Origin of the sequence: Acinetobacter celticus (genome assembly GCF_001707755.1) — a bacterium.
Taxonomy (GTDB): Bacteria; Pseudomonadota; Gammaproteobacteria; order Pseudomonadales; family Moraxellaceae; genus Acinetobacter; species Acinetobacter celticus.
In genome coordinates this window covers 461,372-519,042 of sequence record NZ_MBDL01000001.1, presented here as the reverse complement: position 1 = coordinate 519,042, position 57,671 = coordinate 461,372, and the positions used below count along the sequence as shown (strand labels likewise).

Annotated in this window: 36 protein-coding genes, 2 tRNA genes and 3 rRNA genes (2 of these 41 running past the window's edge); 28 read left to right on the top strand and 13 right to left on the bottom strand. The window is 41.5% G+C overall.

The window, feature by feature from the left end; genetic code table 11:
• The 3 genes from def to BBP83_RS02335 form a co-directional block, all read left to right on the top strand.
• A protein-coding gene (gene def, locus BBP83_RS02345) for a peptide deformylase (protein ID WP_068885790.1) crosses the window boundary here: on the top strand, nucleotides 1-118 show its final stretch. 413 nt of this gene lie to the left of the window's left edge; 118 of the gene's 531 nt are visible here — the last part of the coding sequence; its start codon lies off the left edge, out of view; the stop codon is at nucleotides 116-118.
• 101 nt (nucleotides 119-219) lie between these two features.
• On the top strand, nucleotides 220-660 hold the full coding sequence (locus BBP83_RS02340) for a DUF2946 family protein (protein ID WP_068885789.1): 441 nt from the start codon (nucleotides 220-222) through the stop codon (nucleotides 658-660).
• 75 nt (nucleotides 661-735) lie between these two features.
• Nucleotides 736-2,817, top strand: a complete 2,082-nt coding sequence (locus BBP83_RS02335; RefSeq protein ID WP_068885788.1) for a TonB-dependent copper receptor — start codon at nucleotides 736-738, stop codon at nucleotides 2,815-2,817.
• 83 nt (nucleotides 2,818-2,900) lie between these two features.
• Here BBP83_RS02335 and BBP83_RS02330 read toward each other — a convergent pair whose 3' ends face one another.
• Nucleotides 2,901-4,109, bottom strand: coding sequence for an oxygenase MpaB family protein (locus tag BBP83_RS02330; RefSeq protein WP_068885787.1), 1,209 nt, complete (start codon nucleotides 4,107-4,109; stop codon nucleotides 2,901-2,903).
• A gap of 87 nt (nucleotides 4,110-4,196) precedes the next feature.
• On the opposite strand from BBP83_RS02330, the gene BBP83_RS02325 reads away from it, so the two are divergent.
• The 7 genes from BBP83_RS02325 to BBP83_RS02295 all read left to right on the top strand — a co-directional run bounded on the left by BBP83_RS02325 (nucleotide 4,197) and on the right by BBP83_RS02295 (nucleotide 12,705).
• Complete coding sequence (locus BBP83_RS02325) at nucleotides 4,197-4,793, top strand: TetR/AcrR family transcriptional regulator (RefSeq protein ID WP_068885961.1); 597 nt, start codon at nucleotides 4,197-4,199, stop codon at nucleotides 4,791-4,793.
• 472 nt (nucleotides 4,794-5,265) lie between these two features.
• Nucleotides 5,266-6,803, top strand: a 16S ribosomal RNA gene (locus BBP83_RS02320).
• A gap of 62 nt (nucleotides 6,804-6,865) precedes the next feature.
• Nucleotides 6,866-6,942: transfer RNA gene (locus tag BBP83_RS02315), tRNA-Ile, on the top strand.
• Between the two features lie 74 nt (nucleotides 6,943-7,016).
• Nucleotides 7,017-7,092, top strand: a tRNA-Ala gene (locus BBP83_RS02310).
• A 392-nt stretch (nucleotides 7,093-7,484) separates the two neighbouring features.
• Nucleotides 7,485-10,381 (top strand): 23S ribosomal RNA (locus tag BBP83_RS02305).
• Between the two features lie 198 nt (nucleotides 10,382-10,579).
• Nucleotides 10,580-10,694: ribosomal RNA gene (gene rrf / locus BBP83_RS02300) — 5S ribosomal RNA — on the top strand.
• Together the 16S, 23S and 5S rRNA genes with 2 tRNA genes alongside form the textbook arrangement of a ribosomal RNA operon.
• 637 nt (nucleotides 10,695-11,331) lie before the next feature.
• Entirely contained in the window at nucleotides 11,332-12,705 is a 1,374-nt protein-coding gene (locus BBP83_RS02295; protein ID WP_068885786.1) for an MFS transporter, read from the top strand.
• A gap of 259 nt (nucleotides 12,706-12,964) precedes the next feature.
• Here BBP83_RS02295 and BBP83_RS02290 read toward each other — a convergent pair whose 3' ends face one another.
• Nucleotides 12,965-13,657 carry a TIGR04219 family outer membrane beta-barrel protein gene (locus BBP83_RS02290; RefSeq protein WP_068885785.1) on the bottom strand — a complete coding sequence of 231 codons (693 nt, stop codon included), beginning with the start codon at nucleotides 13,655-13,657 and terminating at the stop codon, nucleotides 12,965-12,967.
• A 477-nt stretch (nucleotides 13,658-14,134) separates the two neighbouring features.
• Here BBP83_RS02290 and BBP83_RS02285 point away from each other — a divergent pair, with 477 nt between their 5' ends.
• The 7 genes from BBP83_RS02285 to BBP83_RS02255 all read left to right on the top strand — a co-directional run bounded on the left by BBP83_RS02285 (nucleotide 14,135) and on the right by BBP83_RS02255 (nucleotide 29,745).
• Nucleotides 14,135-15,622, top strand: a complete 1,488-nt coding sequence (locus BBP83_RS02285; protein ID WP_068885784.1) for a sodium-dependent transporter — start codon at nucleotides 14,135-14,137, stop codon at nucleotides 15,620-15,622.
• A 1-nt stretch (nucleotide 15,623) separates the two neighbouring features.
• Nucleotides 15,624-15,767 (top strand): methionine/alanine import family NSS transporter small subunit, encoded by a 144-nt coding sequence (locus BBP83_RS02280; protein ID WP_004649714.1) that lies wholly within the window; start codon nucleotides 15,624-15,626, stop codon nucleotides 15,765-15,767.
• A gap of 636 nt (nucleotides 15,768-16,403) precedes the next feature.
• A complete protein-coding gene (locus BBP83_RS02275) occupies nucleotides 16,404-16,883 on the top strand; it encodes a hypothetical protein (RefSeq protein ID WP_068885783.1) in 480 nt (159 codons plus the stop codon).
• A gap of 42 nt (nucleotides 16,884-16,925) precedes the next feature.
• The gene (locus BBP83_RS02270) at nucleotides 16,926-19,694 is read left to right on the top strand and encodes a DUF7619 domain-containing protein (RefSeq protein WP_068885782.1); all 2,769 of its coding nucleotides are present in this window, start codon (nucleotides 16,926-16,928) and stop codon (nucleotides 19,692-19,694) included.
• A gap of 81 nt (nucleotides 19,695-19,775) precedes the next feature.
• Complete coding sequence (locus tag BBP83_RS02265; protein ID WP_068885781.1) at nucleotides 19,776-25,793, top strand: SdrD B-like domain-containing protein; 6,018 nt, start codon at nucleotides 19,776-19,778, stop codon at nucleotides 25,791-25,793.
• A 3-nt stretch (nucleotides 25,794-25,796) separates the two neighbouring features.
• Nucleotides 25,797-26,867, top strand: coding sequence for an OmpA family protein (locus BBP83_RS02260; protein WP_068885780.1), 1,071 nt, complete (start codon nucleotides 25,797-25,799; stop codon nucleotides 26,865-26,867).
• A gap of 1 nt (nucleotide 26,868) precedes the next feature.
• Complete coding sequence (locus BBP83_RS02255) at nucleotides 26,869-29,745, top strand: DUF11 domain-containing protein (protein WP_068885779.1); 2,877 nt, start codon at nucleotides 26,869-26,871, stop codon at nucleotides 29,743-29,745.
• 58 nt (nucleotides 29,746-29,803) lie between these two features.
• Here the strand turns inward: BBP83_RS02255 and rsmB are convergent, their stop codons facing one another.
• Nucleotides 29,804-31,111, bottom strand: a complete 1,308-nt coding sequence (gene rsmB / locus BBP83_RS02250; protein WP_068885778.1) for a 16S rRNA (cytosine(967)-C(5))-methyltransferase RsmB — start codon at nucleotides 31,109-31,111, stop codon at nucleotides 29,804-29,806.
• Entirely contained in the window at nucleotides 31,111-32,070 is a 960-nt protein-coding gene (fmt, locus tag BBP83_RS02245) for a methionyl-tRNA formyltransferase (RefSeq protein ID WP_068885777.1), read from the bottom strand. The genes rsmB and fmt overlap by 1 nt, the downstream gene beginning before the upstream one ends.
• A gap of 566 nt (nucleotides 32,071-32,636) precedes the next feature.
• On the opposite strand from fmt, the gene ilvD (BBP83_RS02240) reads away from it, so the two are divergent.
• From ilvD (BBP83_RS02240) to BBP83_RS02225, 4 genes are all read left to right on the top strand, one after another.
• On the top strand, nucleotides 32,637-34,466 hold the full coding sequence (gene ilvD / locus BBP83_RS02240; RefSeq protein ID WP_068885776.1) for a dihydroxy-acid dehydratase: 1,830 nt from the start codon (nucleotides 32,637-32,639) through the stop codon (nucleotides 34,464-34,466).
• Between the two features lie 612 nt (nucleotides 34,467-35,078).
• On the top strand, nucleotides 35,079-36,764 hold the full coding sequence (gene ilvD / locus BBP83_RS02235) for a dihydroxy-acid dehydratase (protein ID WP_068885775.1): 1,686 nt from the start codon (nucleotides 35,079-35,081) through the stop codon (nucleotides 36,762-36,764).
• A gap of 69 nt (nucleotides 36,765-36,833) precedes the next feature.
• Nucleotides 36,834-38,156 carry a hypothetical protein gene (locus tag BBP83_RS02230; RefSeq protein ID WP_068885774.1) on the top strand — a complete coding sequence of 441 codons (1,323 nt, stop codon included), beginning with the start codon at nucleotides 36,834-36,836 and terminating at the stop codon, nucleotides 38,154-38,156.
• Complete coding sequence (locus tag BBP83_RS02225) at nucleotides 38,137-38,424, top strand: chorismate mutase (protein ID WP_068885773.1); 288 nt, start codon at nucleotides 38,137-38,139, stop codon at nucleotides 38,422-38,424. Before BBP83_RS02230 ends, BBP83_RS02225 begins: the two co-directional genes overlap by 20 nt.
• 211 nt (nucleotides 38,425-38,635) lie before the next feature.
• Here the strand turns inward: BBP83_RS02225 and BBP83_RS02220 are convergent, their stop codons facing one another.
• The 3 genes from BBP83_RS02220 to BBP83_RS02210 form a co-directional block, all read right to left on the bottom strand.
• On the bottom strand, nucleotides 38,636-39,940 hold the full coding sequence (locus BBP83_RS02220; RefSeq protein ID WP_068885960.1) for a solute carrier family 23 protein: 1,305 nt from the start codon (nucleotides 39,938-39,940) through the stop codon (nucleotides 38,636-38,638).
• Nucleotides 39,941-40,237: 297 nt separating this feature from the next.
• Nucleotides 40,238-42,922 (bottom strand): phosphoenolpyruvate carboxylase, encoded by a 2,685-nt coding sequence (gene ppc / locus BBP83_RS02215; protein ID WP_068885772.1) that lies wholly within the window; start codon nucleotides 42,920-42,922, stop codon nucleotides 40,238-40,240.
• Between the two features lie 139 nt (nucleotides 42,923-43,061).
• Nucleotides 43,062-43,685 (bottom strand): TetR/AcrR family transcriptional regulator, encoded by a 624-nt coding sequence (locus BBP83_RS02210; protein ID WP_068885959.1) that lies wholly within the window; start codon nucleotides 43,683-43,685, stop codon nucleotides 43,062-43,064.
• A 149-nt stretch (nucleotides 43,686-43,834) separates the two neighbouring features.
• Between BBP83_RS02210 and BBP83_RS02205 the strand changes: the two genes are divergently transcribed.
• From BBP83_RS02205 to dnaJ, 4 genes are all read left to right on the top strand, one after another.
• Nucleotides 43,835-44,941: an efflux RND transporter periplasmic adaptor subunit gene (locus BBP83_RS02205; protein ID WP_068885771.1), complete on the top strand. Its 1,107-nt coding sequence runs from the start codon at nucleotides 43,835-43,837 to the stop codon at nucleotides 44,939-44,941.
• Nucleotides 44,942-44,949: 8 nt separating this feature from the next.
• Nucleotides 44,950-48,084, top strand: coding sequence for an efflux RND transporter permease subunit (locus tag BBP83_RS02200; RefSeq protein WP_068885958.1), 3,135 nt, complete (start codon nucleotides 44,950-44,952; stop codon nucleotides 48,082-48,084).
• A gap of 133 nt (nucleotides 48,085-48,217) precedes the next feature.
• Nucleotides 48,218-48,595, top strand: a complete 378-nt coding sequence (locus tag BBP83_RS02195; RefSeq protein ID WP_068885770.1) for a hypothetical protein — start codon at nucleotides 48,218-48,220, stop codon at nucleotides 48,593-48,595.
• A gap of 104 nt (nucleotides 48,596-48,699) precedes the next feature.
• Entirely contained in the window at nucleotides 48,700-49,818 is a 1,119-nt protein-coding gene (gene dnaJ, locus BBP83_RS02190) for a molecular chaperone DnaJ (protein ID WP_068885769.1), read from the top strand.
• A gap of 56 nt (nucleotides 49,819-49,874) precedes the next feature.
• On the opposite strand, the gene BBP83_RS02185 is transcribed toward dnaJ, so the two are convergent.
• Nucleotides 49,875-51,512: a PglL family O-oligosaccharyltransferase gene (locus tag BBP83_RS02185; protein WP_068885768.1), complete on the bottom strand. Its 1,638-nt coding sequence runs from the start codon at nucleotides 51,510-51,512 to the stop codon at nucleotides 49,875-49,877.
• Between the two features lie 211 nt (nucleotides 51,513-51,723).
• Between BBP83_RS02185 and dapB the strand changes: the two genes are divergently transcribed.
• Both dapB and BBP83_RS02175 read left to right on the top strand, forming a co-directional pair.
• Entirely contained in the window at nucleotides 51,724-52,545 is an 822-nt protein-coding gene (gene dapB / locus BBP83_RS02180) for a 4-hydroxy-tetrahydrodipicolinate reductase (RefSeq protein WP_068885767.1), read from the top strand.
• Nucleotides 52,546-52,603: 58 nt separating this feature from the next.
• A complete protein-coding gene (locus BBP83_RS02175; protein WP_068885766.1) occupies nucleotides 52,604-53,248 on the top strand; it encodes an SRPBCC family protein in 645 nt (214 codons plus the stop codon).
• Between the two features lie 22 nt (nucleotides 53,249-53,270).
• Here the strand turns inward: BBP83_RS02175 and BBP83_RS02170 are convergent, their stop codons facing one another.
• Nucleotides 53,271-53,699, bottom strand: a complete 429-nt coding sequence (locus BBP83_RS02170) for a hypothetical protein (RefSeq protein WP_068885765.1) — start codon at nucleotides 53,697-53,699, stop codon at nucleotides 53,271-53,273.
• 99 nt (nucleotides 53,700-53,798) lie between these two features.
• Between BBP83_RS02170 and BBP83_RS02165 the strand changes: the two genes are divergently transcribed.
• A complete protein-coding gene (locus BBP83_RS02165) occupies nucleotides 53,799-55,250 on the top strand; it encodes an aminotransferase-like domain-containing protein (RefSeq protein WP_068885764.1) in 1,452 nt (483 codons plus the stop codon).
• A 61-nt stretch (nucleotides 55,251-55,311) separates the two neighbouring features.
• Here the strand turns inward: BBP83_RS02165 and ahr are convergent, their stop codons facing one another.
• The 4 genes in view from ahr to BBP83_RS02145 are tightly spaced (at most 17 nt apart) and all read right to left on the bottom strand, a layout consistent with a single transcriptional unit that may run on beyond the window.
• On the bottom strand, nucleotides 55,312-56,334 hold the full coding sequence (ahr, locus tag BBP83_RS02160) for an NADPH-dependent aldehyde reductase Ahr (RefSeq protein WP_068885763.1): 1,023 nt from the start codon (nucleotides 56,332-56,334) through the stop codon (nucleotides 55,312-55,314).
• A gap of 12 nt (nucleotides 56,335-56,346) precedes the next feature.
• Nucleotides 56,347-56,919 carry a DNA-3-methyladenine glycosylase I gene (locus BBP83_RS02155; RefSeq protein WP_068885762.1) on the bottom strand — a complete coding sequence of 191 codons (573 nt, stop codon included), beginning with the start codon at nucleotides 56,917-56,919 and terminating at the stop codon, nucleotides 56,347-56,349.
• Nucleotides 56,920-56,936: 17 nt separating this feature from the next.
• Nucleotides 56,937-57,182, bottom strand: coding sequence for a hypothetical protein (locus BBP83_RS02150; protein WP_068885761.1), 246 nt, complete (start codon nucleotides 57,180-57,182; stop codon nucleotides 56,937-56,939).
• Nucleotides 57,183-57,198: 16 nt separating this feature from the next.
• On the bottom strand, nucleotides 57,199-57,671 hold the 3' portion of the coding sequence (locus BBP83_RS02145; protein ID WP_068885760.1) for a M23 family metallopeptidase. It continues 85 nt past the right edge of the window; 473 of the gene's 558 nt are visible here — the last part of the coding sequence; the start codon falls outside the window, past its right edge; its stop codon occupies nucleotides 57,199-57,201.

Below are 57,671 nucleotides of genomic sequence, written 5' to 3'. Positions count from 1 at the left end.
CTTAAACGGTAAGCTGTTTGTGGATTATCTTTCGCCATTAAAACGTCAACGCGCACGTGAAAAAGTGGAAAAAACTGTGCGTCAACGTCAGAAAGATCAAGTGGCGGTAAAACGTTAAGCGGAGTGGTTTTTTCAACTTTATTGTAAAATCAACAAGATCAAGCTCAATTTCGATTGGGCTTTGTTATACTTGTGGCCGACAAATTTTAGGATTTGCCTTTGTTTCTACGTAGTGCTCTGCTACTTTCTTTTGTAGCCGTATTTTTACAGATTGCTGTTTTTCTACAGCCTTTGCTTCCGACGCAATATCAAATTGCACCGGTCTGTGAAACTATTACGCGTGCACTTTTATTAGATACATCAGATCATCATGCATCGCAAAGCTCATCGGCACATCACACTTCTCATCATATTGTTGTGCAAGCAGACCATGCACATGCTTCTGAATCTGCAGGGCACGAGCATGATGCGAATCACCATTGTCAGTATTGTACCGTGTATGGCAACTTGGTTTTACCACCCGAACTAGATGTGAAAGAAGTATTAGATCGAATTCAAATTCGTTTAATTGCTTTTCAGCAAACATTTAGCCATATTTGGTTTGCGTTACAACGCTTATTTCTCTTGCCCCAAGGGCGCGCACCGCCACTTTTTGCATAAATCAACGTTTTAAAAATTTAAGGGTCTGGGTTGACTCCAGACCAGTTGTATTTATGTTTTAAGTGAGATTTTAAAATGGCTCAGCCACAATTTTTTTTACAGCCTTTAGCCGCTGCAATTGCTGTCGCCTGTGCATCAGGTGTGGTGATGGCAGAAACATCAACCGATGCTTTAGCAAAAGAAGTTCATACCCTAGCACCAATTGTAGTAACAGCACAGCAGGGCAATGATGCCAATGGACTGATTGTTCGGGCAGATCCTAAGCAACCTATTCAGCCTGTGCCTGCAACAGATGGTGCTGATTATTTACAAAGTATTATGGGCTTTAGTGCCATTAAAAATGGTGGAACCAACAGTGATGTGACCTTCCGTGGCATGTTTGGTTCACGGATTAAAATCTTGGCAGATGGCACTGAAAATTTAGGGGCTTGTCCAAGTCGTATGGATGCGCCAACCTCTTATATTTCTCCTGAAAGTTATGATCAAATTTCTGTGGTTAAAGGCCCGCAAACCGTGCAATACGCCAATACAGGTTCAGCGGCAACGGTTATTTTTGAACGAAAAAAACCAGAACTCACTGCTGAAAAACCTTATCAAGGTCAAGCCAGTGTGTTGATGGGTTCATTTGGTCGTTTAGATCATAATATTGAAACAGCACTAGGTGATGAAACCAAATACATTCGTTTAAATGCTAATCGTTCTGAATCGAATAGTTATCAAGATGGTGATGGTAATACAGTACCTTCTGCTTGGGAGCGTTGGAATGCAGATGTCGCATTGGGTTGGACACCAGATGAAAATACGTGGCTGGAGCTGACGGGTGGAAAGTCGGATGGTGAGGCTTTATATGCAGGCCGTGATATGGATGGTTCACAATTTGCTCGTGAAAGTCTGGGACTGCGTTTTGAAAAGAAAAACCTGACCGATGTGATTCAGAAAGTCGAAGGGCAGGTGAACTATAGTTATAACGACCATGTCATGGATAACTTTAGATTAAGAACGCCACCGATGACACACGACATGATGACGCATCAAATGGTCGCGAATCCATCAGAGATGCAAGTCACCCGCCGTACTTTGAATACCCGTTTCGCCATGACCAGTGAGTGGGACAAACTGAATTTAATCACTGGAATTGACTCTCAGCAGAATAATCATGCAGGAAGCATGATTATGTATGTCATGCCTTCAATGAATACACCATTGACCACCAATATGAAATTTCAGTCTTATGGTGCATTTGGTGAACTCGGTTATCAATTGAGTGAAAACTCAAAGCTGGTGACAGGTGCACGACTGGACCAAGTCAAAATTGATGCGCTGAAGCTCAATGATGACCGTTCAGAAACTTTACCTAGTGGTTTTATTCGTTTGGAAAATCAACACCCTGAACATGATGCCAAAAGCTATATTGGTTTAGGCTATGTTGAACGTGTCCCTGATTATTGGGAGTTATTCAGTACTGCGCATGGTAATTCAGGCATGTCAAAGCCTACTTTTAATGATTTGGACACTGAAAAAACCTTGCAGCTAGATATGGGTTATCAACATCAGCATGGTGCTTTTAATTCATGGGTTTCAGCTTATGCAGGTTTGATTAATGACTATATTTTAATGAGTTATCATAATCATCCAACCTCAGGCGGGCATGGTCATGGCTCAAGCTTCAGTGCAGGGGCGAAAAATATCGATGCCACCATTGCAGGGGCGGAAGCAGGATTAGGTTATCAATTTAGTGATGCTATTCAGGCGGATATGAGCGCTATGTATGCATGGGGTGAAAACACTACAGACAACAAAGCATTACCGCAAATCGCGCCGTTAGAAGGACGCTTTAATCTGCGTTATGTTCAAGATAAATATACCTTGGGCATGTTGTGGCGTGTGGTGGCGAAACAAGATCGTATTAGCTTAAATCAAGGTAATATCGTGGGTTATGACATGAATGAGAGCAAAGCGTTTAGCACACTGGCGTTAAATGCCTCTTATCACCTAATGCAAGATATTGATGTGGCTGTTGGTGTGGATAACGTTTTAGATAAAACCTACACCGAACACTTAAATAAAGCCGGAAGTTCAGGTTTTGGTTTTGCCAGTAATGAGCAATTCAATAATACCGGTCGTAATTATTGGGCACGCATCAGCATGAAGTTCTAAGTTTTTGATGTGCAAAAAACCGAGTTCAAATACTCGGTTTTTTGTTTTTGAGCGATAGGAAAGTATCAGCAAAGAAAATAGTGCTATTGATGCATACTGGCCAACTGTTTGGCTTTGCTTTGATATAAAGCCAACCCTAGTTTTTGAATATTGCGACCACGATGTTGCAGGCGTTGACTCAATTTAGGTGAATATTTGGCACTGGTATACAGCACAACATTTCGCGCAATTAAGTAATAAGCAAACCACGCTGCTGGGCGATGCTTTAAACCCAGTTTTTGCATCTTTTGACGACCAATAAAAAATTGCGTCACTTCTAAATGCTGGCGATATGCTAGTTTTTGTTGTAAAGGTTTTAAATAACGATACTGACGTTCAAAAGGTTCTTTGGATAGACTCGAACCTAATTCAAAACTGGAGTGATCCGATTGCGGATGTGCATGTTGCATCCAATAAAGCAGTTTCCATCCATCAGACTCTTTATGGACCAGCCATTTTTCATCTACGCCCATGAGCCAGCCAATATATTTCCAAAAATGCAGAAAGCTGTCGACTTCATCTTGATTGGGAAAAACCCCCAGCGCACGAATGCCAATCAAAACCACACCACTAAAAGCAATATTGGTCATGGCTAGATCGAACTGATTGATTGGCGTGCCCCATGTCTCAGCATCCCAGCGTTCCGATTTTTTTAATTGATGACGGACTAGGGCATGAATGAAACGTACATAAAGGGTTGAGGTAAAACCGGCATTAAAGCGTTGTAAGCCATCAGCTTCAGTAATGTCGATCCACCATTTCGTGGTTTCAGCTAAACGTGTGCCAGCCTGTTTTTTTAGTGCACCTGTCAGCACTAGCGGCTGATTAAATCCAGGATATAAATAACCGGTCATTAATGATAAATCACGCAGAATAAAACCATTGTTGATGCCTAAACGATGGGTGAAGTTAAGCGCCTGTTCAATTTTAGCTTGATCGACCCAATTGGGCAGAGTTTGCACCGTATTAAAAAATGCGATGAGTTCGGGAATGGGTTCAGCCAATTGATCTAATCCTTTAAACAATGCTGTTTCAAAATATTGTTGGTGTAATTTAGGATTTTGCATCATCCAAACGATGACTTGATCCATAGCTGTATCGCCCTTTTGCAACGCTTGATTCAAAGACAAGTATTCTGCATAAGTGGGCTGCAAATGCTGTCCTGTGAGCAAACTCAGTATTTGGGTTTTCCAGTTGGAGTTAAGCATTTTTTCAAATGGCGCTAATCGTTTGAGAATCGTGATCGTTGACATTGCAGGATCATCCTGATTATTGTTTAATCAAACTCTAATATGAATATTTATTCGTATTCAATTCGCATTCCTAATGTGAGTCAAAGCATGAGAAAAAAACCACAACAACAACGAGCAAAACTGATTGTTGATCATATTTTACAAGCCGCCCAAATCTGTATTGTGGAGCAGGGCTTAATGCAAATCACCACACCCAAAATTGCAGAAAAGGCAGGCGTCAGTGTTGGCTCTCTATATCAATATTTTGAAAATAAAGAAGAGATTATTCAGGAACTATTGCGCCGTAAAAGTGAAAACTTAGGCTTGGCGTTAAAACAGATGGTGGTTACACAAGCGCAATTAAGCATTCAGGAGATTATTCCTTTAAGTATCCAATTTGGCTTTGATGTGATGCGAGCGGAAAGTGGTTTCTTTATTGAAGTATTAAAACATTGGCATGGCTATAACAATTCAGAAGCAGCACAAATTTTAGAAAAGCACTTTTTTGAATTGGGAATGTATCTATTTAATCGCTTTTATCGGCATTGGGATTTTGAAACGCTTAAACATAAGTCGTTTGTCATCATTAATAGTACTTTGTTTACCATGATGCGCTATGTGAGTAATAATGGTTTTCTTATTTCAGAACAACAGCTTAGAGATGAATTATCGAATATGATCTTGGCTTATTTAGCACAAAAATAGCTTTTAAAAAGAATGTTAAAATAAATTATTTAATAAAATCATGTATTTATTGTTTTTGTGGTTTGAAAAATGAACGGCTAGTTCGTTTAATTTAAAAAAGGGGTTGTATGAGAATTTTTTTCACCTATAATGCGTATCCATCGGCGGTGATGTTGATTAAAACTTGTTGAGAAACAAGGGGTTGGCTTAAGGGTTAATTCTAAGGATCTTGAAGGAGTTTGAAAATAATCAATAAAACCTGTTGACTATTCTCTGAAAGAGAGTAGTATAGCCGACCTAGCTTGCTGGTGACGAACCAGTGAGAAGATCATTAAGAGCTTATGAAGAACAACTTGTGTGGATTTTTACTGATTGATTGATCGAAATTATTTTCATTGATTGATGGTAGAAATTACTCGAAGTTTATTTGAGAAATATTTGTCAGAAAATTGATGAGCCAAGATTGGTGCCCTTTAAGGCACTAAGCAATATTAAACTGAAGAGTTTGATCATGGCTCAGATTGAACGCTGGCGGCAGGCTTAACACATGCAAGTCGAGCGGAGATGAGGTGCTTGCACCTTATCTTAGCGGCGGACGGGTGAGTAATGCTTAGGAATCTACCTATTAGTGGGGGACAACGTTTCGAAAGGAACGCTAATACCGCATACGTCCTACGGGAGAAAGCAGGGGACCTTCGGGCCTTGCGCTAATAGATGAGCCTAAGTCGGATTAGCTAGTTGGTGGGGTAAAGGCCTACCAAGGCGACGATCTGTAGCGGGTCTGAGAGGATGATCCGCCACACTGGGACTGAGACACGGCCCAGACTCCTACGGGAGGCAGCAGTGGGGAATATTGGACAATGGGGGGAACCCTGATCCAGCCATGCCGCGTGTGTGAAGAAGGCCTTTTGGTTGTAAAGCACTTTAAGCGGGGAGGAGGCTACTTAGATTAATACTCTAGGATAGTGGACGTTACCCGCAGAATAAGCACCGGCTAACTCTGTGCCAGCAGCCGCGGTAATACAGAGGGTGCGAGCGTTAATCGGATTTACTGGGCGTAAAGCGTGCGTAGGTGGTCTTTTAAGTCGGATGTGAAATCCCTGAGCTTAACTTAGGAATTGCATTCGATACTGGGAGACTAGAGTATGGGAGAGGATGGTAGAATTCCAGGTGTAGCGGTGAAATGCGTAGAGATCTGGAGGAATACCGATGGCGAAGGCAGCCATCTGGCCTAATACTGACACTGAGGCACGAAAGCATGGGGAGCAAACAGGATTAGATACCCTGGTAGTCCATGCCGTAAACGATGTCTACTAGCCGTTGGGGTCTTTGAGACTTTAGTGGCGCAGCTAACGCGATAAGTAGACCGCCTGGGGAGTACGGTCGCAAGACTAAAACTCAAATGAATTGACGGGGGCCCGCACAAGCGGTGGAGCATGTGGTTTAATTCGATGCAACGCGAAGAACCTTACCTGGTCTTGACATAGTAAGAACTTTCCAGAGATGGATTGGTGCCTTCGGGAGCTTACATACAGGTGCTGCATGGCTGTCGTCAGCTCGTGTCGTGAGATGTTGGGTTAAGTCCCGCAACGAGCGCAACCCTTTTCCTTATTTGCCAGCGGGTAATGCCGGGAACTTTAAGGATACTGCCAGTGACAAACTGGAGGAAGGCGGGGACGACGTCAAGTCATCATGGCCCTTACGACCAGGGCTACACACGTGCTACAATGGTCGGTACAAAGGGTTGCTACCTAGCGATAGGATGCTAATCTCAAAAAGCCGATCGTAGTCCGGATTGGAGTCTGCAACTCGACTCCATGAAGTCGGAATCGCTAGTAATCGCGGATCAGAATGCCGCGGTGAATACGTTCCCGGGCCTTGTACACACCGCCCGTCACACCATGGGAATTTGTTGCACCAGAAGTAGGTAGTCTAACCGCAAGGAGGACGCTTACCACGGTGTGGCCGATGACTGGGGTGAAGTCGTAACAAGGTAGCCGTAGGGGAACCTGCGGCTGGATCACCTCCTTAACGAAAGATTGACGATCGGTAAGAATCCACAACAAGTTGTTCTTCATGACAGATGTATCTGAGGGTCTGTAGCTCAGTTGGTTAGAGCACACGCTTGATAAGCGTGGGGTCACAAGTTCAAGTCTTGTCAGACCCACCATCCTGACAACTGAATGAGCCATTTATGGTTTATAAGTACAGAATTGAAGATACATTGAATCTAAATGATAAGCTGGGGACTTAGCTTAGTTGGTAGAGCGCCTGCTTTGCACGCAGGAGGTCAACGGTTCGACTCCGTTAGTCTCCACCATTTATTACGAAGTAATAAGCTAAGTGTTTAGATTATAGAAATTAATAAGAAGTAAATATTGATTTACATTTTATTAACTTCTGTGATTTATCACAGCATCTAGACCTGACGAAGGCTAGATCAATCATTAACAGAATATATTTGAGTTGAAATAAATTGTTTAAACTCAGAACTAATTAAACACAACAGTGTGACACGCAAGTGACATGTTGGGGTGGTTAAGAAGAACTGAGCACTAGCGATTAACTGAATCAAGCGTTTTGGTATATGAATTAGATTGAAGCTATATCGTGATTAAGTTCACAGACAACAAACTGCATGATTAATGTGATTTATCACATTGATTTGTCTTAATCCTGCTTGTATGGATTAACGACTGTTTGGGGTTGTATAGTCAAGTAATTAAGTGCATGTGGTGGATGCCTAGGCAGTCAGAGGCGATGAAAGACGTAATAGCCTGCGATAAGCTCCGGGGAGGCGGCAAATATCCTGTGATCCGGAGATTTCTGAATGGGGAAACCCACCCGCTAAAAGGCGGGTATTGCATGATGAATACATAGTCATGCAAGGCGAACGAGGGGAAGTGAAACATCTCAGTACCCTTAGGAAAAGAAATCAATTGAGATTCCCTTAGTAGCGGCGAGCGAACGGGGAACAGCCCATTAAGCTGTTGAAGCTTTAGCGGAATGCTCTGGGAAGTGCAACCGTAGAAGGTGATAGTCCTGTACACGAAAGGGCTTCAACAGTGATGACGAGTAGGGCGAGGCACGTGAAACCTTGTCTGAATATGGGGGGACCATCCTCCAAGGCTAAATACTCCTGACTGACCGATAGTGAACCAGTACCGTGAGGGAAAGGCGAAAAGAACCCCTGTGAGGGGAGTGAAATAGATCCTGAAACCGCATGCATACAAGCAGTGGGAGCCGGCATTGCGTCCGGTGACTGCGTACCTTTTGTATAATGGGTCAGCGACTTACATTCAGTAGCAAGGTTAACCGAATAGGGGAGCCGTAGAGAAATCGAGTCTTAATAGGGCGTTTAGTTGCTGGGTGTAGACCCGAAACCGGGTGATCTATCCATGAGCAGGTTGAAGGTTGGGTAACACTAACTGGAGGACCGAACCCACTGTCGTTGAAAAGCCAGGGGATGACTTGTGGATAGGGGTGAAAGGCTAATCAAACTCGGTGATAGCTGGTTCTCCCCGAAAGCTATTTAGGTAGCGCCTCGGACGAATACCATTGGGGGTAGAGCACTGTTTCGGCTAGGGGGTCATCCCGACTTACCAAACCGATGCAAACTCCGAATACCAATGAGTACTATCCGGGAGACAGACTGCGGGTGCTAACGTCCGTAGTCAAGAGGAAAACAATCCAGACCGCCAGCTAAGGCCCCAAAATTATAGTTAAGTGGGAAACGATGTGGGAAGGCATAGACAGCTAGGAGGTTGGCTTAGAAGCAGCCATCCTTTAAAGAAAGCGTAATAGCTCACTAGTCGAGTCGGCCTGCGCGGAAGATGTAACGGGGCTAAAACTATATGCCGAAGCTGCGGATGTGCAATTTATTGCACGTGGTAGGGGAGCGTTCTGTAAGCCGATGAAGGTGGATTGAGAAGTCTGCTGGAGGTATCAGAAGTGCGAATGCTGACGTGAGTAACGACAAAACGGGTGAAAAACCCGTTCGCTGAAAGACCAAGGGTTCCAGTCCAACGTTAATCGGGGCTGGGTGAGTCGACCCCTAAGGCGAGGCCGAAAGGCGTAGTCGATGGGAAATTGGTTAATATTCCAATACTTCTGTGTAATGCGATGAGAGGACGGAGAAGGTTAAGTCAGCCTGGCGATGGTTGTCCAGGTGAAAGGTTGTAGGCATGTATCTTAGGCAAATCCGGGGTACTCTATGCTGAGAACTGATAGCAAGCTGTACTTGTACAGCGAAGTGGCTGATACCATGCTTCCAGGAAAAGTCTCTAAGCTTCAGTTACACAGGAATCGTACCCGAAACCGACACAGGTGGTCAGGTCGAGTAGACCAAAGCGCTTGAGAGAACTCTGCTGAAGGAACTAGGCAAAATGGTACCGTAACTTCGGGAGAAGGTACGCTGTCGACGGTGATGGGATTTACTCCCTGAGCGGTTGACAGCCACAGAAACCAGGCCCCTGCAACTGTTTATTAAAAACATAGCACTCTGCAAACACGAAAGTGGACGTATAGGGTGTGATGCCTGCCCGGTGCTGGAAGGTTAATTGATGGGGTTAGCGTAAGCGAAGCTCTTGATCGAAGCCCCAGTAAACGGCGGCCGTAACTATAACGGTCCTAAGGTAGCGAAATTCCTTGTCGGGTAAGTTCCGACCTGCACGAATGGCATAATGATGGGGGCGCTGTCTCCAGCAGAGACTCAGTGAAATCGAATTCGCCGTGAAGATGCGGTGTACCCGCGGCTAGACGGAAAGACCCCGTGAACCTTTACTGCAGCTTGACATTGAACTTTGATCTTACTTGTGTAGGATAGGTGGGAGGCTTTGAAACCGAGACGCTAGTTTCGGTGGAGCCAATCTTGAAATACCACCCTGGTAATATTGAGGTTCTAACTCTGCTCCATAATCTGGAGCGAGGACCATGTCTGGTGGGTAGTTTGACTGGGGCGGTCTCCTCCTAAAGAGTAACGGAGGAGTACGAAGGTGCGCTCAGCGTGGTCGGAAATCACGCGTAGAGTATAAAGGCAAAAGCGCGCTTAACTGCGAGACCCACAAGTCGAGCAGGTACGAAAGTAGGTCTTAGTGATCCGGTGGTTCTGTATGGAAGGGCCATCGCTCAACGGATAAAAGGTACTCTGGGGATAACAGGCTGATACCGCCCAAGAGTTCATATCGACGGCGGTGTTTGGCACCTCGATGTCGGCTCATCTCATCCTGGGGCTGAAGCAGGTCCCAAGGGTATGGCTGTTCGCCATTTAAAGAGGTACGCGAGCTGGGTTTAGAACGTCGTGAGACAGTTCGGTCCCTATCTACCGTGGGCGCTGGAAATTTGAGAGGATCTGCTCCTAGTACGAGAGGACCAGAGTGGACGAACCTCTGGTGTACCGGTTGTGACGCCAGTCGCATCGCCGGGTAGCTATGTTCGGAAGGGATAACCGCTGAAAGCATCTAAGCGGGAAGCCTACCTCAAGATAAGATTTCCCTGTGACTTTATGTCACCTAAAGAGCCGTTGAAGACTACGACGTTGATAGGTTGGATGTGGAAGTGCAGTGATGCATGAAGCTGACCAATACTAATTGCTCGTGAGGCTTGACTATACAACACCCAAGCAGTTGTAATAGCATCATTTGATTCATATCTGATCGAAAGATCAGTCAAAGACTTGATTCAGAATACGCTAGAACATACAATTCAACTCAAATAACATTCTGTTAATAACTCTTTTGACCAAAGCTAGGCACAACGAAGCGTAAGCAACGTAATTAAGACCATAGCGAGTAGTCATAAACAGTTGTGCTGGCGACAATAGCAAGAGTGAACCACCTGATCCCTTCCCGAACTCAGAAGTGAAACCTCTTTGCGCTGATGGTAGTGTGGGGTTACCCATGTGAGAGTAAGTCATCGCCAGCTCATTAATTCTAAAAACCCCCTCGGTCAAAAGACTGAGGGGGCTTTTTTTATGCAGAAAAAAATAAAAATAAATAAAATGAAGGAAATAAACATAAGGAAAGGACAAAATAGCACGACATATTCAGCAGAAATGTTGAGGTTTACGGAGTGTTGAAGATCAATGATCCACACCCAGTATTCAAACCACCCAATTAAAACCTGAGATCAAGATAATCTTTTAATTGTTTAAGATTAAAGGATTCAGTTTATTAAGAAAAGCCATATAAAAGAGACTCAATTTAGTCTGTACTATTGTAATTGGTCAGTTATTTTTGAAATTCAATAATTATATTTTAACGAAAAATAGAAAAATGAGCGGTTAAATCTAACAATCTTTAGATCAAATCATCTATTGTCTGATTGCTAATACTTGATTTTTAACTCATTGATATTATTCATAAATAAAACTAACCTCTAGGTTCATTACTTAAAGGTTAAGTAAATATTTCTAATTTCTATGATTTTTTTTCATCTTTAGTGACGAAATATGATGTAAATACTCAAAAGGTATCAAGCTATACTTTTGAAATTTTGGACAATATCTATCCAAACCAGCATTGTAAGCCTAAATTACGCTCACAATTGGAGGTGAGGTTTCATGTCGACAAACACAATGAATGTGAATGATGTCGTAGATAACGCAAAATTTACCAAGTCTCATCTGAGTATTATGCTTTGGTGTTTAATTTTAATTTTATTTGATGGCTATGATTTAGCTATTAACGGGGTTGCTTTACCTTTATTGATGAAGGAATGGGGGCTTACGACCGTTCAAGCAGGTATGTTGGCGAGTACTGCACTGGCTGGCATGATGTTTGGTGCGATGCTGTTTGGTACTTTGGCTGATAAAATTGGTCGTAAAAAAGTCATTATGATCTGTGTGTTTCTATTTAGTGGTTTTACTTTTGCTGGCGGTTTTGCATCAAATCCGACCGAATTTGGTATTTTGCGTTTTCTAGCAGGTTTAGGGATTGGTGGCGTATTACCTAATTTAGTGGCTTTAACTTCTGAATATGCACCCAAAAAATTACGCAGTACCTTGGTCACCACCATGTTTAGTGGCTATGCCATGGGGGGAATTATGGCAGCATTATTTGGTTCTTGGTTTACGCCAAATTTTGGCTGGCAGATTATGTTTTTTATTGCTGGTTTTCCATTGTTATTATTGCCTCTAGTATGGAAATATTTACCAGAATCTTTAACATTTTTAGTGAAAGTAAAGCGTGATGATGAAGCGCGGAAAATGCTTCAGACGATTGCTCCAGATCAATCTTGTGGTTCAAATACTCAGCTTGAGTTATCTGAAGTTGTTGTACCAGGTGGTACAACAGTAAAAGCGCTTTATCAACAAGGTCGCGGGCCAGGTACAGCATTGTTTTGGCTGTGCTTTTTTATGTGTTTATTAACCCTGTATGCATTAGGAAGCTGGTTGCCAAAATTAATGATGGCTGCAGGATACTCGTTAGGCAGTAGCTTGATGTTCTTGTTGGCAATGAATATTGGTGCCGTTATTGGGACTGTCGGTGGGGGTATTTTGGCAGATCGATTCCATTTAAAGCCCGTTATTATTACGTTATGCTTGGCGGGTGCAGTGGCATTGTCATTGTTGGGCTTTAATTCGCCACAGCCTGTTATTTATTTCTTGGTTGCTGTTGCCGGAGCTTCTGCAATTGGGTCTCAGATCCTACTTTACAGCTACGTTGCACAGTATTATCCGTTATCTGTACGCTCGACAGGGATTGGCTGGGCATCGGCAATAGGTCGTACCGGGGCAATTGTGGGGCCTATTTTAATTGGCTTTTTATTAGCAAAAGAATTGCCACATCAAATTAATTTTATGGCCGTAGGCCTTCCTGTTGTGATTGCAGCAATTGCAGTATTCTTTATTGGTAAAAGTGAAACCGAAAAAGAGACGACTCAAGTGCTTGCTTCAACGGAAAAGACTTTAAAAGCTCAGCGTGTATTGAGTTAGTATATTTTTTATCTCTAAAAAGCTCATCTTGTATGGGCTTTTTTATAAAAAAGTGCTGTGTATTAAACTTTAAGCAAAAAAGCCCAGACATCCTGTCGAGGCTTTTTTCATATCAGTGAATGGCGAAACTCCTGTTTGGCCTAAGCATCCTACCTTACTTTCATTTATTATTTTTGTTTTACTTTTATGAGACATCCTGTCTCTGTATAACTTAAATATAAGTAACTTTAGATAAGCTGTATAGTTTCAATTCACTCGATTAAAAATGTGCTTCTAGACCAAGATAAGGCCCTTTAAACTTCATTTTCACTTCTTGTGGGTGGTCTTGCTCTAATTGAATATCTAAAACACGATAGCCCAAAGTTGCCCCAAAATCGACTAAAATAGAATCAATAAAATTGTATTTTAATTCTGCTTGCACATCAGTAATTTTCGCATCATTCAAGCCCGCCATACTGATTTCTGTATTGGCACTTAGCCCAGTGAATGGTAAATTTAGGCCTGCTTGTGCGTAAAGCATAGGAAGATCTGTGCCAATATCTTGAGTGTTGGTAAAGTGATAACGAATATCGCCTTCCAGATGTTTTAGTCCAAAGCCTGCATCAAGGTCGATGATATTGTCTAAAATTTCATAATACAAAATAAAGTCGGACTGATTTAAATCAATTTGGTTCCGTTGAACGCCAGAAAGACGTTCATCGCTTTCGGCTTGAAGATTGGTATGTTTAATTTTGAGATTAGGTAAGAGTGGAACAGGATGTTCAAGAGCAACGGAAAAGGAGAAGGCATGATCATCATGAAGTGGTGAATGAATGTTGGTATCACGAGGATGACTGAGATCGGCACTATAATTCCAAAACTCTACGCTACCTTTTGCCGCCAGAATATCAGCATGGGCCGTATGTAGTGCGCCGAGGGCGATCATCATCGCGAATAATTTTGATACTTTCATGGTATGTCCTGTGATTTTTTCTTTTAAAAATTTGGCTTTTGCAAGAATGAGTTTTTAACTGCGCGCATCATAATTGAATGTCTTTAAATTGCATAGAAAATAGAAAAAAAGAGAACAAATATTAGAATGAGTACCTTTGATATTGGAATATTTGAAAAGATGATTTAAAAAATTAGATATTGTTGGTTATATGAACAATCAAATGAAAACAGATTATAAAATTAGAATCTTTAGTCCAGAAATTACAGAAAAATTTTTAAAAAGTCAGTATTGTTGACACATACAAAGGGTAAAGTTATATAAAAAACTTTAAGCAAGATTTTATGTACTTTGCCTGTGTGCAAATTAGAACACTGCACCCAAAAGGTGAACTCTAACTTCGAACACAATAATTATTTTTTGAATGGCACTTTCTTGTTTGCGTAATAAACCCTACAACAAGCAACATGAAAAGAGGCCTAAAGTTTTAGGTGTTTTATGACAGATACTCGTGAAAACTGGACATCACGATCGGGCTTTATTATTGCTGCGATTGGCTCAGCCGTAGGATTAGGCAATATTTGGCGTTTTCCTTATGTCGCGTATGAAAATGGGGGAGGCGCATTTTTAATCCCTTATTTAATTGCATTAATTACTGCGGGTTTACCTTTATTATTTTTAGACTATGCCGTAGGTCATAGAAGTTCGGGCTCGCCACCGAAAGCCTATCGGAAACTTTTCCGAGGTGGCGAAACCTTAGGTTGGTGGCAAGTTTGTGTTTGTATTATTATTGGCTTGTATTATGCCAGCGTACTGACATGGGCTGGAAGTTATGTGTATTTTTCGATTGGCCAAATGTGGGGCAGTGACCCAGAAAGTTTCTTCTTTAAAACCTATTTACAAACCACCGACGCAACCAGTTTTGATATGCGCTTTGTTGGGCATATTTTCTGGCCACTGGTGGGTATTTGGGTTTTAACCTTAGTAATTTTATATGGTGGTGTAAAAAAAGGGGTGGAGCTGTCGAATAAAATCTTCATGCCTTTGCTATTCGTACTCTTTACTATTTTAGTGATTCAAGCTTTGCGCTTGCCAGGTGCAGCCGATGGTTTAAATGCCTTTTTTACCCCAAACTGGACTGCCATGATGGATTATAAAGTCTGGTTGGCCGCTTATGGTCACACATTCTTTTCGTTATCTGTTGGTTTCGGGATTATGGTGACTTATGCATCGTATTTAAAGCCAAAAACCAACTTAACGGGCTCTGGTCTTATTGTTGCTTTTGCCAATGCGTCAACTGAAATTTTGGCGGGGATTGGTATTTTTGCGGCCTTGGGCTTTATGGCGTATACAGCTAATTCTAATGTTCAAGATGTTGTGAGTGGAGGAATTGGTTTAGCCTTTATTGCTTTCCCTAAAATTATTTCAAGTTTAGGTTCTGGTGCAGATTTATTCGGTATTCTATTTTTTACTTCGCTATTTGTTGCCGGTATTTCGTCTATGGTCAGTATTTTGGAAGTTCCAATTGCAGCCATGATGGATAAGTTGAAATGGGGTCGTAAAAAAGCCGTGACCATTGTTGGCGGTGGTAGTGCTGTTGTTTCTATTTTCCTATTCTCAAGTGTTAACTCAATTAAATTAGTCGATATTGTTGACCACTTTATTAATAATATTGGCATTATTGGGGGCGCATTGCTGTCAATTATGTGCATAGCTTGGTTCAAGCGTTCGGCTTTGCAAGAAATTAAAGATCACGTTAATGCAATTTCAACAGTAAAATTAGGTAAAGGTTGGGACTTCACCCTGACAGTGATTACCTCTTCCATTTTATTGATTACCTTAGCAATGACGGTTTACCACTTGTTGATTAAAGGCTATGGTGATTACAGCGCGAGCTTGCAATGGGTTTTTGGATGGGGCTGTGTGATTTTCTGTGCGGTTATTGCTGTCATTTTATCGCAAATAAAAGACCGAGAGGAACGCTAATATGAATACTTCTGCAATTGTGATGATGATTATTTCAATGGTGTTCTTATGGGGTGGATTGGCTTTGTCCATTTTGCATTTGATGAAGAACCCAGAAGAATTAGACGATGTATTGGAAGATGTGAAAGATCAACATACGCTTTAGTAATATTCTAAGATTTTAAAAAAAGCAGACCTTATGTCTGCTTTTTTATATTTTTTAACTAACCCGAATCCTGCTTAAGGAAGTGAGATCATTTATCTTGAGACCGATTCGCTATTTTGATTGTGAAAAATTTATGATCTGATCGCATTAAAACTGGATTCAAATGAGCCAGAAACTTATCCTTATTTCATAATTTAAAAGAAAAAAACTTTATCCGGGATCCGAGTGATATCGGGAAGTGCATAGTTCCATAAATTTTTATATGTTTATGGAGTTTATCTTAATAATTGTCGCTTAATATGCATATTCATTGATGAGAATATATATAAACCAATCTAATTTTAATGTTCATTCTTATGAAATAGTAGATATTTGTGTTTTTAGTTACTTTTATTTGGTTTTGTGTGATGCCATTATTGTTATTTGTGTTGAATTTTAATTAATCAATTGATTTTAAATTAAATTTTGTTTTGTGATAATACCAAAATTCTCAATTGTATTTATCTGAACTGTAGTTAAATAAAATTTAGTTGAGTATTGCTTTATTGTAAATATTAAAAAATGTAATTTTGTGTTTGTTTATTTTTTTTTATGTGGTCAAATTGTATGGAATATAATCATTTTAGTTAATTTCGTATGCTTACTCAATTAAAAAATTCCCTTTGTGTAGTTTTTCTTTCAATGTCTGCATTAACTACAACACATTTAGTATATGCCGATGACCAGCCATTAAAAGCTGAAATGAAAGTATTTCAGTTAGATACCAGTAAAAATACTAAAAAAGAATTAAAAGCGACTGATCAAGTTAAACCAAATAGTGTGCTGGAGTACCGCGTTGATTATTTAAATACTTCTGCTAAAAATTTAAAAAATTTAAAGTTGAATTTACCTTTACCAGTATCTGTTAATTACACTGGGCAAAGTTTTCCTAAAGATACATATGCTTCTTTAGATGGGAAAAATTTTGCTAAGGCACCACTGACTCGTCTAGAAAATGGCAAAAAAGTTAATATTCCATTGCGTGAATATCGTGCATTGCAATGGAATGTAAGTGAGTTAAAACCAAAACAAAAAATTTCGGTTTCAGCTCAAGTTCGTGTCAATACATCTGAATAATTTTTATCGTTGTTTTAAACAATTTTATTGTTGAGTTATTTTATGAAACACAGTTTTCAATTAAGTAAACTTGCTGCATCTTTAGCAGTAATTGGTGGGGTGTCACTGTTTAGTAGCCAAACTATGGCGGCTGTACCGTTGGCGGGGACTAATATTAGTAACGTTGCAACAGCAACTTATACCGATAATACAGGTACTGAACGTGTTGTTACTTCAAACGAGGTGAAAACCTTGGTTGCACAAATTGGTAGCTTTACGCTTGAAGCGAACCGCAGTGCACAGACCACGCCAAATGGACAAGTGTCGTTATCACATATTTTAACGAATACAGGTAACGGAACAGATAAGTTCAAGATTGAGCTTGATAGTGCTTATGCTGGTACTTTTAGCTTTGATATGACTAAAGTTGCGGTGTATCTTGACCGCAATAAAGATGGTATTGCGGATAGTAATGTTGCATTACAGTCTACAGATTTGATTGAGCTTGCATCAGGCGAGTCGGTTGGGTTGGTGATCGTGGCGACGACACCAAGTACAGCGACAAAAGACCAGTTAGATCAGATTAAAATTACAGCAACTGCAACACAAACTGCGCTATATAGTACTGTAAGCAAAGAAAATGATGACACTGTGACGATTACCACAGGCGCAGTGATGCAAATTACCAAAGCTGCCAGTGTCAGTGTAACGCAAGCAGGTAAAGAAATTGAATATACTTTAACCTTTAAAAACACGGGGAATGCTACAGCAACCAATGTTGCCATTTTTGACGTATTGCCTGCTAGTGTCGAGTTCGTAAAAGACTCAGCACGTTACAGTGGGTCTAGTAACGGCCTAACTGATCTCAGTACTGATGGTGATAACTTTGAATATAACGATACTAAAAAAGCATTCTTGTTTAATATTCGTGAAGTCAAAGCCAATACGACAGGTACTTTGAAGTTTAAAGTAAAAGTGAAGGCTAACACACCAGCAAGCGATATCAAAAATACTGCCTATGTTGATCCAGATGGTAAGTTAGTAGATCCAACTGATCCAACTGGTCCACGTGAACCAATTAAAATTGGTGATCTACCACCAAATCCAAATACACCACCAATACCAGAAGATCCGTCAAACCCAACCACAGTGCCATCGAATCCATCTATTGTAACTGTTGAAGGTACGTATAGTGGTTCAGTCAACGATGCATTGAATGATGGATTTAAAGACGGCGAAACCTCGACCAACGGTGACGATTTAATTACTGTTGCAGGTCAGCAAGGTGTACCTGTCTTATTTGGTGATGCAGCATCAGAACCAGTTGTGGTGCATAACCGCGGTAATGCGACCGACACTTATAATTTAACCATTGATAAAACAGCATTTGATGCATATGGTGTGTTACCCGCAGGTTCTATTGTTGAAATTTTAAAAGCTGATGGTCGTACGCCAGTAACTGATACCAATGGTGACGGTATTGTCGATACTGGCCCGATTGAAGCAGGTAAAAATGCGCAATTTGTGGTCCGTATGACGTTACCAACAGGCGAAGTTATTGCTGCATCAGGTGTGGGTGTTAAATTAGTCAGTACTTCAGTTAAAAATGCTGAAGTAGATACCTTAAAACTGGTTATTTCTGCTTTAACTGCAAATAGTGTGGATTTAACTAGTAAAACCCCAGAGGATACAACTGATCCTGTAAAAGGTGAGGGTGTAGGTGTTCCTACCTCAGTTGTAGATAAAACGACACCGCCAGCAACACCTGCTATTTTTGATATTACCATCAATAATACTGGCAATATTCCAGACAACTATGTGATTACACTACCAAATGTTCCAGATGGTTGGACGGTAGAGGTATTTGAAAAAGACAGTAGTGGGAACTGCACAACGACTAAAGTCACCAATTCTGGCAATATTAAAGCAACAGAATCAAAAAGCTTCTGCTTGGTGGTGACACCGCCAGCTGGAACACCTGCGGACACGGCTCATGACATTAAAGTTGAAATTAAGTCACCTGCAACAGGTACTAAAGATGATATTACTTTTAATGTGAAGGTTGAAGAACAACGTCAATTGACCTTTACTCCAGACCGTCAAGGTCAGGTTGCACCTGGCGGTACTATTGTCTATAGCCACGTTTTAACCAATACAGGTAACATTCTCGAAGGTGATAAAACCACTTACCCACTAGAAATAGATTGGTCTTCTACACTGGCGGGTGTAAATACCTCAATTTATGTGGATATTAACAATAATGACATTACTGATGCAGGTGAGTTGGTCACAGGTACAACCGCTCTTGAACGTAATGCATCATTGGCAGCATTGTTAGCAAAAACTAACGGTGCAGGTTTATCACAAAATGAAGCTGTTAATATTTTGGTGAAAGTTGAAGCACCTGCAACAGCTACAGCCGGCGAATCTGATACTACGATTGTGACTTTTAAACCAACAGGTAGTAATAATAAGCCCGCTGATGTACTGATCACCGATCGTACCGTGATTAACTTAGGCCAAGTTCGTTTAACGAAGTCACAAGCGGTATCAGCTTGTGGTACAGCGCCTACGACTTATGTCACCACAAACCTAACCGCAAAACCGGGTGAATGTGTCTACTACAAAATTGATGCAATCAATGATGGTAATGTTAATGCAAGTGATGTCGTAATTTCGGATACGGTGCCAAGCTATACCACTATTTATCAAGGCTCTGTTAAACCAAATCCAGGTGCAAGTGAGTCAGGTGGTAAAGTGAGCTATACCGTGTCGACACTTACCCCAGCTGCAACAGCAACACTAGAATTTGCAGTGAAAGTTGATCAATAAAACTGACCAATAAATAAGTTGTGTTATCGACCTTTCTTCGGAAGGGTCGAACTTTATATTTTTTATGTTTGGGTTGGGGTTATGTCACTTAAGAAAGCCATAAATATTAAGGTCAATGCCTTATCAGTCTCTGCTTTTGCTTCCACTTTGTTGTTTGCACAACAGGGTCATACTGCGATGCCTATGGCAGGACAAATGATTCAAAATATTGCATATGCATCGTATGAGGTGAGAGACCAAAGTGGTACTCAACTGATTGAAACAGTGCAGTCAAACCCCGTTAATGTTGAAGTTGCAAGCTTATATGGCTTGAACTTACAGCCCGATCAGTTACCACCCGTTGAAGCTGGCTCGAAAGTCATTTGGTTAAATGAAGTACATAATTTAAGTAATACTGTTGCTTGGTTTGATTTTAAGACCAGTGCTGTCAAAGATTTATCCAATATTAAAATTTATTTAGATGCTAATAAAGATGGTGTGTTTGATTTATCAGATACGTTGCTGACCGATGGTTTACAGTTACAGTCAGGTGAAAAAATTCATCTTTGGGTGATTGCAGATACATCTCCGAATACCGCAGACCAGTCTGAACTCAGATTACCTTTAATTGCACAAATACGTGAAGATTCAGAACAACAAAAAACAGTTGACGATTTAGTCACGGTATTGCAACCGAAATTAAAAATAGAAAAACAAGTCGATCAGGCACAACTAATTGTAAATAATCAGGAACAAACATTAAACTATACCTTAACGGTGACGAATTCGGCGACTTTAGCCGTGACACCAACAACGGTTATGGTTGACGGACAATCACAATCTTGGGTGATTGTTGAAGATCCTTTACCAGCCAATACTATTTTTGAAAAATTAGAAAGTTCGGACCAAAGTTCAGATATTGTTATTTTAAATAAGCTATCAGAAGGTCAATATTCACGACAGCTACCTAGCGATAAATCTAAAATTGGTTACGCGGTTGTCGCATATAAAAAGGCATTCGTAGCTGGTCAAAAAAGTATTATTCATTTAACTGTGAAAACTCAGCCGACACTCAGCTATACCACCTTAGTCAATGAAGCTTATGTGCTCCATCAAGTGGGGCAGTTGGATAAAAAAACTCCATCGGATAAAGTAGAAACCAAAGTTGTGGGTAAAGCGACACTAGATAGTACCACCGAAGATTTTAAAAATAGTTTGTATACAGGTAAGGTGAACGAGCCAATTTATATTAAAACCAATGCTGCTATTTGTAATGCCAACCGTTTTAATACAGAGCAGGTGCGCCTACAAATTATATCCAAATTAACGGGTGATATTGTCGATGTAGATGCAACTGAAACAGGTGAAAATACAGGTATTTTCCATTTTAGTTTAGTCACTGAAGAAAATGCTGAAAAAAATCTAAAAGATTCAATTTTACAAACTTTAAAACGTGATGACGTTACAGTGAATCTGTTGGGGTGTGTCGATACGCAAGGTCAAATTAGCACACCAATTACAGATGTATCTACACAGATTTTAATTGATCCTTACGGCATTGTTTTTGATGCAAAAACTCAAAAGCCTGTTGCCGGTGCAACGGTAACATTGGTCGATGAACACGATCAGCCTGTCGGTAATAATGTTGCATTTGAAATTGATCGTGTCACGGGTGAATTACGCCCTATTCCTGCCAAACAAATTACAAATGCGAATGGCGAATTTATTTATCCACAGGTGATTGCTGGCAATTATAAATTATTAGTAGATACATCCACGATTCCAGCAAAAAAATATAACTTTGTGAGTGATCAAGTGGTTTATCCTATTGATTCATTTAATACCATGACGGTGCATTCACAGTATTCATATGGTGGCGTATTTACGCTCGCATCAAATAGCCCTGCCTTAAATGTGGATATTCCAATTGATCCTGTGTTCAGTCAAACAGGTTTAATGGTACAAAAAAATGCGCGTGATTCATCTGTTGAATTGGGTGATTTTACCAATTACAGTATTACTGTAAGTAATCAGGGCGATGTGGTCGCACGTGATGTTAAATTGCAGGATACACTGCCACGCGGATTTAGCTATGTACCGAATACCATGCGTGTTGACGGTAAACCTGTGGCGGATCCTGAAGGTGGTAAAGGCCCGTATTTAACCTTAGGTTTAGGTAATTTAGCGGTGAATAGCAGTGCTAAAGTTGAATATCGGGTGTTAGTCGGGCCAAATGCTTTAAATGGTGATGGGATTAACCGTGCACGTGTTATTGAAAAATCAGGTTTAAGTTCGAACGAAGCGCAGGCAAAAGTCAAAGTGCGTCCAGGTGTCTTTAGTTCGGATGCCTTTGTAGTGGGTAAAGTGTATACCGATTGCAATCGTAACGGTATGCAAGATCAAGGTGAACTAGGTGTACCAGGTGTACGTTTGTACATGGAAGATGGTAGCTATGTGATTACCGATCGAGAAGGGAAATACGACTTTTATGGTATTTCGCCAAAAACGCATGTACTCAAACTAGATCGCACCACACTACCTGCTGGTGTAGAACTGATTACACAATCGAATCGAAATGCAGGTGATCCATCGAGCCGTTTTGTCGATGTGAAACGGGGTGAATTACATCGTGCAGATTTTGCTATGGCAGATCAGGCAGAAAGCTGTTCCACGCCTTTGGTTGAGATGGTCAAAGAACGTCAGAGTAAAATTAATAGTAATAACTTTAATCTTGAAAAAGCCATTAATAAGCAACTAACGATTGATGTACCATCCTATACTGAAACCAGCACTCGTTCTGAAAATGTACAGGGCTGTTTGGCCAGTGATAATGATCAAAATTGTTTATTGAATAAAAATGAGCAGGATATTTTAAAACAAAAACAGTTGGTGATTGACCCCGTCAAACCACCTGAACTGATTAAACTTGAAGAGCTTTTAACCCGTAGCGATAGCAATGCTTTAGACATATTAAACTTAAATGAAGGTCAAGTTTTACCCTTTGCTCAAACCACAATCCAAGTTCAAGGCACAGCAGGTGCAACGCAACGTATCTTGGTGAATGGTCAGCCGATTGATGAAAAGCGACGCGGTAAATTGGCGATATTGGACGAGCAAAGAAAGCAAGGTGTTGAGTATGTTGGGATTGAGTTAAATAAAGGCAAAAATAATATTCGTGTAGACCAACTCGATTTTGCAGGAAATGTACGTGAAAGCCAACAGGTCAATGTGATTGTACCTGGTGAGATACACCATCTTAAACTTCAGCAGAATCAAACCATCGTGATGGCCAATGGCCGTGATGTTATGCATTTGGTCATTAAACTAGAAGATAAACAGGGTGTTAAAGTTGCTACACGGACTTCAATTACTTTGGAAAGTGACTTAGGTGTTATTGATTTACCTGATTTAAATCCAAATGAACCGGGTCTTCAAACCTTTATTGAAGGGGGTGAAATGATTGTACCGATCATCGCACCTAATGTCCCTGGTCGTGGCAAGTTACGTGTGAGTAGTGGCTTATTAAAGCAAGAGATTGATATTCAATTTCAAGCAGATTTACGTCCACTAATTGCGGTGGGGTTGGTTGAAGGTAGTATTAATTTTAATAACTTTGATCAAAATAAATTACACAGCGTCAATCGTAATGATGGTTTTGAAGATGAGTTGAATGAGATCGCCGATTGGGGTGATACTTCACTGACAGGCCGTGCGGCCCTATTTTTAAAAGGTAAAGTAAAAGGCGATTATCTTTTAACCTTGGCTTACGATTCAAATAAAAGCTCAAAACAACGTTTATTCCGCGATATTCAGCCTGACGAGTATTATCCAGTCTATGGCGATGCAGCGGCTAAAGGTTTTGATGCTCAATCGACCAGTAAGTTATATGTGCGGGTTGATAAAGGCCGTACTTATGCGATGTATGGAGACTATATTACGCGTACTGAAAAAGATGAAGGCTTGGCACTGGGGCAGTACAATCGGTCATTAACAGGCGTTAAAGTGGGCCACGAAGGAGATAAATTACAAGCTTCTGCATTTGTTGCAGAGACTAAGTCCCGACAAATTGTCACGGAAAACCGTGCTATGGGCATTACTGGGCCATATAGTCTGGGCAATATCAGCAATGATCAAATTTTAGAAAATAGTGAGAAAGTTGAAGTGTTAACGCGTGATCGCAATAACCCTGGTTTAATTATTGCTCGCCAAACATTAACGCGTTTTTCTGACTATGAAGTCGATACATACAGTAATAGTATTTACTTGAAAGAAGCAGTTGCCAGCGTCGATAAAGACCTGAATCCGAATTTTATTCGTATTACTGTGGAAGCGGATGAAATTGGTGAAGAATATCAAGTTGGGGGCGCAAGCTTTAGTTATGCAGTAAAAAATAATGTGAAAGTGGGTGGTTCATTTGTACAAAGCAATGACCCCTTACAAGAAGAACAAATTGCCAGTATCAATACTGTGGTGAAAGTAGGGCAACATGCTAAGTTCATTGCGGAACTTGCCCAGTCTAAAAACACCAATGCACTCGCAGATCAAATCACGCAGATTAATACCGATCCTATCAGCGATAAAGAAGAAGGAACGGCAGCGCGTATTGAATTTGAATACAATCCAAACTTTGCCAATATTCGTGCATACCACCAACAAGCCGAAGATGGTTTCCAAAATGATGCAGCCACTATTAGTGCAGGACGTAAGGAAAGTGGCCTAAAAGCTTCTTTCCCTGTTAAAAAAGTTGGTTTGGCACGTATAGAAGCCATTCGCACCGAAGATCAAGATAATCAAGGTGTACGTACAGGCCTTTCAGCAAGTCTAGAACGTAACTTATTTAAAATACTGGCGGTAGAATTAGGCTTACGTCATTACGATGAAAGCAGTGCCGCAGCTACGTTGGCCACTGAAAATTTAGGGTCTTACAACGGTACCACCGCCCGTATTAAATTTACTGGCACTTTGCCTTGGAAAGGCGCTAGCGTTTTTACTGAATATGAGCAAGATATTGCAGATTCAGAGAAACAAGTACTCACCCTTGGGGGCACGGTGAAAGTCCTACCAAATACTGAATTATATGCACGTCATGAGGTCATTTCATCGATTGATGGCTTGTATTCGCTAAATACCACTGAACAAACCAACAGTACCATCTTTGGTATTTCTAGTAATTATATGAAAGATGGCTCTGCTTTCAGTGAATATCGTGTTGCAGATGGCATGAGTAATCGTGAAGCAGAAGCTGCACTTGGTTTACGTAATCGTTGGCAGATTAAACCGCGTGTATATTTAAGTAGTAGTTTTGAGCGTATTCAGTCACTCTCTAAAAATGTTGAAAATATCAACAATGATGCGACCGCAGCGACTTTGGGAGTAGAATATTTAGTCCATGATAATTGGAAAGCCATGACACGTCTGGAAGGGCGCCGTTCAGACAGTGCAGACTCCTTTATCAATACTGTCGGGTATGCACGTAAGTTAACTGATGATGCAACCGTTTTAACCAAAAATACGCTTAATTTTGTCGATAATAAAGATGCAGATCAGGGTGATCATTTAAGAAACCGTTTCCAACTCGGTTTGGCATGGCGTGATTTTGATGAAAATAAGCTCGATGTCTTGTCTAAGTTAGAATATTACTATGAAAATAATGCAACTGATTTAGAAGCAGAATTTAAACGTGAGTCTTATGTTGCGTCGGTGCATAGTAATTATCATCCGCAACGTAAATTGACATTATCAGGTCAATATGCCGCAAAATGGTCAGTCTTAGATGAATATGATGTTTCCAGTGATGCATTGACTCAGTTGGTGAGTGGCCGTGTAATTTATGACATGAATGAACGTTGGGATATGAGTGTTCAGGCAGGTACTTTATGGGCTAACCGTGGTGCAGGTACACGTTATTTAGTCGGTGCTGAACTGGGTTATCTCTTTGCGACGAATCTTTGGGTTTCGGCAGGCTATAATTTCTTAGGTTATCAAGACAATGAACTTGCCAATACTAGTTCGACAGGTGAAGGCACGTATTTAAGATTTAGATTCAAGTTTGATGAAGATTTATTTGGTCGTCGTTCGGCAAAAACAAATCTTGCTTTAGAGCCAGAACAGGGACGATAAAAGATGAAACTAGGTGTGATTTTACTGGCAGGTTTATTTTTGAGTCATGGTTCGGCTATTGCAGCACCGACCACTGCGCACACTTTTCAACAACAGGTGAACAGCTTATCGAGCACTTTGGCCCATTATAACAATGCTGATGCAGCAACTCGTTATCACGCTTATAAAGCGAAAATGTGGCTAAGCTATGCAGTCAATGAACATTCGGAAAGTAGTTTGACCGTGGCAGGTCAAGAAGCCATGCAACATGCACAAGGCATTGACGATGCCTTGAAAAACCATCAAGCCGTATCATTGACTACACCTGTACTCAGTGTTTCTCAGGTAATGCGTCGCGATTTATGGCAACAAGCTGAGTATTTAAAACAGCATGGAGCTTTAGAAAAAGCGCCAGAACGTTTGGCACATGCAGAAGTGATGTTGGTCTGGGCAGCTGCCGAGTATTGCGAACTGGGTTGGCGTCATGCCAAAGAGCATTTTAATGCTGCTGAGCAAGCGTTATATCAAGTGGTTGAAGCGACAGATTTAAAAGTCAAAAATATTGAATGGAACCCTGATCAATTGCCTTCATTACAACAACTCAATGGTCAAGGTTGTTCTGGTGTTAATTCGACCTATTGGCCGTTACTGAAAGAGATTGATCTGCCAGTTGCAAAAAATAGTTTAACTGTACCGAATGTGGTGCATTTTGCTTTGGATCGGGCTGAACTGAGTTTAGAAAGTCAAAAAGTGCTTGATCAATTTATTACGGTGTTCAAACAGTATCCAGAATTATCAGTCACACTTTTAGGTTATACAGATAGTCGGGCTAATCAGCATTATAACTTAAGGTTGGCACAGCGCCGTATAGATGCTGTACAAGCGTATTTGCTGACACAAGGCATTACAAAACAACGGATTCAGACTGGGGCCAAAGGTGCGACCGACTTGCAAATAGATGAAAAATTGAAACTCGCACATGCGAAAAGTCGTCGTGTGGTTCTGCAATTAAATGATGCAAGCCAAATTCAAATTGAAACACAGTGGCAAGATTTACAGCTAGAGTTAGAGCAACAGAAAGTGAAGGTGAACTGAAATGATGAAGCAATTTTTACCTCATGTTTTGGCATCTTCACTATTGTTGATTGGGGCCGTGACGCAAGCATATGCAACAGATGTCCCAGCAGATACCAATAAAGTTAAAATTCAGCGAAGTTTTGTCAATTTAAGTTTTAATCAACCTGCTCTTACAGGAACGGATACTACAAATCAATTTAATGAAAGTGCAGTTGAAGGGTGGTTAACCACGCATCCTACCCCAAAACTCATTGAAATCTGGCGAGGTAGAGGCGCTGCATCTAATACAGATTATCCTGCGTGGAATACTGCTAATACTTCGCCTCTTGTGAATCAATATGCAGAGCTAAATGCAAATGCAAGATCGGCTTTATATCAGACAGTGTGTTTGTTTAAAGATGAAGAATTTATTTGGAACTTTAGACATGCTGCTCGTTCAAGCACAAAAGAGCAAACAACGTTTTATATTGGTACGGTTTCAGCAGATCGCTTTAATTTTACGACGGCGCAAACCATAGGTTCAAGTCAAACGGTGACAAGTTTATTTGAATGGAAAAATGCAAATGCCTCAAATGCCAAAGCAAAAGTAAATGTAACGAGTGGTATTTATCAATTTATTTTTGATGCAACTAAATTTGGTTCAAATGCAACACTCGGTAACTTTATTGATGATATTCACCTTGGATTAAAACCTGCGGTTGAATTTACAGCGGCTTCTGGTAATTTTTATGAAGGTGCAGACAGCACAGAGGGTAAGCAATATTCGGTGCCATTCAATATTGTCGGGCAAATCTTAAGCCAGAGTGATATGCCAACGTTGCAATTTAAAATTGAATATCCGACAGCATATGCGCAGGCTAAAGCTGTTTATGCTACAAATTATCGCTTATATAAACAAACTGGGTCTAATTTGAATGTAGTGGATAATTTAAATTCATTAAATTCCAATAAAGTAACGTTTAGTTATACGCCAATATACAACCCTGCTTTGGATTATACCAAGGGCGTTCAAGTGAATGACTTGGTTATTAAAATTTTTGGTAATACACAAGTCAATAGTAATATGACAGTGCCTTTTGAGTTTGCGCTAGATGCAAATAGTAAGTTTGTTCCTACTGATTTAAGTACCTGTGGTAATGTCACTGCCGATGTTAAGTTTGACTTAGTCATTCAAGAAGATGATATTGACTTGGCTGTGGTTAAAACATTGAAGCCTGACTCTGTTGTTTTGAAAGATAACTTAGTGTCTTACCAATTGGATGTAGTAAATAATACGGCTGTACAAGCAGATGGGGTTTTACTTCGAGATAATTTTCAAAATTTACTGAAAGTGACCAGTGGCAATGTTGCTGATCAGACCAGCTTGCTCTGTGAGGATTTAACCAGTGGTACAAGCAAAACTTGCCCCGCGACATGGACGGATGCAAATGCATTAACTTCATTATTGAGCAATACTGCAGGTAGTGGCTTAAGCCTTGGAAATATTCCAGCGAATGCTAAATATAGATTTACAGTTCAAAATTTAAAAGTAACAGATACAGACAATACCAGTGTGGGCTATGTGGTCAATACAGCAACTGTTGAAACCACTAAGATGACTGATCTAGATTCTACAAATAATACATCGACGGTTAAAACATTATTGGCAGCAAAAAATGATTTATCAAATAATACAACTAGTGCATTAGCCACTGAAACAGGTATTGGTTTATTTAATATTGCGAAGGAAGGGCGAATAGGTACAACTGCGTTAATAACGAAAAATGCAGATAGTAGTCAAAAAGCTTATTTCCCATTGAATATTCAAAACTATAGTAATTTAGAACAAGATTATCAATTATATGCATCGAGTACATCGGTTACACCAACCCAAGCAACAGGCGATTATTCAACACTAGTTAAGGCAGGAATTACCCCATTTACATCGGGTTTAAAAATAGAATTTTTTAGTGCAAATTCAACGCAATGTACAGTCGGGATGAGTGCGAAACAAATTACGCAGTTAAAAGTTGCTGCCAATACAATTGGACAAGTTTGTGCAGTCGCAACAGTGTTGCCATCGGCTACGGCTAAAACCAATATTTGGTTTGCTATAGAATCTTTACAGTCTGGTCTAGGTGATGTAATTCTTGATGCTGTTACTACAGATCATTTATCGCAACGTTTATTGGAACTGGTGAATGGCCAGACCGCACAAGTGAGTGTGGGCGGTACTTATGTTTTTCCGCACCGTTTAATTAACCATGGCAGTGTTGAAGAAAAAAATATTACTTTTACATTAACCCCCGTCCGTGCAGATGACTTCTTATATACATTATTTCAAGACACTAATAATAATGGTGTATTAGACACCGCCGATATCATGATTAGCGAAAGCTTATCTATCCTCGCTAAGGCTGAATTGGCTCTGCTAATTAAAGTTCAAGCACCAGCAACGGCGACCAATGGCATAAGTAGCCAAGTCAAATTGGAAGCAAAACCTGATAATAGTGGTCAAAGTACTATTCTTGCCGTACTTTCAAATTTGGACAGCATCACTGTAGGGGCAAATCAGTTACAGATTCATAAAACTCAGGTGAAGCAGGCGGGATGTACTGCAATGACTGAGGCATCTGTAAAAAGTGCGACATATTCTTTGGAAAATGTGACGTTGGGCTTATCGGATTGCCTGATTTACCGTATTACTGTGACCAATACGAGTGATTCTAAACTGAATAATGTGGCGGTAAATGATATGTATCCAGCTTATACCATTCCATGGAAATCAGGTGCTGTTTTACCAATGACCAGTAGTGCAGAAGCGGTGCAAGATGATGGTTCTAAAGTTAAAACTACGTTCTCATCACTGTTGCCACAAGAACAAAAGTCGCTGTATTTTGGAATTAAAATGCAATAATTTTGTCCAATCATGACAAAAAAAGACGGCATATTTGCCGTCTTTTTTATATATTTGATTAAGCCGTTTTTGTCATACGGCAATAATAGAAACCATCACCTTGCCCTCTGCTTGGTAATAGTTGGCGACCATGGATTTGTTCAAGTCCCCAATCTGCCTCAATTTTAACTTCTTGTGCATCTGCATGCGTTGCAAAAAATTCAACCATTTGCTGTTCATTTTCTGCTTTTAAAATAGAGCAAGTTACATAAAGCAGTGTGCCACCGACTTTTAATTGCGACCACATATTTTCTAAAATTTGTTTTTGCAAAACAACCGTTTTGGCAATGTCGCTTGACTGACGGAGTAAACGAATATCGGGATGACGGCGAATGACACCTACTGCAGAACAAGGTGCATCTAATACAATGCAATCAGCCTGTTCAGGTGCTGTCCATTTCACTGCATCTGCGGTAATAATTTCAACATGTTTACCATTCAACATTAAACGTTCTAAGTTTTCATAAACACGTTTGAGACGCTTTTCATCTTGATCAAGAGCAATTAGTCTTTTTGGTTGGTACATTTCTAAAATATGAGCTGTTTTACCGCCCGGTGCTGCACATGCATCAATGACCAACTTGCCGTTTAAGTTAGGGACTAAGGTCGCACAAATTTGCGCATGTTCATCTTGAACGGAAAAACCGCCTGCTTCAAAGCCCGGTAGGCTCGGAATGTGCAAACTTTCATCCATTACAATACCGACATCAGAAATTTCACAGCGATGCGCATCAATACCTTCATCTTCTAAAATATCAAGATATTCATCACGACTGACTTGGCGTGTGTTGACGCGTAAGGTGAGTGGTGCTACTTGTTTAAGTTCATAGCTGAGTTCTGCCAGTTGATCGCCCCAGTCTTTCTTTAAACGCTTCGCTAACCAACTTGGAAGATTCGATGCATTTTCTAAAACGTCATAGAATTGTTCAGACTCACGGGTTGCGCGACGTAAAATGGCATTGACCACACCACTTAAACTCTCCATGCCCAATTGTTTTGTGGCTTCTACTGTTTCAGAAATGGCCGCATGTGCTGCCACGCGGGTACACAATAATTGGTATAAACCCACATACAAACAGGTTTCAACAATTTCGTTCTCAAGGGGTTTCGCTAATAAGGGGAGTGTGACTTGTTTTAGGGCATGCCATTGACGTAAGCAACCCAAAACCAATTCATGGTATAACGCGCGGTCTTTATCTGACACGATGTTAATATGCTGTGCCAACACGGACTGCAATGACTGACCATTTTGGACAGCCAATAACGTTTTCACAACCTGAGCACGTAAATTTAAAGTTTTACCTGAGGCATGGGGAGATGGCTTCATTATAGAGTTTGTCCAACAGTAAGTTTTTGAGTTTGATTAATTTGTACAGGGTTTAAAGGTTTGCCACCTGGCCATTGTAAACTGGTCAAGCAAATGGCTTTTTGATCGCCACAGGCCACATGAACACCTTGTTTATTCATTGCCAGCACTGTGCCAGCCGTTTGGCCTTCGGCATTTTCTACAGATAACAATGACCCCCAAACACGCAGGTTATTTTGTTCATCAAGTGGAATAAAAGCCACAGGCCACGGATTAAAGGCACGAATATTACGGTCAATTTGCACAGCGTCTAGCGACCAATCAATTTGTGCTTCAGCTTTCGATAATTTATGTGCATAGACTGTCAGCGCTTCGTCTTGGACTTCGCGGTGTTGTAAATAATGCAGTAGTTTTTCTTCAGATTCGAGTACAGTCGTAAGAGCTTCCGCACCTTGTTCTGCTAATTTGTCATGTAGGCTGGCAGAAGTATCGTGTGCTTCAATGGGGCAAAGGGTCTTGTACATCATGTCACCAGTGTCTAAACCCGCCGCCATTTTCATAATGGTCACACCAGTTTCGGCGTCGCCCGTGGCAATTGCACGTTGAATAGGTGCAGCCCCACGCCAGCGTGGCAATAAAGAGCCATGAATATTTAGGCAGGCAAACTTAGGTGTGTCTAAAACCACTTGAGGTAGAATTAAACCATAAGCGGCTACGACCATTACATCTGCGTTTAAATCGGCAAGTTCTTTTTGAGCAGTCAAACCTTCTTCAGTGGACGATTTAAAATGTAAGGGTTGATAGACAGGCAAGCCATGTTCGAGAGCCAATTGTTTGACAGCTGATGCTGTTAATTTTTGCCCACGTCCTGCTTTACGGTCAGGCTGGGTATAGACCGCAACAATTTCATGTTCTGTTTGTAGCAATGCTGATAAAGCAACAGCTGCAAATTCGGGTGTACCCGCAAAGACAATTTTCACACGAATGACCTGAAAATAAATTGCAATTATACCTTATATCGGTTTTTTGAGTTCATTTGACTAATTAATAAAAAATAATCAATTTATAAGGTGCGTTGGGGGCATAAGAAAAAATGATGCAACTGTTCAAGGTACAGTGGCTGGAACAAATTCAATACAGTCGCTCTGGTACTAAAAATTGTATTAAAACGTTGTGTGAATGTTATTTTTGATCCTGAATTATTCCTAAAAAGAGGAGTATCTAATAAAAGCTGTGCTCTTTTTTGTTAGTTTTCATAAGATAAAAAAAAATTATGCAAATTGTAAAAATTATTCATGAAAGTTTTGTATTGAATGCTGATTGATAGCGTTATAGTGGTTTTATTAAATGATTTTTGCAGGTAGATCATCGAATTTACGTTCAAAATACATTCATTGTTTTACCTTGAAAAATTAGCTCAAGTTAAAACAATGACTTAAATTATGATATGTTTAAAATTCGACTGATTTATGCTCTCAATCAGTAAAATTTAGCCAGAGCAAACTTATATATTTGGCTCAAGCTCCTATTTTGTTGGAATAAAACAATGCCTGACTATCGTTCAAAAACATCAACACACGGAAGAAATATGGCTGGCGCACGCGGTTTATGGCGTGCCACAGGAATGAAAGACGAAGATTTTGGTAAACCAATTATTGCCGTGGTCAATTCATTTACCCAATTTGTTCCGGGCCATGTGCATCTTAAAGACCTTGGCCAATTGGTGGCACGTCAAATCGAAGCGTCAGGTGGTGTAGCCAAAGAATTCAACACCATTGCGGTGGATGATGGGATTGCGATGGGGCATGACGGCATGCTGTATTCATTGCCTTCACGTGATTTGATTGCAGACTCAGTCGAGTACATGGTCAATGCCCATTGTGCAGATGCCATGGTCTGTATTTCTAACTGTGACAAAATTACCCCGGGCATGTTGATGACAGCAATGCGTCTAAACATTCCAGTGGTTTTTGTCTCTGGCGGGCCGATGGAAGCGGGTAAAGTCAAAATTCGTGGCAATGAACACGCGATTGACCTTGTCGATGCAATGGTTGTTGCAGCCGATGACAGCTTTACAGATGAAGAAGTTGCGGCATATGAACGTTCAGCATGTCCAACCTGTGGTTCATGCTCAGGTATGTTCACTGCAAACTCAATGAACTGCTTAACTGAAGCTTTGGGTTTATCGTTACCAGGCAATGGTTCAACCCTTGCAACGCATGCCAACCGTCAAAAACTTTTTGAACGTGCAGGCCAGCTGATCGTTGAAATTACCAAACGTCATTATGAACAAGACGACTACAGTGTTTTACCACGTTCAATTGCCACCAAAGCAGCCTTTGAAAATGCCATGACGCTAGATGTTTCGATGGGCGGTTCAACCAATACGGTATTGCATTTATTGGCAGCAGCACATGAAGCAGAAGTCGATTTTACCATGACCGACATCGACCGACTTTCGCGTAAAGTTCCTGTGCTGTGTAAAGTTGCACCGGCAAAACAAGACGTACACATGGAAGATGTGCATCGTGCTGGTGGTATTATGTCCATTTTAGGTGAGCTTGACCGCGCAGGATTATTAGATACGTCAGTACCAACCGTACATGAAAAAACCTTAAAAGATGCTTTGGACAAATGGGACATCATCCGTACTGAAGATGCCGACGTGTATGAGTTCTTCCGTTCAGCACCGGGTGGCGTTCCAACGCAAACGGCATTTTCACAAAATCGTTATTACCAAACTTTAGATGGTAACCGTGAATCAGGTGTGATTCGTAACGCAGCCAATGCTTTCTCACAAGACGGTGGTTTGGCGGTACTTTACGGCAACATCGCGTTGGATGGCTGTATTGTAAAAACAGCAGGGGTTGATGATTCAATCTTGAAATTTAACGGTACAGCACGGGTTTTTGAAAGCCAAGATGCTGCAGTGGAATCAATTTTAGCGGGCAATATTGTTGCAGGCGACGTGGTTGTCATTCGTTATGAAGGTCCACGTGGTGGTCCGGGGATGCAAGAAATGTTGTATCCAACCAGTTATTTAAAGTCGAAAGGTTTAGGCAAAGACTGTGCCTTACTGACGGATGGTCGTTTCTCTGGTGGTTCATCAGGTCTGTCTATTGGTCACGTTTCGCCTGAAGCGGCTGAAGGTGGTGCAATTGGTTTAGTTGAAGATGGCGACCGCATCGAAATTGATATCCCAAACCGTACCATTCATTTGGCTGTAGATGAAGCAACCATGGCTGCACGTCGTGTTGCACAAGAAGCCAAAGGTTGGCAACCTGCTGAACAGCGCCCGCGTAAAGTATCTAAAGCTTTAAAAGCCTATGCCAAGCACACCACCAGTGCTTCAAAAGGTGCGGTACGTGAAATCTAAGTTCTAGATTTTTTAATAAAAGCACTCCTCATGGGGTGCTTTTTTTGTTTTAAGGTGTTGGATCAGCACGGCAAGTAATGAAGATATTCATTTAATTACCGGATATAACCTTCGGTTCGACCTGCCTTGCGAAATATATTTCTCATTTGGCAAAATGAGAAGCGAAGCTTCGCAAGGAAACCATCTTACGGAGCATTGTTCCTCACTGCAAAATTCGTCAAATACCAACATTTTTTAAGTTAATCACAGAAACATTAAATATTAATTTTAGTCCTGCCTCGAACAGTTGCAGATGGTCTTGTAGCGTATCAAATATCATAAATGACTTTTGTGCTACAGAGGGGAAATAATGGATGTTCCCTCTCCTTTTAAAAGGAGAGGGCTAGGGAGAGGATCTATATGGAAAAAACCTTCATCCTCTTGCGGAGCATGCTCCTCATCCCAAAGAAAGAAGATACTTTCAATATTCATTTTATGAGTGATTTAGTGATCATTTTGGATTTTCGAAAGAGGTTCACTATGTTGCGCTGTCTTATTTCTATACAATCAAAAGAATAATAATTCGCCATGACTTTATTTAAATCAAAATAAGTCTAAGCCACGGAGCGCTTCATGAGTAAAGATAATATCCGCGAACATTCAGCACCTGTTTACGATGGTATTGAAAATGCACCTGCACGTTCAATGATGCGTGCTACAGGATTTAACGATCAAGACTTTACTCGTCCCTTTATTGGTATTGCATCGACTTGGGCCAATGTCACGCCGTGTAATATGCATATTGATGGTCTTGCCCGTGAAGCCGAAAATGGTGTCAATAGAGCAGGTGGCAAAGGCATTATTTTCAATACCATTACCATTTCAGACGGTATTTCTAACGGTACTGAAGGCATGAAGTATTCATTGCTTTCACGTGAAATTATTGCAGACTCTATTGAAACTGTGGTGGGTTGCCAAGCCTATGATGGAGTGATTGCCATTGGGGGGTGCGACAAAAACATGCCCGGTTGTATTATGGGATTAGCACGACTAAACCGCCCAGGCCTGTTTATTTATGGAGGTACCATTAAACCGGGTGCAGGCCATACCGACATGATTTCAGTTTTTGAAGCCGTCGGACAACATGCCAAAGGTGAAATCAGCGCCATTCAAGTCAAGCACATTGAAGAGGTGGCATTGCCGGGACCGGGGTCTTGTGGAGGCATGTATACGGCCAATTCGATGGCTTCTGCCATTGAAGCTTTAGGTATGAGCTTACCGGGGTCATCGGCGCAGGAAGCTGTTTCTGACGAGAAAAAAATCGACTGCCTCCGCGCGGGCGAAGCGGTGATGAATTTACTGCGTTTAGACATTAAACCGCGCGATATTATGACCAAAGCAGCATTTGAGAACTCCATTAAAGTGCTGATTGCTTTGGGTGGTTCGACCAATGGTGTGCTACATTTAATTGCTATGGCACACACGGCAGGGGTCACATTAACTTTGGATGACTTTGTTCGTATTGGTAAAGACATTCCAGTGGTGGCAGACGTGCGCCCTTCAGGTAAGTATTTGATGTCCGAATTAATTGCCATTGGTGGTATTCAACCGTTGATGAAACGTATGTTGAACGCAGGTATGCTTGATGGTACCTGTATGACTGTTACAGGCAAAACTTTGGCAGAAAACTTAGCCGAGGTTGAGGACTATCCAGCAGGGCAACAAATCATTTTACCTTTTGATGCACCGATTAAAAAAGATTCGCACTTGGTGGTGCTGAAAGGCAATTTGTCACCTACAGGCGCCGTGGCGAAAATTACCGGTAAAGAAGGTTTGTTCTTTGAAGGTTCTGCGCGGGTATTTGAAGGTGAACAGGGCGCAATGCGCGGTATTTTAGATGGCGAAGTGCAAGAAGGCGAAGTGGTGGTGATTCGTGGTGTTGGGCCAAAAGGCGGGCCGGGTATGCCAGAAATGTTAAAACCAACGTCTGCCATTATTGGTAAAGGGCTAGGTCAGTCTGTTGCGCTACTCACGGATGGGCGTTTTTCAGGAGGGAGTCATGGTTTCGTTATTGGTCATGTCACACCTGAAGCTTATGAAGGTGGGCCAATTGGTTTGGTCCAAAATGGCGATAAAATTTCCATTAATGCCGAAACCCGTGAACTGACTTGGCATGTTTCCGAACAGGAAATAGCCACACGTAAAGCTGCTTGGGTGAAACCAAAACCCAATTACACCTATGGTGCCTTAGCCAAGTTTGCTAAATTGACCTCAGGGGCAGAGAAAGGGGCAGTTACGGATCTGGATTTAGATGTATAATTGATCATTCTCTAACATATTGCTAAGAACCCTTGTCGTATTGCAAGGGTTTCTTTCGAGGCCAATCTCATGTCACTGTTACGCCGTTGGTTTGATCCACTCCGATCGAGCTGGTTTTATCAAAAACCAATTCGTCAAGCGGTGTTACCGACGGACAAAGGCTTAAGTATTTATTTGCGCCTAGATGATGTTTACAGTTATTTGGCTGTACAGCAGTTACCGCAACTGGAAGAAATCCTCAGTGACGAGCTAAAACCATTACAAGTCATTATTTCCAGTCAGACGGCAGAACCTCCCAATTTTATGTCTGCTGTAGAGTGGCAACAATATTGTTTAAACGATGCCAAAATTTTATCGAAACAACATCGTTTTAGTTTTCATGAAACCCCAGAACAACCTACGCCAGAAGCCTTACAACAAGCTGAAACCATTCTGCGAAATACTCCCTTACGTGGTCAAGATTTTCTGTATTTGCTAGAAGATGTTTTTCATATGCTTTGGCAGAAGCAGTATGGCAAATTACGTACTTTACATGCCATGGCCAGCCGTCATCATAAACCGCAAAATTTCCCAGAACGTATTTTTAACCAAACCCCCGTGCTGGTTAGTTTTTTTGAATTTGGCGAACGTAAATATTCTGCAGTAGATGATTTATTGCGGTTAACCCGTCGTTTAAAACAGCAAAAATTATTGACCGATAATCCGATTTTTCTGATTAATCATATTGAATGGCGTGAACATGTCATTAGTGATGCAGAAGAATTAAATGAAATTCAGGCTTTAGATCCTGAGCTAGATTTATATATTGCCTTAGAAGATCCAGTGTCTTGGTTGTTGTTGGCTTATATTAAAGAAGAATTGGCCGATTATTATAATATTCAGCTGAATGTTTATCCGCTGAGTTATCACGGTCGAGATTTATTTGATTGGAGTTTGGCAACACGGTTATCGAAACGAACTGAAGTTGCATTTACGCCTTTTTGTCGTCCGACCGAAACTGCGACACAGAACATGGCGCAACTGTATTACAGCGTGCCTGAAGAACAGCGCATTGAAGCGATGTACCAAATTTTGCAGGCCGTTTGGACACAAGGTAAAGATCTTTCTTATAAAGCGCATTTTCAGCAGCTACAACAAGCCTTGGACGTGCAGGAACTGAGCACAGCAGATGTGAGCGCAAAATTAAAAGAAAATGATATGCATTGTGAAATGAAGTCCCAACCCGATTTTCCAGTACTGGAATTGCGGATAGATGGCCAAAGCTATGTATTCAATAGCTTATATCGTGTTTGGATGATTGAAAGTATTTTCAGTAATGTGTTAGAAGAGAAGTACAAGACTGAAAACATAACTGAAAGTGAATTAAGAACCAATGAAAAAAGAAAAAGTTGAGTCATTAGAACAAGCGCGTGAGCAGATAGACGCAATTGATCACGCCATTATTGAACTGATTGCAACACGTCAGTTTTATGTCGATCAAGCCGTTCGTTTTAAGCATTCGGTTCAAGATGTTCAGTCTCCAGAACGCGTTGAGAGCGTGATTAGTAAAATCCGTTTGTTAGCGACAGAACAAGGGGTCAATGAAGATATCGTAGAGCGTTTATACCGCGATATGATTCATCATTTTATTCAGCGTGAACTGAAAGAAATTCGTCCTTAATTACATTTTGTGTAGAAATGACATGGAATCCGTACTTATCAGCTTTGAGTGATAATGCCGACAGGTTACTCGTATCAACCATATTTAAACCAGTCACAGGTCAAATGAACCTAAGCGAATTGGAATAGTTTTATACAATACTGACTGATCTTGCAGAACATTCATGCATAAAAAAGCAGCCTTTCGACTGCTTTAATCTTTACAACAGAATTTATTCTGATTTATCGGCAAGGCTAAAGAACCAATTGAGAATCAGTGCTGCAAACGTTGCAGTACCAATGCCACCTAAGTTAAAGCTACCAAATTGCAGGGCAAAGTCGCCTGTACCTAAAATAATCGTGACTGCAGCCACCATTAAATTTTTATTTTTAGAGAAATCGACTTTGTTTTCAATCCAAATTTTAGCACCGGCAATGGTAATTAAACCAAATACGACAATGGATGCACCCGTTAAAATGGCACTGGGAATGGTATGAATCACTGCACCGAATTTAGGAGAAAGACCTAAAAATACAGCAAAGAGGCCCGCAATGACAAAGACAATGGTCGAATACACGCGAGTTACTGCCATCACCCCAATGTTTTCACCATAGGTGGTCATACCAGGGCCACCAACACCGCCAGACAATGTGGTTGCAATACCATCTGCGACAAAGGCTTTACCAATATGCGGGTCTAGATTTTCACCTGTCATAGCACTGACCGCTTTAATATGGCCCAAGTTTTCAGCCACTAAAATTAAAGCAATTGGGGCAATAATCAGCATGGCATTGGCATTGAATGCAGGCGCATGAAATTGTGGAATCCCGAACCAAGTGGCTTGTTGAATAGGCACAAAATTAATAGCAGTGCCGTAGCCCATCACATTCGATACGATAAAGTAAATGAAATATGCCAGTAATAAGCCAACCAAAAGCAAGAGGCGTTGTAGCAGACCTTTGGTAAACACGGCAATTGAGCCCATGCAGAGTACTGTGACCAATGACATCCACATATTGAATGGGTTGCCCATTACGCTTTTCACGGTCACTGGTGCAAGGTTAAGACCAATAATCATGACGACAGCACCAGTCACGACTGGTGGCATGAGCTTCTCAATCCAGCGCGTACCTGTTGCCATCACAATCAGGCCAAAAATGGTGTACAAAACACCACAAGCAATGATCCCACCGGCTGCCATGGCAATATTGGCATTCGGTGCGCCCGTACCTGAGGCTGCATAACCTGTTGCCGCAATAACTACTCCAATAAAGGCAAAACTTGAGCCTAAGTAACTTGGAATACGGCCACCGGTCATAAAGAAGAACAGAATGGTACATAAACCTGACATTAAAATGGCCAGATTGGGGTCAAAACCCATTAAAAATGGTGCAAGAACAGTGGCACCAAACATGGCAAAAGCATGTTGTATGCCTAATACAGCACTTTGTACTGGCGGAAGATACTCATTCGTGCCTACAGGGCGTGCATCGATACTGCCGTCATACGGGCGCCATTGGGGAAACCAACTGGACATAAAATGAGCACTCAAAAGATAAATTGTGCACATCATACGCTTCTTTTTTACAAGATTTAATCACTACAATAAAAAAAACAGTCAAACTAATTTACTGAATTTTCATTATTTTTTACCTTATGGTAAATTTATTTTGTTTTAAAAGTGGTGTTAAATCAGTCTCTAATCGTAATTGGTTCTTGCTGATGGTTCTTAAATATTTCTGATTTAGCTTATAAAAAAAATATTTATTTTGGAATAAATGGTTAATAAAAAAGCGCACCTTAAATGATGCGCCTTTTATTTGACTTGAGGTGTTTAGCCTGTATTACGTAAGCCGGCTGCAATTCCTGCAATACTCACCATGAGCGCATGATCGACAGGGGTATTTTCTGCCTGACATTCGGCTAAATAGGCGCGTCTGCGTTTCATCAATTCAGCTTGTAATAAATGTAGTGGCAGTAAATACGGTTTTCGAACTTTCATAGACTGGTCGAGTACATCATTACTACTGAGCAATTGTGATTCGCCTTTTAGGGCCAATAAGGTTTGCACGGCATCTTTCAGGCGTTGGCGTAATTCTTCGCCCAATGCTTTTAAGTCCTCATCTTGTGTCAAATGCGATTCGTAATATAACGCCACATGACTGTCAGATTTTGACAAGACCATTTCCAACATATCAATTAAGGTTTGGAAATAAGGCCATTGTTGCAACATTTCATCTAAGGTATTTTTTTGCCCTTGATTGATAACTTGATTAATGGCCGCACCTGTACCCAACCATGCAGGAAGCATCAAGCGAATTTGAGTCCATGCAAATACCCATGGAATCGCCCGTAAAGATTCAATCCCACCACTGACTTTACGTTTGGCAGGACGTGAACCTAAAGGCAACATTTGCAATTCAAGTTCTGGTGTAACGGTACGCAAATATTTCACAAAATGTGGGTTTTCACGAACTGTTTGACGGTAAACCTGTACCGAAAGGTCGGTCATGCTGTGCATCAACTTGCGCCATTCTGCTTTGGGAACAGGTGGGGGCAATAATGTGGCTTCTAATGTGGCGGCAGTATAAATTTCTAAATTTTGTAGGGCAATGCCTTCTAAGCCAAATTTAAAGCGAATCATTTCACCTTGTTCAGTCACACGGATGGCACCTGAAATTGAACCAGGTGGTTGTGAAAACAGGGCTTGCTGTGTCGGTGCGCCACCACGACTGATAGAGCCACCACGACCATGGAACAAGGTCAATTGTACGCCGTATTTTTTTGCAACATCGGTTAAGTCTTCCTGAGCACGGTACTGGGCCCAGTTGGCAGACATGAAACCTGCGTCTTTGGCCGAGTCCGAATAGCCAATCATAACTTCGTGTTTACCCTGAATATGCTGTTTATACCAGTGCATACTGAACAGAGTATTCATGGTACTGGCGGCACCATCTAAATCTTTTAAGGTTTCAAATAAAGGCACTACTCGAAGTGGATGCTGAATACCGGCTTCTTTTTGTAGCAACAACACAGCCAAAACATCACTTGGATATTCCGCCATAGAAATAATATAGGCCCCTAGACTTTCAGTCGGTTGCTCTGCCAAGGTACGCATGGTCGCAAACACTTCTTGTACATCGGGATGTTCAATCAGGCTTTGTTTAGGTTCCTTCAGGAATTTAGGCAACAGCGGGCGTTTACTTTGCAATTCTTGAAGCAAGAAGTTTTGACGTGCTTGTTCAGTCCATGTTTCAAAGTTGCCCAGACCTAAGTATTCGGTAATTGCTGAAATGGCCTGACGATGGCGCCCCGATTCTTGACGGATATCCAGTTTGAGCAATTCAATGCCAAAGCAGTTCACGCGGTGAATAAAGTCCAGCAATTTACCATTGGCAATTTCAGGTAAATTACAGTCTATAAGGGAGCGGTAGCAGAGCAATAACGGTTGTAGCAATTCATCTTTGCTTTTGATGACCTGACTTTCATCGGCATCTACACCACGCAGTTTTTCAGACAGCCAATGGCGAGTCGCCTTTAAGCGTTGACGCGTGTCACGTAAATATTCACGGTAAGGTTCAGCATGTGTTTGGCCTAAAGCATTTTTTAATTCTGCACTACATTGCTCAAGTGATAATTCCCAACGCAAGTCTTCAATATCACGCACATATAAATCGGCTGCTTTCCAGCGCGATAACCACAGCACTTCTTGGGTAATGTCATGGGTCACATTCGGGTTACCATCACGGTCACCGCCCATCCATGAGGCAAAGCGCACAGGCGCAACATTGAGGGGTAAAGCCTGACCACAGTGATCTTGCACCATGCCATCGAGTTCACGCATGAACTTAGGCACTGCATTCCACAAGGTTTGTTCAATTGTGGTAAAGCCCCATTTGGCTTCATCGACAGGGGTTGGGCGATGTTGACGAATTTCGTCGGTTTGCCATGCAGAGCAGATCAATTGTTTTAGGTCTTGTAGTACCGCTTGGCGTTCTCGTGGCGTGAGTTTTTGTTGATCCATTTTAAATAGACAGTCATTAATGCCGTCATATTTTTGAATCAAGGTACGACGACTAACTTCTGTTGGATGTGCCGTCAGCACCAATTCAATTTTGAGTTCACAAATTTGTTGATAGAGGATGTCGGAAGAAATCTCATGATCTTTAAATTTTTGAAATAAGTGATCGAGCGGATTTGGAGAGGGCGCTTGCTCATCAAATTCACTTTGACGACGACTGCGCACCACATGGTATTGCTCGGCAATGTTGGCAAAATTCAAAAAGTGCGTAAATGCGCGGGTCAGTGGCAGAATTTCATCATCTTCTAAACTTAAAAAAAGTTGTTCGAGTTGTTTTTCTGCTTCGACTTGACCATCACGTGCACCTTTAGAAAGTGCACGAATTTGTTCAACCTGATTAAACAAATCTTGTCCAGCATGCTGTTTGAGGGTCTCGCCCAGCAAATTGCCCAGTAGGCGCACATCGTCACGTAATGGAGCATCAATTTGTTGAATCATTTTTTAGCACTCTCCGTTGTCCTTTATTTGACTATACCCTGAATCTATGACTGTCCGAGTAGGCACAGACAAAAGTCGGATTCAGTTTGCTTAGAAAATAGCACAGCTTATGCCACATTCAGTTGTAAACAGAGATTTTTTAAATGAAAGCAGTTATTTCATAACGCAGTAGAAACAGCTCAATACTGTCCTGAATAATCTGTTGTCGTTCGGCATGATTTGGAACGTTTCGAATCCCCATCAGGACTTCATGATGGCGCAGACCCAGCAGGAGTGAAAAAATTAGCATGGTTTGAGTGCGCGGTACATCTGCACGAATAAATTTAAGCGAAATCGCTTGTTCAAAGAAATTTTCCCATAAATTACAGAGTTTCTGATGGGATGCATTATAAAATTGCTGTGCCAATGGGTTCTGTTGCGAAGCCAATTCGAGCAATAGATATTCCATTTTTAATGCTTCAGGCAAATTCACAATATTTAAAGACAATTCACAAGCATGGTACAAAGCGTGTAAAAAATTGCTGTCAGCGCTTAAATGAATGGGCTGGGCGTTAATCAGTTTGTCACAGGTCTCTGCAATGGCTGCCATAAACAGGCTTTCTTTGTCCTGAAAATGGTTATACACCGTTAGCTTGCTGGTATCGGCTTTTTGCGCAATTTTATTCATGCTACAGCCATGATAACCACATTCTAAAAACAGCATTTTGGCTGCCTCTAAAATACGCTTACGTTTTTCTAAGTCTTTTGGACGTCCAGCATTCATGTGCAAAAAAATTCCAAAAATGTCATTAAGGTCATTGATTTTATCTAAAATTAACAATTAATGTACCGCATGGTTTATTAATTAAAAAACAATCAATTTAATACAGCCTATTTTGCCCTAAAAATCAGATTTAAATAAGAGCGAACTTCATGAGCACGATAAAGACCGCCACGGCCAGTATGATCATTGTTTGCTGTGTGACCCTCTGGGGATGCAGCAAAGATGTTGCGGAAACCGAACAACCACCTTTTGTGATGGTGGCTCAGCCAAGTAGCAGCCATAATGAACAAAAAAGCTATGCAGGCGAGGTACAAGCGCGTCAGCAAACCGCTTTAGCTTTCCGTGTCGCTGGTCAAGTGACTGAACGTTATGCCGATGTGGGTGATCGCGTGAAAGTCGGTCAAGTCTTAGCTAAGCTTGATGTGAAAGATGCACAATTACAGCTCAATTCTGCACGTGCTCAATTAGACAGTGCTCAGTCTGCGGCTAAGGTCGCCACAGATGAATTAAAACGCTTTCAGCAATTATTGCCAATTAATGCAGTCAGTCGCTCACAGTATGATGCCATTAAAAATCAATCTGATGCAGCACAAGCCAGCTTAAAGCAGGCGCAGGCAAATTATGATGTGTCATCTAACCAAACAGGTTATAACCAATTAATTGCCAATAAAAATGGGGTGATCACACAGCGCGATATAGAAATTGGGCAAGTGATTGCGGCAGGGCAGGCAGCTTATCAGTTGGCCATTGATGGTGAGCGTGACGTGGTTATTGGCGTGCCTGAACAAGCTGTATCGAGTATTCAAGTCGGGCAAAATGCATGGGTCACGTTGTGGTCAGCACCAGAACAGAAGTTTGCAGCCTATGTCAGAGAAATTTCTCCAGCTGCCGATCAATCACGAACCTTTAGTGTCAAAGTCGCGTTAAAAGAAGGTCAATCTGCCATTCAATTGGGACAAAGTGCCCGAGTCTTCTTCAATCAAAATATTCAAAATGTATTAAGTGTGCCACTTTCCAGCGTTTCAGCAGTCAATAATCAAGCCTATGTGTGGGTCGTGAATCCAGATCAAACCCTACATAAAGTGAATGTGACGTTGGGGGCATATGGCCGTGACAGTGTTCCAGTATTAAGTGGTTTAAGTGCAGGGCAGTGGGTCGCGGTGGGAGGGGTACATTTGTTGCGTGAAAAACAAAAAATTAAACCGATTGATAAAGAAAACCGCGCGGTGACTGTGCAACAAGGGGCAGGCCGATGAGTGGATTAATGAAGTTTAATCTATCGGAATGGGCCCTTCGAAATAAAGGCTTAGTTCTGTATTTGATGATCTTGTTGGGCATTGTTGGTATATTTTCTTATGCCAAATTGGCGCAAAGCGAAGACCCACCTTTTACTTTTAAAGTCATGGTGATTCAGACCTATTGGCCGGGGGCAACAGCGCAAGAAGTGTCGTTGCAAGTGACCGATAAAATTGAAAAAGAGCTGATGAGTACAGGCACGTACGATAAAATCATGGCGTATTCGCGTCCGGGTGAATCTATGGTGATGTACATGGCCAAAGATTCGCTGAAATCAGCGCAAATACCCGATGTTTGGTATCAGGTACGTAAAAAAGTTGGTGACATTAAAACTCAGTTACCTGCTGGGGTTCAGGGGCCCTTTTTTAATGATGAATTTGGCGATACTTTTGGTAATATTTATGTCCTGACAGGCAATGATTTCGATTACGCCACCCTGAAAGAATATGCAGACCGCTTACAATTACAACTACAACGTGTCAAAGATGTCAGTAAAGTCAATTTAGTGGGTTTGCAAGATCAAAAAATTTGGATTGAAATTTCAAATACCAAAGCGGTGCAATTGGGTGTACCTGTTACCGCAATTCAAGAAGCGCTCTCTAAACAGAATAGCATTAACAATGCAGGATTTTTTGAAACAGGTTCAGACCGTATTCAACTTCGGGTCAGCGGTGCTTTACAAAATATTGATGATTTGAAAAAAATGCCTTTGCTGGTGGGCGACAAAACCATCCAACTAGGCGATGTTGCTGAGGTTTACCGTGGTTTTAGCGAACCTGCGCAACCGCGTATGCGCTTTATGGGCGAAAACGGCATCGGTTTGGCCGTCTCTATGCGTAAAGGCGGTGACATTATTGCCTTAGGTAAAAATTTAGAAACAGAATTTCAAAATTTACAGAAAACGTTACCTTTGGGCATGGAACTTAAAAAAGTCTCCGATCAGCCTGTGGCGGTGCAACGCAGTATTCATGAATTTATTAAAGTACTTGCTGAAGCGGTCATTATTGTACTTTTGGTCAGTTTCTTTTCTTTAGGTTTTAGAACTGGCTTGGTGGTGGCATTGTCTATCCCATTGGTACTGGCCATGACTTTTGCGGGCATGAATTTATTTGATGTTGGGCTACATAAAATTTCTTTGGGTGCCTTAATTTTAGCGCTCGGTTTATTGGTCGATGATGCCATTATTGCTGTCGAAATGATGGCGATTAAAATGGAGCAGGGCTACAGCCGGATGAAAGCGGCGGGCTATGCGTGGACCAGTACCGCATTTCCAATGCTGACAGGAACATTAATTACCGCAGCTGGATTTTTACCGATTGCGACGGCAGCCTCAAGTACTGGCGAGTACACACGTTCTATTTTCCAAGTGGTGACCATTGCTTTAATGGTGTCTTGGGTGGCTGCGGTACTTTTTGTGCCTTATTTGGGCGATAAATTATTACCCGATTTTAACCATGCTCCGCAGAAAGCGCCGTGGTATCAGCGCCTGATTGCACGATTGCGCAAACAACCTGAACCTCAGCCCGTAATGCATGCTGTCGGAGAGCATTTTGACCCTTATCAAACCAAATTTTATCAAAGCTTCCGTAAAGTCGTAAATTGGTGTCTGAGCTATCGTAAAACTGTAATTGCCATTACTGTGGGGGTGTTTGTACTGTCTGTGGCCATGTTTAAACTGGTGCCTCAACAATTTTTCCCACCGTCTAACCGTGCAGAAATTTTGATTGATTTAAAATTAGAAGAAGGCGCTTCACTGACTGCCACTGAAAATGCCGTGAAAAAAGTGGAACAGTTCCTGTCTAAGCAAAAAGGCATTGATAACTATGTGGCTTATGTCGGTACGGGCACCCCACGTTTTTATTTGCCGCTTGACCAGCAGATGCCACAAGCCAGTTTTGCTCAGTTCGTGGTTTTGGCTTCATCTTTAGATGATCGCGATGAGATTCGTCAATCGCTCGATCAGCAAATTCGTCAGTTATTGCCTCAAGTGCGTACGCGGGTTTCGCTATTGGAAAATGGCCCACCAGTTGGTTATCCATTGCAATATCGAGTCTCTGGTGAAGACGTGGCCATCGTACGCCAACAGGCGCAGCAGGTGGCTAAGTTGCTCAGTGAAAACCCAAATACCACCAATGTTCATTTAGATTGGGGCGAACCGAGCAAAATTATTTCACTGGATATTGACCAAGACCGTGCTCGTCAAATGGGTGTCAGCTCACAAGATTTAGCCAATTTCCTGAGTAGTTCAATTACTGGGGCGACGATTAATCAATACCGTGAAAAGCGCGAGTTGATAGATGTACGCCTGCGTGGTGATCAGGCAGAGCGCTTTGATGTGGAATCTTTAGCCAGTTTATCGGTGCCCACAGCCAATGGGGGCACATTGCCTTTGGCACAGATTGCCACCATTCATTATAAATTTGAAGATGGCTTGATTTGGCATCGTAACCGTTTGCCAACCATTACTGTTCGCGCAGATATTCGTACGCATTTACAACCTGCAAGTGTCGTGGGGGAGTTAGCTGAAAAAGTTGCGCAATTGCGTGCCCAGCTTCCCAATGGTTATTTGGTTGAAGTTGGAGGCACGGTAGAGGAATCTGCCAAAGGCCAAGGTTCAGTCAATGCAGGCATGCCTTTATTTTTGGCTGTGGTCTTTACTTTGTTGATGATTCAACTGAAAAGTATTTCTCGCTCATTTATTGTATTTTTAACCGCACCTTTAGGTCTCATAGGGGTGGTTTTATTCCTACTGTTATTTAATAAACCTTTTGGTTTTGTGGCCATGTTAGGCACCATTGCGCTGTCTGGCATGATTATGCGTAATTCGCTCATTTTGATTGATCAGATTGAGCAAGATATTGCCGCAGGGCAGAATCAGTGGGATGCCATTTTAGATGCCACCGTACGTCGTTTCCGTCCTATTATTTTGACGGCATTGGCTGCCGTGCTGGCCATGATTCCACTGTCACGCAGTATTTTCTTTGGCCCGATGGCCGTTGCGATTATGGGTGGACTGATTATTGCGACCTTGTTGACACTCTTTTTCTTACCCGCTTTATATGCACAGTGGTTTAAGGTGAAAAAAAATCAACAGAATGCATAAAAGTGTCATAATATCGGGTGCGAAATATTATTTTTTTTAATATAGTAGCACCTGATCTTGATTGATAATTTTAATAAGCAAGTCACTGCAGACATTTAGTCATTTTGGAGCAGTGTATGGGGTTAAATAAGACATGACGACAGATAACCTTATCAAGTATCGCCGCTATATTGCGATTTCTTATGTCTTCATGTTTCTTGCGCTGTTTACAGTCATCAGTGGCGTATTTGCCTACTGGTTTGCCCGTAAAGTGAGTCAGATCGATTCGACAGAAGTCTGGATGCAGGCTCAAGCCTTTTGGGTCATGCGCGCCATTGTGATCTACAGTATTTTGGCTTGCTTTGCAGCACTTTGGTTTATTCCTTTATTTTTCTACTATTGGGACACCTATTTATGGGTGACTAGTTGTACGGTTGCAGGTGTGATTTTTTCTTGTATCGCCTTCTTATATTTACTCAATACTTGGATTAAAGGCATCACTAAATTTTTTAAAAATAAAGCGGTTTTTTAATTCTACTCACTTTTTTTGAGTATTCCCCTTGTAAAACTGGGTTTAACCCCAATTTCACTCCACAGTTAATTATTAAACAAATTCTGTGAGGAGCATCGCCTGACATGGCTAAACGTGATTATTATGAGGTTTTGAGCGTCGCTAAAACCGCTAGTGATGATGAAATTAAAAAAGCCTACCGTAAGTTGGCGATGAAGTATCACCCAGACCGGAATCCGGACAATCCTGAAGCTGAAGAAAAATTCAAAGAAGCTGCCGAAGCTTATGAAATTCTTTCTGACAGCGAAAAACGTAGCATGTACGACCGTATGGGCCATCAAGCATTTGAAGGCGGTATGGGCGGTGGTGCAGGTGGCGGTTTTGGCGGCTTCAGCGCAGAAGATATTTTTAGCCAGTTTGGCGATATTTTTGGTGGCGCATTTGGCGGTGGCGGTCGTGGTGGTCAACAACGTGCGCGTAGCGGTTCCGATTTACGTTATGTTATGGAACTGACGCTAGAAGAAGCAGTCCGAGGCGTTAAAAAAACCATTACGTTTACAGCACCTGCACCGTGTGATGCATGTGATGGCCAAGGGTCTAAAAACCCGAAAGATGTGGAAACCTGTAAAACCTGTCATGGCGCAGGTCAAGTGCGTATGCAACAAGGTTTCTTCTCTGTACAGCAAACTTGTAGCACCTGTCGTGGTCAAGGCAAAATCATTAAGAACCCATGTGGCAAATGTCATGGTTCTGGTGTTTCAAACCGTCAGCAGACCCTTGAAGTCACCATTCCAGCGGGTGTGGATAATGGCGACCGCGTTCGTTTAAGTGGTAAAGGTGAAGCGATTCGTGGTGGTCAACCAGGCGATCTATACGTCGAAGTGGTTGTGCGTGAGCATGAAATCTTCCAGCGTGATGGTGCAGATTTATATATGGATGTCCCAGTGAGCATTGCCGATGCGGCTTTGGGCAAAGAAATTGAAATTCCAACACTTGAAGGTCGTGTAAGTCTTAAAATTCCTGAAGGCACACAAACCGGCAAAATGTTCCGTTTGCGTGGCAAAGGGGTAAAACCCGTGCGTACCAGTATGCAAGGTGACTTACTGTGCCGTATTGTGATTGAAACGCCTGTAAATTTGACTGCACGTCAACGTGAATTACTCAAAGAATTGCAAGAAACGATGGATGGTGAAGACAGTAAATCTTCTCCAAAGAAGAAATCATTTTTCGGTTTATTTGATTAAGTCATTTCCCTTCTATAAAAAAAAGCCTGCATATGCAGGCTTTTTTTTATTGTCGATTATTGTGGCATGTCTTTGATTAAATCCTGATAGCTCAGTTGTTGCTTGTGAATTTTTTCTAAACGAGACAATTGATGTTTGGCTTCATTTTCATCGCCATTGTAGGCCAGCATTTTGGCATACTTAATTAAATGATATTTGGTTGGATAACTCCGCACCAATTTTTCGACGTCATCTAATTCGGCTTTGGACATTTTCTGATAAGGATTTTGTTGAATCATATCGATACGATGTTCAAACTCGCTCAACAGATAAATTTGATCGTGGCGGGTAATTTTTTCTGGCGTATATTCATAACGCATCGTTTGACTCAGTCGAGGCACCAATACATCATAATCACGATAAATCACCGCTATTAAGATCACCCCAATTGCAAAAACAATCCGCATAAAAATAGGGGGAAGGGTAAAAACAGCCGTATCTGATTTTTGGGCTTGAATGCTACCCAAAAGAAAGCCAATAGGTAGAAGAAAATAGGCGTAGTTCTGTGGAAACTCTAGCATCGTATGGACGAGAAAGATTCCGACCATCAATAGGCCAATGATTGAGGCAACTGAATGGGCATGTTTTTGTAGCTGATAGAGCCAATAGGCAATATAGACAAAGAAAGGCACCGCAATGAAAGCACCATTCCACAGTAAAAAATCTAAAATAAAATTATGTGCGCTACGAATCCAAACAGGCCCTTGAACGGTATCTGAAATACTCACGAAAGCACTGCTGGTTTGATACCAACCATAACCCAACCAAGGTTGTGCCATGACCGCATGAGCCATTTGTTGCCAGATGGCTAAACGTGACATATCACCTCCAGCACGCTCTGCCAGTTCACGGCTTTCAATGATTTGTAAGCTAGAAGATTGCGCAATCCATTGGCTAATTTCTGGCAGGCAAAAAATAAGTCCAATAAAACTCAATAACCAAACCCAGTTATATCGCCATGGCAAACGAATAAAATGGCGGTATTGCTGATAAGATAAATAGAGGAAAATACACAGACATGCCACCCATGAAGTCCGTGATTGGCTCAGCGCAACGCCTATTAAAATAGGAAGAGTCGCAACAACCAACCATTTGGTCGCGAGCGCTTTTTTCTCATATAAATAGAGGCAGGCCATTAAGGCCATAAGCAAGAAGGTACCCATATTATTGGGTTGTGCAAAATTGGCAAAGGGTCGGGTTGAACCGCTGATATTCATCATAATAGCAGTCAGTGAAGCATCTAAATTTAGCCATTGGCAAATAGCCACCAATCCCGTACAGACGCCACCAACTAAAAAGGTATAGCTTAAATAATCAAAGGTTTTATCTCTATTGTGCGGACTTTTGCTCAGGCTAAATCCAATGCAAACCGACAACCAAAAGGCAAAGACATATAAAAAGCCCAGCAAGGCAATACTAAAATAATAGACTTGGCCAAAGGCAAATTGAATCAGTGGGATTAGGGCAACGCCAACCAAAGGGAGTGCAATTTTGGGCAACTGAATCTTTTCTTTTAGAAAGACAGCGGCTAAAGCAAATAATGCAAAAAAAGCATACAGTTCACCTGTATAAGTTGCCCATGGCCGATAGTGAATGGGAAGCATCCAAGCTAAAAACATGCACAGTGCAGCGCAAGCAAACAGTAAGTTTTTCATGCCTATTCATCGTAGAAAAAACCGGCTTATGATACATCGAAATGCAGTCAATATTTTAAAAAGCCATGTATTGCCCCACAAGCTTTATCAATCCAATGGGTTCTGCTAAAAATGACCTTAGATTTTCAGGATTTTTTGCGTACTAAACTTAGCCAAACTCAGGAGTTTTGCTATAGTAAGAGCAATTTCGAAACAGCATTAGGAACATGTTATGTCAGCAAACCCACGCATTGGCGTATTAGGTGCCGGCGGCCGTATGGGACGCATCTTAATTCAAGCCGTTCAACAAGCAGGCTATCAGTTGGCCGCTGCAGTTGAACGCCCAGAAAGCAGTTTAGTCGGTGCCGATGCGGGTGAGATTGTAGGTATTGGTGCTGTTGGCGTAAAAGTTGTGGGCAACTTAGAAGAGGTTTTAAAAGACTGTGATGTGGTGATTGATTTCACTGCACCTGTAGCAACAGCACATCATCTTGAACTTTGCCGTAAAGCGGGTGTGGCCATTGTCATTGGCACCACAGGCATGAATGATGAACAAAAAGCACATTTAGATGAAACAGCACAGCATACACCTGTGGTCTATGCAGCGAATTATTCGGTGGGTGTTAACGTTTCGATTAAATTATTAGAACTTGCGTCTAAAGTTTTTGGCGATACTGTAGATATTGAAGTGATTGAAGCACATCATCGTCATAAAGTAGATGCGCCATCGGGTACTGCTCTGATGATGGGTGAAGCCATTGCAGATGCATTGGGACGTGACTTAAAACAAGATGCTGTGTATTGCCGTGAAGGCCATACAGGGCCACGCGAGCGTCAAAGCATTGGTTTCCAAACCATTCGTGGTGGAGATATTGTCGGTGAACATACGGTGATGTTTATTGGTGAAGGCGAACGTGTCGAAATTACCCATAAAGCGACTAATCGTATGAACTTTGCGTCAGGTGCAGTACGTGCAGCTGCGTGGGTGGTGGGCCGTGATGCACGTAAATATGACATGAAAGATGTACTGGGTTTTAACGATATTCAGTTTTAAAACATCGTTTACATCGCAATAAAAAATAAAACACAACTAAAATAAGATGAAAAGTGGAATGAAAAAAGTCATGTTCATGGCATGTGCTGTGGTTTTAAGTACCGCAGCATGTGCCAAACCTTTAGAAAATGCCAAACTAAGTATTAATAAAAATAATATTAAGGTCTGGACGTATCAGGACAATCAAAACCCCGTGTTTATGTATAAGGCAGAAACTACGCTGAACGTCCCGATAGAGCAGGCAGTTGCCTTAATTTTAAATATCGACCATGCCGTAAGTTGGGTGCCTTATTTATCTCAAGTTAAGATGCTTTCTCGTGATGATAAAAAAGGGGAGTTTCAGCTGTATATGGTGCTAGATTTTCCATTTCCACTGAAAGATCGCGACTTGGTGGTGCAAGGGAAAATGACGAAAGATGCACAAGGAATCATCACGATTCAAAATAAAGCCATTAAAAAAAATTATCTACAGAATAGTCAAAATGTACGTTTAACGCATTATGAAGGGGATTGGACTTTTCAAAAATTAGGCCCACAAAAAGTTAAAGTTTCGACTTCTGGTTTTGCCAATCCGGAAGGATCTATTCCTTTGTCAGTAAGCAATATGTTTGTGCAACAACAACCCTATCAAATGCTTCAGAAAATGAAAACGGAGTTAGCCAAAGCCACTGTGGTGTCGTCTTTACCTGAAAGTTTAAAATAAATGCATGGCTAGAAGCACAGCGTTAAGGCTGTGTTTCTGATGGTTGAGGCAAACGAAATGCGGTCATGGTTTTTAGTTGGGCAGGCTCAGGTAGCTCTATACTCAGATATGCCACGCTATTGCCCTGTTGTGGGTCGGACAAATGCAACTGAAACTGACGTGCAGATATTTTCTCGCAGGCAAAGCGTAGTTTTTGTTGTTGTGGCAATACCCCCATATTGGCTGTTTGAGCCTGATAAATATATAGGCGCTGATGAGAGTTATGCTCAAGAGTCGGTTGAATACTCCAAAGCTGATAATGCGTTAATTTTTGTGCCTTTAAAAAGCCATCAATTAAAGCGCTACAAATCGTATTTTGTTGTTGTGCGAGGGCATTGGGTTTTTGTGGTTGGCAGGCTATTAGCCCAAAACTCAGACCGAAAATAACTGAAATGATTGTGGTTTTTTTCATGAATCGCTCCTCTAGTAGATTGAAAAAATCATAGAGCAAGCTTAGATCTGTTAAATTGTTGGGTACAGATACAGCAAAATTTAAAAAATAGGTACAGATATGGCCTTTCAGTATCAGTTATTGGCACAGCAGATTGCGCAAAAAATTTATGCAGGGGAAATACATGCAGAGCAACGTCTGAGTTCCTTGCGTCAATTTGCCACGCAACAAGGGACTAGTTTGAATACCGCAAAAAGTTGCTATGAATTGTTAGAAGCGCAAGGTCTGATTTATGTCAAAGACAAGTCAGGCTATTTTGTGCAAACTCAAGCTAATAGCCAGCCTATAGGTGTGCCTGAGCATCCTGACTTTCAGTCCAATATTAGAGAAGTTTCTAATTTAGAATTACAAATTCAGATCCATGAAGCGGCCATCAACAGTCAATTGGTTCACTTAGGATCTATTCAGCTTTCACCGAATTTAGTCCCTGCAAAAGCATTGAGTCGATCTATTCAACGCGCTTTAAAACACTGCAAACCTCAGGATTTTTTATATAGCGATCGTCAAGGGCATCAGCAACTTAGAGATGCATTGGCTATGCATTGGGCAGAAGATGGCTTTCATATTGCACCAGAGCAGATTTATATCAGTAATGGTTGTATGCCAGCCTTGTCCGTCATGATCCAAAGTCTGACAGCAGAAGGAGACAGCGTGATTGTACCGACTCCGAATTATAATGGTCAGTTGCAATTATTGGCGCTTTTAAAGCGTAAGATCATTGAAATCCCTGCCAATACGGAAGGCTTCGATTTAGAGCGTTTAGAGCAAGCCATGCAATTTTCTGGTGCTAAAGCATGTCTATTGACTGCTAATTTTCAGAATCCATTGGGTTTTTGTTTAAGTCATCTTGAAAAGGAAAAAATCGCTCAGTTGGCCGCAAAATATCAATGCTATGTAATTGAAGATGATATTTATGCCGAATGCAGTTTTAGTGTCGATCGACCTTTACCCATTCGCTATTGGGATCAGCAGGGCTATGTGATTTATTGCGGATCGGTATCTAAATCATTGTCTTCGGCTTATCGGGTAGGGTGGTTCTGCATCTCACCGCGCTTGAAACATTTGCATGCTAAATTGCTGATGCAAAATGTTTCTGTCAATACACCCCTACAGTTAGGTTTAGCGGATTTAATTTATAGTCGTGCTTATCGACAACATTTGAATCAGTTGCGACCAACCTTGATGCAGCAAGTCGAACAGTATCGACAGTTTATTGCGCAGGCCTTTGATGGTGTGGATGTGCGAATTAATCGTCCGCAAGGAAGTTATGCGTTATGGCTACAATTTCCACAACAGGTTGATGGTTTGGCCTTGTATTATCATGCTTTGGCGCAGGGCATTAATATTGTACCTGGCGTGTTGTTTGGGGAAGATCGACGCTATAACAATTGTATTCGCTTAAATGCAGGGCATGAACTGTCAGAAGATGTGCAACAGGCTATTTTGCAGTTGGCCATGTGGGTGCGAAAAACACTTATTTTGACATCTGAAATAGAAAGTGTTGGTTCTTAAAGAAGCCACACTGTCGTAATATGAGCAATAAAAAAGCCTGCTTAGGAGCAGGCTTTTTGGCTTAAAAGTCCGCTTTTAACACAATACGATAACGCGCTTTACCTGAATGTAGGCGTGCAATAGCGTCATTTATTTGTGACATTGGATACAACTCAATTTGTGGGGCAATATTTTTTCGCGCTGCAAATTTTAGTAATTGGCGTAGGGCAGCAGGTGAACCTGTAGATGACCCCGTCACCGATTTTGCACCACTAATCAGTGAACCTGCTGGAATTTGCATAGGCTCTAAAGCCAAACCTAGCATATGTACCGTACCATTTGGGGCCAAAGCTGCAAGGTAGGCTTGCCAATTCAGCGTGACATTGACGGTACTTAAAATCAGGTCAAATTTTCCACGTTGTGCTTTTAATGCATCCAAATCACGGCTATTCACTACATGGTCGGCCCCCATCGCTTTTAATTCATCCGTCTTGTCTAGGCTAGATGTGAATGCGGTAATTTCACAGCCCCATGCTTTGAGAAGTTTAATAGCAATATGACCTAAACCCCCAATGCCAATGACTCCGACATGATGAATGGCTTGAACTTTATGCGCCAAAATGGGGTTAAATACGGTAATGCCACCACATAATAATGGCCCTGCTGATGCTGCGTCTAAATCGTCTGGTAAGGGGATCACCCATTGCCAACCAGCACGAACTTTATCGGCAAAGCCACCTGCATGATTGACGATGGTTGCAGTCTTGCCACCTGTACACTGCACGTGCTGACCTGAAATACACGGGTCGCAATGCTGACAACTTTCTGCTGTCCAGCCAATCCCCACACGTTGCCCGACTTTTAAACCTTTGGCTTCTGAACCAAGCTGTAAAATGGTGCCAATAATTTCATGACCAGCAACCACTGGATAAACTGAAGATTCCCATTCATTATCAATGATAGAAAGATCTGAATGGCACAAACCACAATATTCAACTTTGACTTCGACTTGATGAGGCTGTAACTCGCCAGCATCAAATTGGTAAGGTTGTAATGCTTCACCCGCATGCATGGCAGCGTAAGCGTGGAAAATATGGTCACTCATTTCAGCATCCTTTTATGAGGTGGTGGAGCAATGTTTAAAACTACAGTGATTTTCATGATCATTGACCATCCCTACGGCCTGCATAAAGGCATAGCACGTGGTCGGGCCAACAAATTTAAAGCCTTTTTTCTTTAAGGCTTTGGACATGAGCAGGCTGGTTGCCGTTTGTGCAGGTGCGGTTTTGTAATCGGGTACATCATTATTTATGGATTGATTTTCGGTAAATGACCATAACCAAGCCATTGGATCAATCTGTTCTTGTTTTAATTTTTCCCATGCAATGGCATTGTCCCGAATCGCTTTTAATTTTCCAATATGGCGAATAATGCTGGCATCTTGTAATTTTTCCTCCAAGCTTGCATCATCCAGAGTTGCAATGTCGGCAATGCGATATTGGAAAAAATGTTGCCGATAAGCCTCTCGTTTTTTTAATACGGTAATCCAAGACAGCCCCGCCTGTTGACCTTCTAAACACAACATTTCAAATAAATGCGTTTCGCGATATTCGGGCCGACCCCATTCAAAGTCATGATAGGCCACATAAAGCGGGTCATCGGAGCACCAGCCGCAACGTTGTATGGTCATTAAGTATTCCTGATCGTTTATAGCTTAAATTCAGCCCATTGATCTGTTTGATTATCCCAGTAAGACAGCGTCGCCTGATCTAGATCGGAAAACGGAATCCAAATATCTTTACCCGATTTATCTGCATAGCCTGTGCTAATCAGTAAGGCTTCTTCGGTAATTTCCATAATCCAGCCTTGATAGCTTTGTCCAGCTAAGACAATTTTTTGCTGATTGCCTGATTCTGCAAATTCGACTAGACGGTTGATCAATACTTCTGACATGAATAATTCCTAACAATTAGCGTAAATAGGGGAAGGGGTTGACGGCGCCACGTCCTTTACCATTTAAATAAATTCCATAGTGCAAATGTGGTGAGGTATGACGTGCGTTGCCTGTATTGCCGACATAGCCAATAATATCGCCTTTCTTCACACTGTCACCGATATTTAAACCACGTTTATGTGCATCTAAGTGGGCATAGTAGTGCCACGACCCTGCTGGCCCCATGACCCAGATCACTTTACCACCCAAATTGTTATTGCGTAAGTCAACAATCAGGCCATCGGTTACACTAAACACTTTTGTTCCACGTGGAGCCATAATATCAATGCCTTCATGGGCACGGCCTTGGCTTCTGGATGCGCCCCAAGTGTCTTTCAATGCTTTGCGTTTAATGTCGTCTACAGGAACAGGCAAACTATTGGGTAAATGCATGTTTTTTAATTTTTGAATTTGGTCTGAGGGCAAGGTGCTAGAAGGAGGATGTTTAG

What these genes read in the sequence shown, in the direction of transcription:
- BBP83_RS02260 (WP_068885780.1), top strand. Translation starts at nt 25,797, where the DNA reads ATGAAACTAGGTGTGATTTTACTGGCAGGTTTATTTTTGAGTCATGGT.
- ahr (WP_068885763.1), bottom strand. Translation starts at nt 56,334, where the DNA reads ATGAGTGACCATATTTTCCACGCTTACGCTGCCATGCATGCGGGTGAA.
- rsmB (WP_068885778.1), bottom strand. Translation starts at nt 31,111, where the DNA reads ATGAAGCCATCTCCCCATGCCTCAGGTAAAACTTTAAATTTACGTGCT.
- ilvD (WP_068885775.1), top strand. Translation starts at nt 35,079, where the DNA reads ATGAGTAAAGATAATATCCGCGAACATTCAGCACCTGTTTACGATGGT.
- BBP83_RS02230 (WP_068885774.1), top strand. Translation starts at nt 36,834, where the DNA reads ATGTCACTGTTACGCCGTTGGTTTGATCCACTCCGATCGAGCTGGTTT.
- BBP83_RS02225 (WP_068885773.1), top strand. Translation starts at nt 38,137, where the DNA reads ATGAAAAAAGAAAAAGTTGAGTCATTAGAACAAGCGCGTGAGCAGATA.
- BBP83_RS02255 (WP_068885779.1), top strand. Translation starts at nt 26,869, where the DNA reads ATGATGAAGCAATTTTTACCTCATGTTTTGGCATCTTCACTATTGTTG.
- BBP83_RS02325 (WP_068885961.1), top strand. Translation starts at nt 4,197, where the DNA reads ATGAGAAAAAAACCACAACAACAACGAGCAAAACTGATTGTTGATCAT.
- BBP83_RS02275 (WP_068885783.1), top strand. Translation starts at nt 16,404, where the DNA reads ATGCTTACTCAATTAAAAAATTCCCTTTGTGTAGTTTTTCTTTCAATG.
- dnaJ (WP_068885769.1), top strand. Translation starts at nt 48,700, where the DNA reads ATGGCTAAACGTGATTATTATGAGGTTTTGAGCGTCGCTAAAACCGCT.
- BBP83_RS02330 (WP_068885787.1), bottom strand. Translation starts at nt 4,109, where the DNA reads ATGTCAACGATCACGATTCTCAAACGATTAGCGCCATTTGAAAAAATG.
- BBP83_RS02265 (WP_068885781.1), top strand. Translation starts at nt 19,776, where the DNA reads ATGTCACTTAAGAAAGCCATAAATATTAAGGTCAATGCCTTATCAGTC.
- BBP83_RS02170 (WP_068885765.1), bottom strand. Translation starts at nt 53,699, where the DNA reads ATGAAAAAAACCACAATCATTTCAGTTATTTTCGGTCTGAGTTTTGGG.
- BBP83_RS02280 (WP_004649714.1), top strand. Translation starts at nt 15,624, where the DNA reads ATGAATACTTCTGCAATTGTGATGATGATTATTTCAATGGTGTTCTTA.
- BBP83_RS02270 (WP_068885782.1), top strand. Translation starts at nt 16,926, where the DNA reads ATGAAACACAGTTTTCAATTAAGTAAACTTGCTGCATCTTTAGCAGTA.
- BBP83_RS02165 (WP_068885764.1), top strand. Translation starts at nt 53,799, where the DNA reads ATGGCCTTTCAGTATCAGTTATTGGCACAGCAGATTGCGCAAAAAATT.
- BBP83_RS02290 (WP_068885785.1), bottom strand. Translation starts at nt 13,657, where the DNA reads ATGAAAGTATCAAAATTATTCGCGATGATGATCGCCCTCGGCGCACTA.
- ilvD (WP_068885776.1), top strand. Translation starts at nt 32,637, where the DNA reads ATGCCTGACTATCGTTCAAAAACATCAACACACGGAAGAAATATGGCT.
- BBP83_RS02195 (WP_068885770.1), top strand. Translation starts at nt 48,218, where the DNA reads ATGACGACAGATAACCTTATCAAGTATCGCCGCTATATTGCGATTTCT.
- ppc (WP_068885772.1), bottom strand. Translation starts at nt 42,922, where the DNA reads ATGATTCAACAAATTGATGCTCCATTACGTGACGATGTGCGCCTACTG.
- BBP83_RS02200 (WP_068885958.1), top strand. Translation starts at nt 44,950, where the DNA reads ATGAAGTTTAATCTATCGGAATGGGCCCTTCGAAATAAAGGCTTAGTT.
- BBP83_RS02185 (WP_068885768.1), bottom strand. Translation starts at nt 51,512, where the DNA reads ATGAAAAACTTACTGTTTGCTTGCGCTGCACTGTGCATGTTTTTAGCT.
- BBP83_RS02335 (WP_068885788.1), top strand. Translation starts at nt 736, where the DNA reads ATGGCTCAGCCACAATTTTTTTTACAGCCTTTAGCCGCTGCAATTGCT.
- BBP83_RS02295 (WP_068885786.1), top strand. Translation starts at nt 11,332, where the DNA reads ATGTCGACAAACACAATGAATGTGAATGATGTCGTAGATAACGCAAAA.
- BBP83_RS02210 (WP_068885959.1), bottom strand. Translation starts at nt 43,685, where the DNA reads ATGAATGCTGGACGTCCAAAAGACTTAGAAAAACGTAAGCGTATTTTA.
- BBP83_RS02150 (WP_068885761.1), bottom strand. Translation starts at nt 57,182, where the DNA reads ATGTCAGAAGTATTGATCAACCGTCTAGTCGAATTTGCAGAATCAGGC.
- BBP83_RS02205 (WP_068885771.1), top strand. Translation starts at nt 43,835, where the DNA reads ATGAGCACGATAAAGACCGCCACGGCCAGTATGATCATTGTTTGCTGT.
- BBP83_RS02175 (WP_068885766.1), top strand. Translation starts at nt 52,604, where the DNA reads ATGAAAAAAGTCATGTTCATGGCATGTGCTGTGGTTTTAAGTACCGCA.
- BBP83_RS02220 (WP_068885960.1), bottom strand. Translation starts at nt 39,940, where the DNA reads ATGTCCAGTTGGTTTCCCCAATGGCGCCCGTATGACGGCAGTATCGAT.
- BBP83_RS02285 (WP_068885784.1), top strand. Translation starts at nt 14,135, where the DNA reads ATGACAGATACTCGTGAAAACTGGACATCACGATCGGGCTTTATTATT.
- dapB (WP_068885767.1), top strand. Translation starts at nt 51,724, where the DNA reads ATGTCAGCAAACCCACGCATTGGCGTATTAGGTGCCGGCGGCCGTATG.
- BBP83_RS02155 (WP_068885762.1), bottom strand. Translation starts at nt 56,919, where the DNA reads ATGACCATACAACGTTGCGGCTGGTGCTCCGATGACCCGCTTTATGTG.